Origin of the sequence: Paenibacillus rhizolycopersici (genome assembly GCF_014947195.2) — a bacterium.
Classification (GTDB): Bacteria; Bacillota; Bacilli; order Paenibacillales; family Paenibacillaceae; genus Fontibacillus; species Fontibacillus rhizolycopersici.
In genome coordinates, this window is the sequence record NZ_JADCNN020000009.1 from 113,391 (window position 1) to 171,061 (window position 57,671).

Consider the following 57,671-nt stretch of genomic DNA (forward strand, 5'->3'; position numbering starts at 1 on the left):
GACTCCCGGATTCTCCAGGCCAACGCTATTCAGCATCCCGGACGCCGTTTCCGCAACGCGAATCCCGTCATTCCCGGCCTTCGGATGTAACGTTAGCCCTTTGCCAGACAATCCGCCCATCTTGTTAATATCGTAAATTGCCCCATACTCTTTGCCAAAACCAAACGTCCCGGAGGCCATGACGACCGGATTCTTAAAAGAAACCCCCGCGAGGCTGCACGTTAATCGAGTCATGCGAACACGACCTCCTCCGCTAAAAATACCGGCCCGTCTGCACAGGCCTTCTTCCGTCCGTCTTTGCATTGCACGCTGCATACAAGGCAAGCGCCGATGCCACAGGCCATACGATTCTCCAAGGAAACGTAGACCTTGGTTTGGCCGCCGCTTTGTGCTTGTTTGCGCTGGACCGCATGCAGCATCGGATGAGGCCCGCAGGCGATCACCGTATTATAGTTCCGAAAATCTACCCGATCTAATATCGAGCCGCCCACGTCAACCGTGACTCTGCCACGGGATGCAGCTTGAAACTCTTCGACCATATAGGACTCGCGGCTGTAGCCGAGGTATACGTCGGCCTCCGGCGCTTCACGCAGTGCGTAATAAAATGGGGCGATGCCGATTCCGCCGCCTACGAAAGCCGTCTTTCCCTCCAAGGGCGGAAATCCGTTGCCAAACGGACCGTCCAGTGTTAATGAATCCCCAGGCTTCAGTCCGGATAAACGTGCGGTTCCTTCCCCCGCAACCAGAACCAGGAACTCGATTTGGTCCTCTTTGAGATCAAAGATGCTAATCGGACGGGAGAGCAAAGGATATTGATCCCCGGCGCGCAGCATATAAAATTGCCCCATTTTCCCCGTGAACTTCCCTTGCACTGTGAGCTTGAACACCCCATGCGCGACTTCTTGGTTGGCCACTACAGTTGCCACGAATCTATCACATCCCTCTCATTTATGCTTCATCAAAGGATGCAATTTTTCGCCAAGAACGTCTGTGATTTATCTCACAACCGCATATTGGTTTCCATAACCGCTGTTTTTTTATCGTTTTCATTCATTTTCTGCAACAGTTAGGGAATACTACATCTTAGGTACAGTATGGGAATGAAGGAGGACTAACCTTGCTTATCCAGCTTAAGAGAGCACTATTCTTGTGCATGGCCGCTTCTCTGTTTATGTACAGCGGCTCCGGGCTTCAGACTGTTCATGCCTCCTCAGTTGTTCATGAAACAAGGAGTCAGTCGGATAAAGGAGATCTGAAAGAGAACAAGGCGGCACCTGTGGACGCCAAACCAGTAGATCTAAGCGAGCTGCGACGCAAATATTCGGAGACCTTCAAATTCCGAGGTCCGGAAGTGAAACAGATCGCCCTAACCTTCGATGACGGTCCTGATCCTCGATTTACGCCGCAAATTCTCGATGTGCTTCATCGTAAAGGGATCAAGGCAACCTTCTTCGTGGTCGGAGTACGGGCTAAGAAATTTCCCAAGTTGATGCAACGGATCCATCAAGAGGGGCATCTCATCGGCAATCACTCCTTCAGTCATCCGAATTTCCGCAAGCGCTCCGTCAAACAATTTCAAACGGAAATCCTGCGTACGGAGAAGATTATCCAAAATTCCGTAGGCTACCGCCCCAAGCTCATCCGCCCGCCTTATGGGGAGATTAGGGAGGAACAGGTGCAGTGGGCAAAGAAAAACGGCTATACCCTCGTCAATTGGAATGTAGATTCGCAAGATTGGAAAGGCATCGACAAAAACAAGGTTAAATCAAACGTGATTGATACCGCGGGTCCTGGCTCAATTATCCTTCAGCATTCGGGCGGCGGTGTCGGATCCAATCTGAACGGTACGATTCAAGCTCTGCCGGAGATTATCGACACGTTGCAGGCGCAAGGTTATCATTTCGTCGATCTGGCCGAGCTTCTGCAAACAACCAAATATCGCTAACGCAAAAGAGCTCCCTCGTCTGAGGGAGCTCTCTTGCTTGTGATCGTGTCCTATTTCAGTACGTACAGGGTAACGTCTTGATAGCCGAATGCTTTCGCGGCAGTTGTGCTCCCCGGAATAAAGATATCAATGCGGTTCCCTTTAATCGCACCGCCCTGATCGCTGGCTGTAGCCACAAACGCTTGATCCGGCAAGCCATCATGGCTGTGTCCGGTTACCAGGACTTTCGTGCCCATCGGGATGACCTTCGGGTCGACGGCGATGGTGCCGAGCTTCAGCGGGTTGCCAAAGTAGTCTACCGCGCCCCATTTTCCATTTTCGCTTGCCGACGCGGTATATGCCGAGGCTTTCACATTAATCGTTTGCGAGTAAGTAAACGTTTTTCCCCAAGCCTCAACGACGTTGTCGTTAGACATCACCTTCAGCTTGGATGCGACAGCTGTCGTCGAAGTTGCGGCCGGCGCAACCTCCTGTTTAGCCGGTGCGGCGGAAGCCAAAGCCAATGCGCGGGTTTCGCCCCCCGGAATGGTGATGTTCAAGCCACCGTATATATTCTGCGGATTAATGGTTGGATTTGCGGCGATCAGCTTGTTCAATTCCACGCCGTATTGTTTGGCAAGAAGATAAAAGGTGTCTCCCTCCACGGCTTTATGTACCGCGTCTGCATGGACGGAAGCCGTCTGCAGGGTAATCGTCAAACTTGCGGCGATCAACGCCGATGCTGCTATTTTAGACCAGATACGACTTTTCAATGAATTGCCCTCCTTTTTACTGCGCCTGCGGAGTTAGTTGTCGGATTCGGAAAAAAGGAACGTTCCCGGCGCATCCATTGACGCGCTTCACCCCAAGAAACGAATTCGGTTCACCCTGGTTCGTTATCAGCTTTCGTCCCCCGCACCTTGAAGTAAGGTTTCGGCTTATTGAATATATCACAATTTTGTAACCAGAAGCTCAGGTAATTCTCACCAAATGGCTCAAAACCTTGATAGGACGGGTTACATTTTTGTGTCCAATCGTAAACGTAATGTTAAAAAAGATCATATGTTCGGCAGCAAAAAGGCAAAAAAAGGACCGCCCGAATCTATCATTTCGGACGGTCTATTGCGTCTAATTTTGAACAACCTCTTAGAGCACCTTGCTCAGGAAGTCTTTGGTCCGCTGATTCCGCGGCGATCCAAACACCTCTTGCGGCGTTCCCTGCTCGAGGATCACGCCTTGATCCATAAACAGGATGCGGTCACCGACCTCACGGGCAAACCCCATCTCGTGCGTAACGATAACCATCGTCATGCCCCGTTCCGCCAGGTTCTTCATGACATCGAGCACCTCCCCGACCATTTCCGGGTCCAACGCCGATGTCGGCTCGTCAAATAGCATGACATGCGGTTCCATGGCCAGCGCGCGAGCAATCGCAATCCGTTGCTTCTGGCCCCCGGACAACTGGGCCGGATATACGTCCCGCTTATCTTCCAAGCCCACGGTGTGAAGCAGATCCATCGCGATCGCTTCCGCCTTGCTCTTGTCGAGTTTTCTCACGCGAATCGGAGCTAGCGTAATGTTGTTGATCACGGTTTTGTGCGGAAACAGGTTAAAATGCTGGAACACCATCCCCATTTTCTCGCGGGTTTTATTAATGTCGTGTCTCTTGCCGGTGATCGACGCGCCTTCAAACGTAATCTCGCCTTCGGTCGGAACCTCGAGCAGATTCAGACAACGGAGGAAGGTACTTTTTCCCGATCCGCTGGGACCGATCACGACGACGACTTCCCCTTTGGAGATTTCTAGGTCGATTCCGCGCAAAATATGCAGTTGACCGAATTTTTTATGCAAGCCTTTAACGGTGATCACTGGTCTTCAACTTCCTTTCGAACACGCTCAAAATACGGGACAGCGTGAATGTCAGAATAAAGTACATGATGGCGATGATCAGATAAGGCGTCATCCCGTCGTACGTGATCGTGACGACCGATTGCGCTTGATAAATGAGCTCGGCCGTACCGATAATCGAAACGATCGACGATTCTTTAATGATGGTGATAAATTCATTGCCGATCGCGGGAAGCACCGATTTGATCGCTTGCGGAATAATGATATGGCGCATGGCCATCCCTTTCGTCATCCCCAGGGAACGTGCCGCTTCCCCTTGTCCGCGGTCGACGCCTTGAATGCCGGCACGGAAAATCTCGGCCAGATAGGCGGAACTGTTAATCGACAACGTAATCGCCCCGGATTGTATCGGCGTGAAGTTCACGTCAAACACAAACGCAAATCCGTAGTGAATAATCAAGAGCTGAACCATCATCGGCGTGCCGCGCAGAAATTCGACCCAGGCATGACCGAGAAACCGCACGATTCCCCAAGGCGACATCCGTATCAACGCGATGAGTAAACCAAGAATAAAGCCGCAAAATACGCTTATTGCTGCCAAGAGCAGCGTATACTGGACACCTGCCAAGAAGTAACTGCGGTATTCCATAAACATCGATATTAAGTCCATAACGCCTTTCTTCCTCCTCCTTTACCTCAAACCCTTACGCAAAAAAACAGAAAATAGCGAAATGGCTTCGCTATTTTCTGCAGATGGATACCGTGATTATTTCTCGGCCAGCGCGCTCGCTTCGGCAACGAATTGATCGATGCTGCCAGCGCTAATCAAGCGATCGAGCGTTGTATTCACTTGATCCAACAGCTCCTGGTTGCCTTTCTTGATGCCGATCACGTAACCATCATCTTCAGTCACCGGTTTGGCATCCGTGATCACCAGGCCTTTCACGTTCTTCACGAACGATTCAGCAACCGGTCCTTCCAGAATGGCTGCATCAACACGGTTTGTGTTTAGCTGCATAATGATATCGTTGATTTTACCCAGCGAAGTCAATTGAGCGTTCGGGATTTCTTTAGCCATATCTTCTTGAATAGAACCTTGCTGAACGCCGATTTTAGCGCCCTCCAGCGATTCCATCGTGTTGAATTTATCTTTGTCCGCTTCACGGGTCACAACAGCCTGCTCGGCTTTGTAGTAAATTTTCGACATATCGATTTGTTCGGCACGTTCTGGAGTCGGGCTCAACCCCGAGATGACGAGATCAACGCGTCCACTCGACAGCTCATTCAGCAGGGTGTCGAATTTCAAGTCTTTGATCTCCAGCTCAGCGCCCATATCCTTAGCGATTTCTTTGGCGATCTCGACGTCAAAACCAACGATTTCGTCTTCGCCTTTGTCATTCTTAATGTGGAACTCGTACGGCGGGAAGTCAGCGCTCATGCCGACGACCAGCTTCTTAGCCGGTTCGGTTTGTTCTCCGCCCGCTTGGGTTTCGTTTTGGTTCGCGGCTTGACCGGCGTTGTTCGCCGTGTTCCCGCTGTTATTTTTTTCCTGACCGCAAGCGGCCAGCACCAAAGTTACCATCATGACTGCTATGAATAACATGCCCCATTTTTTCATGGATCTCTCTCCTGTTCTGCTTCGATATTTTCGTTCTAAGATGATTACTGGGCTAATTATAAATCAGAATGCATATATATGCAAAACAATTTTCATAGCATTCATCATATTTTCACAGTTCCGACTTAAGTCGTCCCTAGAGATTCCCATTTATCATACTTTGGTCAATTTGTTGAATATTTATGTTTCGCTTCGGGTTCATGCTCCGCATCCCGTTTGGGAATAATGAACTCTATAACGATCGATCACGAGTATTCACGAGAGGAGGCGCCAAACCGTGCTGCTTGAAGCGCTCTACCACGTTCCCCGGGATAAATGGGCTTATGCTTACGACCCCATGACGATCCACCTCCGCATCCGGACCAAACGGGATGATGTTGAACAGGTTTACGCGATGACCGGGGACAAATACGACTGGGCGGGAACTTACCAGGAACTGCCGATGGAAAAAGCGGCTCATGACCGCATGTTCGACTATTGGGAGGTTGCTGTGCGTCCCAAATATAAACGCCTTTCCTATGCCTTTAAGCTCACCGTCGGGACGGAGACGGTATACCTGCTGGACGCAGGAATTCAATCGGAGGCCCCCCATCCGCCCGGCGAATGCTTCGAGTTCCCGTATATCCACGAAATTGAAGTGGTCAGGGTACCGGAATGGGCGAAGCAGGCCGTTTTTTATCAGATCATGCCGGAGCGGTTCGCCAATGGAGATCCGTCCAATGATCCGAAACCGGTGGAGGCTTGGGGAGGCAAGCCAACCCGTGATAATTACTTTGGCGGAGACTTGCAAGGGATCATCGACCATTTGGACGATTTAACGGATTTAGGCGTCACGGCGCTTTACCTGACCCCTCTGTTTACGGCGCCCTCCAATCATAAATACGATATTGTGGATTACAAGCAGATTGATCCTCACTTCGGCGACAATGCTTTGCTGAAAACCCTGGTGGAGCGTTGTCACGAAAGAGGAATTCGGGTTGTGCTGGACGCGGTATTTAATCATTGCGGCGAGCATTTCCCTCCGTTTCAAGATGTGCTCAAAAACGGCGAAGCTTCGCCCTATTCCGGCTGGTTTCACGTAAACCGCTTCCCGGTAAAAGTAGAAAACGGGGTACCTACTTATGATACGTTTGGTTTTTTTCCCAATATGCCAAAATTTAATACGGCCAACCCTGATTTGAAAAATTATTTGCTAGGCGTCGCCGAATATTGGATTAAGGAAATCAAATTAGATGGTTGGCGGCTGGATGTAGCGAATGAAATCGATCATCCGTTTTGGCGCGAATTTCGGCAAATCGTGAAACAAGCGAATCCGGAGGCTTATCTGATCGGAGAAGTGTGGAGCGATTCGTTGAATTGGCTGCTGGGAGATCAATTCGATTCCGTGATGAATTACCCGTTTGCCGATAAAGTGCTAGAATTTTTTACTGGAGGGGTCGACGGAGCCGCCTTCTCCGATGAGATGGGTTCGCTGATCATGCGATATCCGCATCAAACGAATGAAGTCGTCTTTAATATGCTGGGGAGCCACGACACTCCGCGCCTGCTAACCCGTGTCGGTGGCGACAAGCGAAAGCTCAAGCTATGCGTCGTGTTTCTCTTTACCTATATTGGGACGCCTTGTGTGTTTTACGGCGATGAAATTGGACTCACCGGCGATGGAGATCCGGACTGCCGTAAATGTATGGAATGGGACCGCAGCAAGCAGGATCGTGAGCTCTATGATTTCTACAAGCTGATGATCGAGCTGCGCAAGCGGCATACCGCTCTCCGTCACGGCCGTTTTCGGTTTTTGCATGCCGATCCGGGGGATCCCAGTATCATTTACGAACGTATGGACGAGCACATGCATTTTACGGTTTGGATGAACAATACACCGAAGGCGGTTACCTTAACGCATCCCATGCAGACGAGCGATTGGCGGGATGCCCTGACCGAAGAAGCGGTGGCGCCGGCGAATGGGATCATGAACATCTCACTCGAAGCCTACGGTTTTCGAATCCTGTACCGACACATTCAAAATTAACAAAAGGAAAAGCGGACGCAAACGTCCGCTATTTCTTTAGGCTTTCGTAAATTTGGATATATTGCCGAGCCGAGGCATCCCATCCGTAATCGCCGGCAAAGGCATTCGCTATAATCTGGCTCCAATGCTCGGGCTTATGATAAAAGGACAACGCCCTGCGCAGCGTATGCAGCATGTCATGTGCGTTGTAATTGCGGAATGAGAAGCCGTTGCCTTCTCCACTAAACTCGTTATAGGACTGCACCGTATCGTTCAAACCCCCGGTTTCCCGCACGACGGGGATCGTTCCGTATCGGAGCGCCAGCAATTGACTGATCCCGCAAGGCTCGAACCGCGAAGGCATAAGGAACAAATCGCTGCCGGCGTAGATGCGTCGGGACAACGCGTCGCTAAATTTAATTTGGACCGCCAGCTTTCCCGGGTGACGGGTTGCCGCTTCCCGGAACCAGTCTTCATAAGCGCGATCCCCTGTGCCCAGCAGCACGAATTGAACCTCATTTTCGCTTAGCCATTCATCCAGCACCCGAGTGACTAAATCCAGTCCTTTGGGTTCGACCAGACGCGTGACCATCGAAACAAGCGGCGTTTCCGGTGCTTCCGGCAACCCGAGTTCCCGCTGGAGTATCGGTTTATTGGCTCTCTTCTGCTCCAGACTGCGGCCGTAGCGAGCAAATAGCTCCAGATCCGTCTCCGGGTCGTAGGCCCGAGCATCGATCCCGTTCACGATTCCCGATAACCGTCCGCCCAGCGAGCGAAGCAAGCCGTCCAACCCGTAGCCGTAATGCTCGGTCTTGATCTCCTCCGCATATGTCGGACTCACCGTTGTCACATGGTCGGCATAGACGAGACCGGCTTTCATGAAGCTGACGTTGCCGTAGTACTCCACCCCGTCTGGCGTGAAATAATCCCAAGGGAGCCCTAGCAAATCCCCCAGCACCCCTTCCGGAAAAATCCCCTGGTACAGCAAATTATGTACCGTATAGACAGTTCGAATGTTCCGGTATTCCGGCCGATTGTGGTAATGCTCCCTCAGAAGCAGCGGAATCATCGCCGTATGCCAGTCATGGCAATGGATCACATCCGGAACGAACCCGATCAGCGGAAGCAGCTCGAGCACGGCCCGATCCAAGAACGCAAACCGTTCGCCATCATCCCAATGCCCATAAACCCCTTCCCTGCCATAATAATCCTCATTATCGATCATGTACACGGGGATCCCTTCCCAGATCAGTCGAGAAACGCCGCCATACTTGTTCCGCCAACCGACCGGAACTTCACCGGTACCTAGATGCTCCAAACGTTCACGATATACTTGCGGCAGCTCGCGGTATCTTGGCATAACAATCCTCACGTCATGACCAGCCTCAATCAACGCCTTCGGCAAAGCGCCGATCACGTCGGCCAAACCTCCGGTTTTGATGAATGGTGCGACTTCTGCCGCGGCAAATAAGATCTTCATCCTTTCGCCCTCCTTCTTGGCACTTGGCGCTTCCATACCGTCAGGCTCAGCGGAGGAAGCGTAACGATTATGCTTTGGGATTGCCCGTTCCAAGGCGTTCCTTCACTGAGCGCTGGCTCTGGCTGCAGGTCGCCTGATCCGCCGAAAATAGCATCATCGCTATTGAAAGCAAGTTCGTATCGTCCTGGCAGCGGAACGCCAACACGGTAACCGGTTCTTTCCACGGGCTGATAATTCAGCATCACAAGCAGCCAATCTTGCGGTTCTATTCCTTTTCGCACATAAGCTATTACGCTTTGCTTGTCGTCGTCCGGGATGATCCACTGATACCCATCGGGCTCATGATCCAGCTCCCAAAGCGCCCGTTCCTGCCGATAGAAACGGTTTAACGCCTGGCAATAGCTTTGAACGTTCCGGTGAGCCTCATATTCAAGCAGAAACCAATCCAGTTCACCCTGATCCCGCCATTCGATAAATTGACCAAATTCACCGCCCATAAATATCAGTTTTTTCCCCGGAGTGGTCAGCTGATACCCAAGCAACAGGCGAAGTCCGGCAAATTTTTGTTCATAAGTGCCTGGCATTTTATCCAGCAGCGATTTTTTGCCATGCACGACCTCGTCATGGGATAACGGCAGCGTGAAGTTCTCCGAATAGGTATACCAGATTGGAAACGTAAGCAGATGATGGCGATTAGGCCTCTCTTCAAATGGGGTTTCGAAATAATCCAGCGTGTCGTTCATCCAGCCCATATTCCATTTGTAATTAAATCCGAGACCGCCGTGGTGCGCGGGTGCCGTAACCATCGGCCAAGCGCTGGACTCTTCGGCCATCATCAAGGCATGCGGGAAATAGCGAAATACCGCGGTATTTAATTGCCGCAGGAAATCGATCGCCTCCAGATTCTCGCTGCCGCCGTGTTCATTACGCGCTGCCGCCCAGGAAGGTTTCTCGAAATCGAGCCGGATCATACTGGTGACGGCATCCACTCTGAGCCCGTCAAAATGAAACATTTCAAGCCAATATATCGCACTCGAGATTAAAAAAGAACGAACTTCCGGTTTACTAAAGTCAAAACTGAGCGTTCCCCATCCAGGTTTCTCCGCCTTTGCCGGGTCCGTATATTCATACAGCGGCGTTCCATCAAAAAGACGCAAGCCATGATCGTCCTTCGTAAAATGACCCGGCACCCAATCGAGCAGCACGCCGATCCCGGACTGATGACAACGATCCACGAAATGCATCAAATCCTGCGGCTCGCCGTATCGACTGGTCGGTGCAAAATACCCGGTAGCCTGATATCCCCAGGATAGATCATACGGGTGCTCGCAAAGCGGCATGATTTCGATATGAGTGTATCCCATATTTTTCACATAAGGAATTAACAAATCGGCCATTTCTCGATAGGAGTAATACGTTCCGTCGGACCGTTGTTTCCAAGTGCCAAAATGCAACTCATAAATGTTTAGGGGTTGTCCGTAAGGTGCGCTCCGGTTTTGAATCCAATTACCGTCACCCCATTCGTAATGATTCAGCGAGGTGACGATTGAAGCCGTATTCGGCCTCACTTCGGCGTAGAAGGCATAGGGGTCCGCTTTGTAACAGGTCTCCCCATTCGGTCCGGTAATTGCGAACTTGTAAAAACTTCCAACCTGAACATTCGGAAAAAAACGAGTCCAAATTCCCGAATCGGGTATCTTATATAGTACATCACGCGTCCCCTTCCAACCGTTCCAGTCGGCGACAACGGCGACTTGGCATGCATTCGGGGCCCAAACGGTAAAGCGGACACCGCGTCTCTCCCCTTCGACTGCGGGATGAGCGCCAAACGTGCGGTAGCTTTGATAAAGCGTCCCTTCGCAGAACAAATAAATATCCATTGGGGATACAGCAGAAGCCCATGAAGATTCGGACCCGGAATCGAACAAATATGTCACCGCCTTTACATGATATGAAAAGAATTCAAGAAACATTAGAAATTCAAAAAAAATTTCAGTATTTACAATGAAATGATGTAATATTTTCGTTCGTTTTCCATAATTTATTCCAACTACATTATATCCTTTAATGTATGTGCTACACAGTCAAAAACATACGGGAGGGAAATGAAATGAGGAAAAAGGACTGTATTGCCATGCTTCTTGCAGGCGGGGAAGGACGGCGCTTGTCTCCGCTGACCACCAAGCAGGCGAAACCGGCCGTGCACTTTGGCGGACAATACCGGATCATCGATTTTCCTCTCAGCAACTGCGTGAATTCAGGGATCGACACGATTGGCGTGCTCACACAATACGAAGCAGCTTCGCTTCACGAGCATATCGGCGAAGGCGAACCCTGGAAGCTAACGCACTCGGAGGACGGCGGGATCACTTTACTGCCCGCGTTCCGGGAAGGTGTGGAGGAATATGCGGGAACGGCGGACGCCATTTACAAGAACATGGCATTCGTCGACGGCCATTCGCCCAAATACGTCCTTATCCTTTCGGGAGACCATATTTATCATATGGACTACCGTCGCATGCTGGAGTTTCACCTGAATCACCAAGCCAAAGCAACGATTTCTGTGATGCCAGTGCCCTGGGAAGAAGCCCATCGCTTTGGGGTTATGTCCAGGGATGAACGGAACCGCATCACCGAATTCGCGGAGAAACCTCCGCAACCAACCAGCAATCTTGCTTCCATGGGGATCTATTTATTCGAGTGGGATTTCCTGAAGCGACAGTTGGAGGAAGATGCGGCCAATCCCCACTCCAGCCATGACTTCGGCAAGGATTTGATTCCGAAAATGCTGGCGGGAAGCGAACCGCTGCACGCTTATGAGTTTCAGGGATATTGGCGAGATGTGGGAACCGTTCAAAGTCTGTGGGAAGCGCATATGGATTTGCTCGCCGAATCATCCGAATGGAAGCTTCATCGGGAGGATTGGCCAATGTTTACGCGAGAGCGGCCGGGCCTTCAGGGGTTTGGCAAAAAACGCAACACCCTAGCGCCCCACTCTCTCGTCCATGATCATTGTTCCCTCGAAGGATTCGCAGAACGTTCAGTGATCTTCGGCGGAACGGAAATCGGTCGGTATTCTCGCATTAAAGACAGCATCATCATGCCTGGTGCTAAAATTGGCCGCAACGTCCAGATCGAGCGAGCCATCATCGGCGAAGGAGCCGTCGTCAAGGATGGGGCAATCATCAAAGCAGAACCCGCAGAAATCAACGTTATCGCGCCATACGAGACTGTGTATGCGAAGCCGATGAATCGGCCTCAACCGTCCCGTTTGCTTCAGGAGGTCTACGACAACGCTCCTCGGCTACGGGCCGAGGGTTTGCTCTCCTGACATGACAAAGGGGCCGCTTCGAAAGAATCTAGAGAAGATCTTTCGAGGGCGGCCTCTTTTGGCATACCTTAGTACCGACATCTTGTCGTTAGCTTTGTAAAAATAAACTCGGAATCCAATTGATATAAATTAAACTCGCGCCCGTTTAAGCTGCCCGTTCCTTGGGGTTGAAACCCCAGGCTTTGGTACAACTGGTTTAGCTTCAGGTTCTGGTTCCAACAATCCAGCCGTAAGCCGGTGCGCTGCAGTGATTTGGACCGCTTGGCTGCATATCGCAATAGGTCGCTGCCTAGCCCGCGCCCGCGGTAAGGCAAACGGATCGTCAGTCGGTGCAAATAGCTGTATCCGGGGACATTTCGTTCCCCCCAGTAGTCCGGGTCGGAGTCCTGCAAGGTAAACATCGCCGCCACTTCTCCTTCGGCATGCAGCAGGTAAATCTCCCGCATTTCGTAATACGACCGAATCAACTCCGGCGTGAATTGCTGCGGATTCCATTGCTTAACCCCGTTCTCTTGCATCCAGCTAGCTGCCTCAACCAAAATCCGCCGAACCTCTTCCAAATCATCTTCTCCAGCTAAAGAAACGTTGAATATACCCTGAGCCGTTTCCAGTGTATCGATCAATTTATTCAATGTAGGTTCCTCCTCTACCAAACGATCAATTGGCTTATCACTGGGTCTGCGTCCCGACCGGAGTGCCTTTGGTTTGATTGTCACTGAGCAGCGGCAACGTGACCGACACGGTTGTCCCGACGCCTAATTCGCTATGAATCTCCATTGCCCCATGATGCAGTTCAACCAACTGCTGACTGATCGCCAGTCCCAGCCCGGTACCGCCTCCCTGGTGATTCACCTGGAAGAATCGATCTTTTACCTTGTTCAGATACTCCTCGCTGATGCCTATCCCGGTATCGATGACTTCGACCCGCACACGTTCGTTCTCCACGCGGCTAATGACGAGATGGATCCAGCTTTGCTCATGGGAGAATTTAATCGCATTGTCCACCACATTCAGGAACACCTGCTTCAAGCGGTTGCCGTCCCCGCTGACGATGGCGCTGCCCTCGGTTTTGTCCTCGAGTTTCAATTGAATTTGCTTCTGCTCCGCCTTGGCCCAGACATTCAACATCGTTTCCTGAAGCAGTTCCTTGAGGTTCACCTCGCCGATCACCAGCTTCATTTCATTGGATTGCAATTTCGAGAAATCAAGGATCTCTTCGACGAGACCGATTAGGCGGTCCGTTTCCTTGGCGATGATCCCCATCCCAATTTTCGTTTCCTCTGGATCGAAGCCGCCGGAGGTTAACGTTTCGCTCCAACCTTTAATCCCCGTCAGCGGCGTGCGTAACTCATGCGAAATCGAGGAAATGAAATCGTCCTTGATCTGATTGCTGCGAACAATTTCTTCGGCCATATAATTTAGGGTCGAAGCCAACTCGCCCAATTCATATCGATAATTCCCCTTGATTCGCGCATCGAATTTACCTCTGGCCATCTGTGCCGATACCGCACGGATATTATTAATGGGTCTGACGATCGAATTGGCCAAGCCGATACTAAACAGCGTAACCAAAGCCAGTACGGCCGCCGAAACGGCGATGGACATAAACGTTAAATTCAACAGCTTGGAATTCACCGACTCCATCGAAGTGACGTAGCGGACGATATATTGCGTTTGCCCTTGAATTTGCAACGGTCTCGAAACAGCCATAACCAATTCCCCGGTCGCTGTCTGACGCCCAATCCACTTCCCGACGCTGCCGGCTAACGCTTGCGGAACATCGCTGGTTTGTATCGCTTTGTCCGCTTGGAATGCGTTGGTGCTCGCCTTGACCTCGCCGCTGCGATCCAGAATCATCAGTTCCGTGTTATCGAGCTCAAAGGTACGCAGCATCTCCGTAAAATAGTCCGGATCCCCTTCCGCATTCAGCCGGACGAACTTCTGAAAGTAATCGGAAGCCCACATCGAATGATTGGACATATGGTTATAGATCGTATCGTAATAGTACATGCGAATGGCCAGCGTAAAAATGAACTCCACCATAAACAAGGTTACGAATACGACGATGAAATAGTGTAAGACGATTTGCCGCCCAATCCCTTTCTTGATCATTGTCCCTCGCCTTTCCACTTATAACCGTGCCCCCACACGGTTTGCAGGAAAGCCGGTTCGGACGGATTGGTTTCGATTTTTTGCCGCAAACGGCGAATGTTCACGTCCACGATCTTCGGATCGCCCATATACTCCTTGCCCCACACATGATCCAGGAGCAAATCGCGGCTGAGCGGCGTATTCTCCTTCTCCAGGAAGAATTGGATCAACGAAAACTCGGTTGGAGTCAGCTCGATCAACTGACCGTTCTTCTTGAACTGTTTAGAGATTAAATCCAGCGTAAATGGTCCGGAGGTAAATGTGACCTTCGCACTGCTCTCACGGTAAACGTTCACTCGGCGCAGCAAGGACTGGATCCGTGCGATCAACTCGGTTGGGCTAAACGGCTTGCTGACGTGATCATCCGCGCCGACGGACAAGGCGTACACCTTATCCTGCTCCTGTACTTTGGCTGTTAGAAAAATAATCCCGATCCGTTCGTTCGTCTCGCGGATGCGGCGGCACACCTCAAACCCGTCAATCCCCGGTACCATCACATCGAGGAGCGCGATGTCGATGTCTGGGACACTCTGCAGCTTGCTTAACGCTTCATTGCCGTCCGCCGCCTCAAGGACATCAAAGCCGTTGCGTTTCAAGTTAATGACGATAAAACTGCGGATAGACTCTTCGTCCTCCAAAATCAGCACTTTACTCAATTTGCTTGCCCCCTCTTCAAAAAAACGGCTTAACGCTTGATCTCCGTCTCGCCTTTATTAACCTTCAAATCCGTATGGCTGAGGAACCCGATGACCTTATCGGCGTCCCGCGCGAGCAGATCCCAATCCGTTTTGTTCCGTTCCCATTCCGACAGTGTGAAGAAGCGGATCTCTGCGACCGGTTCGTTCGTGTCGGTTTTGACAAAAATCAAGTGCTCGTTTTTGTCCGATTTCGTATCGATCGTCACATTCCCTTGCCATTCTTTCGGGAAGTTGAAGTAAAAACGTCCGGCCATATCCATGTACTGCTGCATCACGAATTTGAGACCCTCTTTCTCCTCCCATTGATAATACGAAAACAGCCATGGAATTTCATCGAATGAAATATATTCCCAGCCCTTCGGCTTCTCCAGCATGCCGATCTCCAGCAGGCCGTCGTTATTCACATCCCCGCTGAGGATTGGGTATCCCTTTAACGTCATATCTTGCGAAGGAAGCAAATTGATAAGCTGCCCTTCCTTCATGACGATCACCGTTGAGAAAGCGGAGTGGGTTCCGACGGTAGCATCAAGAATTATCCCTTTGAGGTTTCGCGTGATATTCCCGCTGACCGCATTATAGTACTCGCTGATGGGATCGTCGAGTTCCAGATGGCTCAATTCTTTAAAAGATCCGTCATATTGGTAAGTCGTTACCGTCGCATATTGCTCCCGCTTCAAATTCACGACCGTAATGTCCGGGATCTCGTCCTTATTCAAATCGTCTACCATAAAATAATGATAAGGCAACGCGATCGCCTTCTCGACTTCAGTACCATCGTAAGTATATACGGTTAACCCTTTTTGAAGTTCCTCGGAACCACTGGAGAATCCCGCGATGATCTCCAGTTTGCCGTCGCCGTTCAAGTCAAGCAGATCAAACGTTTCGAGCACCTGGCCCTCGCCGTCGAATCGTACCTTCAGCACCCAGGAGTTCCCCTGATGCTCCAGGATCATCCCGTGAATCCGCACCGCTTCATCCGGCGTTTCATAGAACACCACCGCTTCTTTAATCCCGTCGTTGTTCAGATCGGGCGTCCGGATGGAGCTGATGTTGCGGACATCTCGCGGCGAGACGATTTCTCCGCCTTTCAACTCCGCCTTGATGACGCTGATCAGCGATGCGCGATCCGTGGAGAGCTGCGGGGTTTGCATTAACGATTTGGGATCGCTTATAAAACTGCAGCCGCTCAGGATCAAGAGCAAACAAGCTCCCGCCCAAGCGGTTAACCTCCTTTTGGTGAACATCCTCATCACTCGTTTCATGCCAGATCAATTAGGCGTTTATCTTCCGGTGTCAAGCGACGACCGGATACGTCAAGCTTAAGTTCCCCCTGATGGAGTCCCCAGATTCGCGTACAGTAACGCTCCGCCAATTCCAACGGCAGCGCCGCAATCACGATCTTGTTCTGCTGCGTGCAGAGGTCTTTCAGCGTCTCCAACACCCGCTCCGCCGACTTGGGATCAAGACCGATCACGGGCTCGTCCGCAGCAAGAAAGCTCGCTCCGTGAACCAGCGCTCGGCAGATCGCCACGCGTTGTCGTTCACCGCCGCTCAGCTTACCGGCTTTGACATGGGCTTTGTCCAGCAGACCGTATTTCTCCAGCTCGTCCATCGCTCCCATGTAATCATCAGACCGAACCATTCCGGTTAAGCGGCGCAGCAGCGGGGTTTGCCCCGCTTGTCCGATCAGGACGTTCTTCAGCGCGGTTTTTTCGGGATACATCGACGGGTTCTGTTCGAGATACGCGCATTGGGAACGGTATTTCTGCGAGCCGCTTCCGCCGCCTTCGATCACCTTATCCCCATTCCACGTATAATTTCCCCGGTTCCACCGTTCGCGCAACGCTAAGCAGCGAAGAAGCGTGCTTTTTCCACTGCCGCTCGCTCCGACTACCCCGATCATTTCCCCTGCACCAAACTGGACGGTGATGTCGCGGAGTACCTTCTTTTTATTCCCATCCACTGATTTCAGCAAGTGGTTGACTCTGATCATATCCGATTTCTCCTTCTACGTAAGACGCACTTTGTCAGTCATGCCATTTCCTTTACCTTTTAGTGTATTGGAAAAACCGGCGAAAATCCATTACAGCCTGTTCATATTTGCGCTTTTTTTACCAAGCTCCGGCTTAAACGCTACCCCGGACGCGGAAAACAACAAATATGCCGAACCCAACAGGATGAACAAGAGTGGCGCAGCGCCCAGTTGCATCGCGGCTCCGCCAAGATTCGGGCCAACAATGCTCCCAAAGTTGAAGTGGAAGGATGCGATGACATTGGCCACCGGAAGCAAATGGCGCGGAAGCAAATCGGCGGCGTACGCCAGACCTAGCGAGAAGAACGAGCCGACCAAGCCGCCCGCCCCCATAAACAAGAGCAATAACGCCATGAAATGGTTGCCAGCCAGCGGTACGGCCAAGAACAGCATCCCGCCGGTCAACCCTGCGGCCATCAGCACTTTCTTGCGACCGTATCGGTCGCTCAGCATGCCGAGCGGGAGCTGGAGAATCAGCCCGCCGATCCCAAAGAACGGCAGCAGCGCAGCGATATCCGCGGCGCTAAGTCCTGACCGTAAGCCGTAAATCGGGAAGTTGCTGTTCATCGAAGCTTCCATATATCCGTAAAGTAGCGAAGGCAACAAGGCAAACCAAGCCAGCCGATAAATATGCGGAATTTTGCGTGGAGCACCAGGCTCCTCCTGGCGAACCGGTTCCGGCGCACGGTTTGGCAAATAAACCGCCGCAAGGAGCACGATGGCCAGAAACAGCACGGCCAGGATCACGAACGGTACGGCATGCCCGAATTCCAGGAGCCGAATGCCCAGCGGGCCGATGCTGAAGCCAAGTCCGTAAGACATCCCGTATAACGAGATGTTCCGCCCTCTTTTTTCCGGTGGCGACACTAAAATGATCCATAATTGCGACGTAAAATGAATGGCGCTGTCTCCGATCCCCACCAGCAAACGCAAGATGAACCACAGCCGCAAATCCGAGACCAACGGAAATACGGGCAAGGCGAGCATAACGAGAACGACGCCGCCCAACAGCAGGGGCTTGAATCCGGTGCGGCGCAGCAGCTTTTCGGCAACCAGGGACATGGCGAAGGATCCTACATATAAGGCAGCCGCATGCAGCCCGTTTACAGAGGAGGAAATCCCCCTTTCCTCCATAAATATGGACAACACCGGCAGCAGCAATCCTTGGCTGAGCCCTGCGATCACGATGACAGCGATCAGGATGAATGTTGGCGGCAATAACCGATGAGTTCTTGATGACTGTAAATTCACATGAAGCACTCCTTTATATAAAAACAAAGAAAAATCGTCAAAATACGGACGACTTTTCTCAAAGTGATCTTTTCCCGATAATCCTTAAACATTATAGTGGACAATCCCCTCCCTAACAAGCCATAATGAATCTGTATGCAATGATCTTTGGGAGGTTTGTTCTGTCATGGCCTATGATGTGAAAGTGGACCATTCCTTGGTCTACGAACTGATCAGCAGCTTTATGATATATACAACGCAAAAATGGGTGAACAATCTGGATGTAGGTCCGGAATGGATCGCTGAAATCGACGCCCGTCTCACGCCGGAAGAGCGGTTGAAATTCGCTGAAGCATCTAAGTTCCCGTTTGCCGACTACGATGTGTTATACGTTTGGGCATTGGAACGGAGCGTGGATGGAGAGGTATCCAAGTTTCTGAACGAAGTGGCGGAAACCCCCGTCGACACCCTTTATCATCGCACTAAATCCTACATTCCCTCTGTGAATAATGATGATATAGAACGGATTCGCGCCAGCTACATCCCATTATTGAATTGCTGGCAACGTCTTTATTTTGGCCTGAATGAAAACCAATTTCTCCCGCTGCTGGAGGAAGATGCTGCCGAGAAGCACACGTTGCTGCAGAAGATGGATACCGATGCATTGATCGAATACGCCTCCGGCGGTTTGGTACTGGAACCACTTAAGCCGATCACGCAGGTTGTGTTGACCCCTTCGATTCATTTTCGGCCGATTAATACATACGTCTTCTACGAAAATGTGCTGTTTATCCAGTATCCTCTGGATATCCCGGAGCTTGACGAGGATGAACCGCCTATGGTGCTCAAACGTCTGACCCGAGCGCTTGCCGAACCGCAGCGGTTGCGCCTCCTCCGCTACGTCGCCGACGAACCGAAGTCCATGCAGGAGATGCTGACGGATCTAGGCGAGCCTAAGGAACAGTTGATGCACGACTTGATGCGGCTTCGAGTCGCCGGCTTACTGCGCATCCATCTGCTGGCTCAGGACACGGAGAAGTTCAGCATCCGACCGGACGGCGCGGCGGAGCTGCAGATGTTCCTGGAGTCTTACATCCGTTTATAGCTTAGTCAGCCTATGAGCCTTTGGCGGTACGCTTGTGCTTGTGTTAGGATAGAGTTATACGTAGAGACAAGCGTTTCCTGGATAAAGGAGTGACCCATTCAATGAATAAGACCCTGCTGCAACAAGTCATTTTTGATTTGGATGATACGCTGGTTCATTGCAATAAATATTTCGATTTGATTCTGGATCAATTTGCTGACCTGCTTACCGATTGGTTCAAAATGTACGGCATAACCACAGCAGAAATTCGCGAGAAACAAACGGAAATCGACGTCGCCGGCGTCCATCAGATTGGGTTTGCCAGCTCGCATTTTCCCGAGTCACTGATTGACACGTACCGACATTACGGTCAGTTGACGGGACGCAAGGTGCTCCCCAAAGAGGAAGACCGGCTAATGAAGTTAGGGCTGAGCGTATATGAGCAACCGATCGAACCCTATCCCGGTATGGTCGAAACGCTAAACCTCTTGCGCAGCCAAGGCCATGAACTCCATCTCTACACCGGCGGCGAAACCGTGATTCAGGAGCGGAAGATCGAGCAGATGCGGTTGGCCGATTATTTTCAGGACCGGATTTATATTCGCCAGCACAAAAATGTCGAGGCACTGGAAGATATTTTGCACGTGAAACAGTTTGACCGTTCCCGTACCTGGATGATCGGCAACAGCTTGCGTACCGATGTCATGCCTGCCCTTTCCGCCGGAATCAACGCGATCTATATCAAAATCCCCAATGAGTGGCTGTACAACATCGTGGAGCTCCAGCATGACGGGGATGCGGAAATGCACACGGTCACTTCGCTCGAAGAAGTCCCGCGAGTGATCTTTAATCAAATTCATCAAGTTGAACGGCAAAAACGGACCTTGTAGAGGTCCGTTTTGTTATTTCATTTCATGTCGGGGTAGGCTCCGCTTCCAGCAATTCCAGCTTGCCTGTCGTCCGATCCGTCAGAGAGATGCGGGCTTTCATCTCACCATCTTCACGTTTGAACGACAACAGCTGCGTTTGCCCTTTCGTCAGCAGAGCGTTCAACATGGCCGGCGAAATCTTCTTGCCTTCAAACTCTTTCCAAATCACAAAACCGCAGCCTTGTTTGTAGTGCGTGCAGCCGTAACCTTTACGGCCTTCGATCAACTGGCCTCCGCAGCCCTCGCGCGGACACGGAGCAAGTGGCTGCATACTGCCTGCCTGTGGTTTAGTAGTAGGCGTGCCTGTGTTGCGCTCGCCCTTCTCAACACCGGTGGCAGCACGGCCGGATTTGCTGTTACCGCTGCCGCTCCGACTTCCGCCGCCGCGTCGGCCTCCTTTGTTCGCCTCCTCCGTTCCAAACATGGAGGCGTCCGCCTTTTGCTGGGTACGCACCTTCTCAATGATCGAAATCGTGAACCGGCGCACGTTATCCATAAACTTTTCCCGAGCTGCTTCACCCTTGGAAATCTGATACAATCGCCGCTCCCATTGGCCGGTCATCTCCGGCGAGGTCAACAGCTCGACGCCGGCGTGCCGAATCAGCTCCACCGCTGTCCGACCTTTTTGCGTGACGGTGATCTTCTTGCCTTGCATCGTAATATATCCCACGTTCTTCAGCCGCTCAATCGTCGCCGCCCGCGTAGCCGGAGTGCCAAGGCCAGCATCCTTCATCGCATCGCGCAGCTCTTCGTTCTCGAGTTGCTTCCCGGCGCTCTCCATCGCTTTCAGTAGCGTACCTTCCGTAAAATGCTTCGGCGGCTGCGTAGCCTTCTCCTTCGCTTCGGCGTCTGTACATTGCACCGGACGGTCCTTGTCGATCTGGAACGGTTCGCTGACCAGATCCTCGGACTCCTCTTCCTCGTCTTTCTTCTTCCCGCGACTGCTCCCGGATTTCGCCCCGTCATCCCCCGGCAAGCACACCTTCCACCCCAGGGCCAGCAGCTCCTTTACGTTCGTCTTAAACGTTTCGCTTTCCACTTCAGTCAGCACCGTATGCTGCTTATATTCGGCTGCCGGATAGAAATGCGATAGGAACCTCCGAATGACAAGATCGTAGACGTTCTGTTCTTCCTTACTTAATGTGCCTGGTCGCCGTAGCGTCGGCAGGATCGCATGGTGATCCTCGACCCGCGTCGGGTTGCACACCGCTTTGTTGCCGACATGCACCAGATTGGGCCGGCCACCTTCAGCCAGTTCCTTGTAACTTGAAGACTTCAGCATGTGAAGCACCTTGTGCATCCCGTCGATATTTTGCTCGGTCACGTAGTTGGAACTCGTCCGCGGATAGGAGATCACCTTATGGCGTTCATAGAGCGCCTGCGCGATGTCCAGCGTCTTCTTGGCAGAGTAGCCGAACTTCGCATTCGCTTCCCGCTGCAGTAAGGTCAGATCGTAGAGCTTGTACGGATACTCCTTCGTCTCTTTAACTTCGTATTCGGTAATCCGCCCTTCCTTGCCGCGGACCTTCTCGGCGATCGCCGCCGCCCTCTCTCCGTCCGTCAGCCGATCGCCTTGCCAGCTGCCCGTGTACTTGCGCGCGTCTTGCTCGAATTCAGCTTTGATTTCGTAGTAAGTCAGCGAATCGAAGTTTTCAATTTCCTTCTGACGGTCGTAGATCAGCGCCAGCACCGGGGTTTGCACGCGGCCAACCGATAACAACTCCCGGTGTTTGGTCGTAAACGCCCGTGTCGCGTTCATCCCGATCAGCCAATCCGCTTCACTGCGCGCTCGTGCGGCCATCGTCAGGTTCTCGAACTCAGACGCGTCATGCAGCTCAGCAAACCCTTTGGCAATGCTCTCGCTGGTCAAGTCGGAAATCCACAGCCGTTTGACGGGCTGAGTTAACTTTAGCTGCTGTTGGATTAGCGCAAAAATATACTGCCCTTCACGCGCGGCGTCGCAGGCATTCACGATCGCGTCGCATCGTATGGCCAGCTCGCCGATCGTTTTTAACTGATCTTTCGTCCGCGGGTTCGGTACGATCTTGAATCGATCCGGCAGAATCGGCAGGTCGCCGAAATTCCAGCGTTTGAATTTTTCGTCATAGGCATCCGGCTCGGCCAGGCCTAGCAAATGACCTATCGCCCAAGTGATGATGTAGCGCTCTCCCTCCAGATAGGACCGGTTGTTCTTTGCTTTCGGCTCAATCACCGCAGCGATAGTCCGTCCCATGTCCGGTTTTTCGGCAATTACGAGCGTTTTCATGCTTAAGCGCCCCTCTTCCTCTGTCTATCAATCTAAAAAAGAGCCGCGCTCCGCGCAGCTCTAGTAAGCTAGTACCTATTATAACATATTGACCCAGGATCGTCCTGCAAAAATCTGCAGACCGAGCAGTGAGTTACGCCAGTACCGTCGAACCCATCAGGTATTTATCTACTTCCCGGGCTGCCTCCCGGCCTTCGTTGATGGCCCAGACAACCAAGCTTTGTCCCCGGCGCATGTCCCCGGCGGCAAACACTTTATCGATATTCGTTTTGAATTGACCGTATTTCGCCTTCACGTTCGTGCGGCGGTCTCTTTCCAGACCCAGTTGGTCGGCCAACGTCGATTCCGGTCCGTCGAAACCGATGGCGATCAAGGCCATTTGCGCCGGAAAGATGCGTTCCGTACCCGGGATCGGTTGATAGATTTTGCGCCCGGTCTCGTCGACGATCCGCTGGATTTGCACAGTGTGCAGTTCCTTCAGGTTGCCGTTCTCGTCGCCGACAAATCGCGTTGTCATGATCGAGAATTCACGCGGATCGGAACCAAACAATGCTTTGGCTTCTTCCTGGGCATAATCGAGCGTGTACACGTTCGGGAATTGCGGCCAAGGGTTGTTAAACGAATCGCGTTCGAGCGGCGCTTTGGCGTGGGTGCCAAACTGCGTAATGCTACTGCAACCATGGCGCAGTGCTGTCGCCACACAGTCAGAGCCGGTGTCGCCGCCGCCGATCACGATGACATCCTTCCCTTCGGCGGACAAATATTGCCCGTCAGTTAGGCCGGTGTCCAGGTAGCTCTTGATCGTACCGTTCAAAAACGGCATCGCATAATGCACCCCGTTCAAATGGCTGCCCTCAATGTTAAATTCCCGAGGTTTCGTAGCCCCGCCGCACAGGACCACGGCGTCGAATTCATCGACGAGCTGCTGGGCTTGGATATCCTTGCCGATCTCCGTATTGGTGACAAATTTAACGCCTTCCGCCGCTAACAGGTCAACACGACGTTGTACAACCGATTTGTCCAGCTTCATTGTTGGAATGCCGTACATTAGGAGGCCGCCGATCCGATCTGAACGTTCGTAGACGGTCACCTCATGGCCCGCTTTATTTAGTTGGGCCGCACAGGCAAGACCCGCCGGTCCGGAGCCGACAACCGCCACTTTACGGCCTGTCCGCTTCTCCGGAAGTTCCGGTACAACCCAGCCTTCCTCGAACCCTTTATCGATAATCGCCTGCTCAATCGTCTTGATGGTCACCGGCTGCCCGATTAGGCCGACCGTACAAGAGCCTTCGCATGGCGCAGGACATACCCGGCCCGTAAATTCCGGAAAGTTGTTCGTTTTGTGCAAACGGTCCAGCGCCTCTTTCCACAAATTGCGGTAAACTAGGTTATTCCATTCCGGAATCAGATTGTGCACCGGGCAGCCCGCCGTTCCTCCAGCCATATCGATTCCCGTATGGCAATACGGTGTGCCGCAATCCATGCAGCGTGCGCCCTGAGTGCGCAGCTCCTCATCCGCCATATGCTTATGAAATTCCTCCCAGTCCTTAACCCGTTCGGACGGACTACGGTCTCCGGGAAGCTCACGTTTGAACTCCATAAATCCTGTTGGTGTAGACATCAAAAAGTTCCCCCATCCGTCATCAGTGTATCTTGATGTTAGCATTCGGGGGAACGGTTATTAATGGATTATTGATATGATAATTTGTACTGATCATCACATCATTTACGACGTTCGTAAGTCAGAAAACGATAATCATAGGGGTTCTTCTCGTCTCGCACCCCTTGTTCTTCATGGACTAATTCAAAGTCTTCCCATAGAAAGTGAGGGAAGAACACGTCCCCTTCAATATCTTCCTCGATCCGGGTTACCAAGAGCCGATCCGCCAGCGGCAGAAAGTGTTGGAACACGCCTGCACCCCCGATAATCATCAGTTCGCCACGTTCCGCGTAAGTTAACGCTTCTTCCACCGAATGCACGACATCTGCTCCCTCCGCCACATAAGAAGCATCCGCCGTAATTACGACGCTATGCCGATTCGGCAACGGTTTGCTGCCCATGGATTCCCAGGTTTTACGGCCCATGACGATGGTTTTCCCCGTTGTCTGTGCCTTAAAGAACTTCAGATCGGCCGGCAACCTCCAAGGAAGTTGATTATTCCGACCGATAGTTCCGTTTCTGGACATCGCCCAGATGAGCGTAATCATCCCCATGCAATACCGACTCCTAACTTGTTGAATTTAAACGGCAACCGTTGCTTTAATCGTTGGATGGAACTGATAATCAACAAATTCGAAATCCTCATACACGTAGTCAAAAATCGAATCTGGTTTGCGTTTGATCACCAGCTTCGGCAACGGATAAGGCTCACGCTCCAATTGGGTTTGCACCTGCTCGACATGATTGTTGTAAATATGCACATCCCCGCCGGACCAAATAAATTCGCCAACCTCAAGATCGCATTGCTGGGCGATCATATGTGTGAGCAATGCGTAACTTGCGATGTTGAATGGCAGACCAAGAAACGTATCCACCGAACGCATCGTCAACATGCAGGACAACTTCCCGTCCGCCACATAAAATTGAAAGACAAAGTGGCATGGCGGCAGTTTCATTTGATCTACCTCGGCCACATTCCATGCGCTGACCAGATGGCGGCGCGAATCGGGATTCTTCTTGATTGCTTCTACGACGGAAGTAATTTGATCGATCTTCCGACCGTCTGGCGCTTCCCAGGAACGCCATTGCGATCCATATACGGGTCCAAGGTCGCCGTTCTCATCCGCCCACTCGTCCCAGATGCGTACGCCATGTTCTTTGAGATAAGCTATATTCGTATCGCCGCGCAAAAACCATAGCAGCTCATGGATTACCGATTTCAAATGGATCCGCTTGGTCGTTACCAGGGGGAAGCCCTCGCTTAAATCGAAGCGAAGCTGACGGCCAAATACAGAGCGCGTCCCGACGCCGGTCCGGTCCTCTTTAGGTGTCCCGTTCTTTAGAACATCCTCCAGCAAATTCAAATAATTTCTCATCGTCTACACCCCGTCACCTTGGTCTATAATCCATCCTATTATATCAGACTTCCGGAGCTTCGTGACAAGAATGCTTGTTCGTATCGCTTCTTGACATCCTTAGTATGGAAGGTTATAGTAAGAGAACCATATCTTAATAGAACAATGCGAGTGAAGCACCTCGCAAGGTAGGCGTCAAAGCCTGTCTTGGAGGTGCTTTTTTTGCGTTGTCATTAGGGGTGGAAACTGAGTTTCGTTAGGAGATGATGGTTCGTGAATTGGAGACAACCGATGAAAATGTCCTTACTTGCGGTAATCATGCTTTCCATGATGTTGGGTGGAAATCGACAGTTGGTTGCAGCTAGCTCTTGGGATGCGGCTTTAGACGGGATCGATGCGGTGTATGACGGTTTGACGGCCGTACAAACGCTGGTGAAGCAGGAGAGTCTTGAAATCTCGGCGCTGCGCAAGAAGAACAACGACGCTTTGTCTGCGTTAAATGCGAAGATCAGAGCGATCGATCAAACGACGGTTACCCGTCTGACCCAGGAAACCGAGGCGCTGCAGCGCAAGCACGCTCCTTTGTTAGAACAATACGCCTCATTGGGCAAACAGGTGACGGCAGCTAAGAAACGCAAGGATAAGAAATCCGCGGATATGCTGGAATTGAAACGTAATCAATTGAAGCCTGCGTCAACATCCGCTTCGGCGGAGATTAAAGCTAAGAAAGAGGCGCTCTCAGCCGCGAAGAAGTCCAAGACCGCCAAAGCGAAAGTCGTTAAAGATGCCCTGGTTCCGGTGCAGACGTTAAAAAAGCGGATCACCGCCGAAAACAAATCCGTCGCCGCCGCGCGAAAACACCTTTCGGCGGCGGATAAACGATACAAAGCCAGCGTGAAGCGAGGCGACGCTATCGTTGCAGCCCTTGAGCTAAAGACAGTTTATGATCAAACCAAAGCCATTCACGCATCTTTAACGAAAGTGTACGAGTGGGAGCGGCAAATCGCCCAAAACGTTACTCTGGCTGCCGCCAAACTCCCTTAAGCGATGTTAATCTGGTCATGGAGACGTGTAGCGTCCGTAACGGGTTTCGAGCTTAACTAAACGTTTCTCCGTACCGTGAAGAAGGAGCGTATTAATTCCTTCCGTCCCATGCCACTCCATACCGATGAGAATTCCCTGCTCAGAGGTTCTGGCCGCAAACAGAAAAGTAAAGTGATGGGGTGCGATCTCCCCTTGGTCATCTACGCGCCAGACACTGTAAGAGTCTTCTGTTGTTGCAGGAAAGTCCAGGACGGCCAAGTTATCGCCCTGTTTTAGAATGATACAAAACAGGTGATCCGGGCCGTCTGGACGAAATAAAGCCAAATCAAGTTCAGCTTCTCCGCCTAGAGTTGCTAACCGCCATAATTGGTGAATGTCTCGGCCTTTTTCTTTCTCAATTTGTTCCCCCAGGTCGGAATCCAATTCCACTTGGCCGTCGAACGTGATCGGAAGCAAAGAATCCAGCGGAATCTGCTCACTCTGAAAGAAATAATAGGTGGCATTGGGTTGTGCCACACCTTCGGTAACGGCAAAGATATGCCCCGGCAAATGCGAGAAATTGGGAGTCGTGTCCCTTCCGGTGTTGGCGTCGTCCCCCTCCTGCCAACCTTCATAGACGACGGAAATCAAGCTCCCTTTCTCGCCAATGGCCTGAGTCATCCCTGATAGCGTTTCCTTAGATATATCCTCTGATCCGCTAACCAACAAGCGTCGTCCATTTTCATCGGCAAAACCAAATACCTGACTCAGACGGTCCACATCAACCTCACCTCCCGGTTCAGAAGGTATGGCAGGATCAGGTGTCTCCATTTCATTTACCTCTCCATTGTCAAGTGGACCGGGTTCGAGTTGAACCGGGGTCTCCCTTTCAATCAGAACTTCTTGATCTTCCCTTTGGATACAGCCGGATAGTGTCAGGATCATCAGCAGAAGTATGCCTGTTTTTCGCACAACGGAAAACCTCCCCATCTTTTGCCTATTCATCTGATTATTGTTGAAATCGCACTGAATTGTAAAGATTGGCAGCAACCTATTTTGCATTTCATATTGCTATATCGTAATATTAGGATATAATGATTATCAGGAAACCGAGGTGAACTTTCATGGATAACAATTTCAAAGCCTATCAGGAAGCTGCGGAAATGTTGAAAGCTCTGGCACATCCGGTACGATTATGCATCGTCCGCGGCTTGCTGGACAAGAAGCAATGCAACGTGACGTACATGCAGGAATGTTTGGAACTGCCGCAATCGACCGTATCCCAGCACCTGCAGAAGCTGCGCAGTTTAGGGATCGTCGAATCCGAACGCAGCGGTTTGGAAGTCAATTATCAGTTGGCGAATGAAAAAGTCATTAAGTTGGTTCGCCATCTGTTCGAGGAGGAACAATAAACGATGAGCAAAAAAGTATTAATTGTCGGCGGTGTTGCCGGCGGTGCCTCTGCGGCCGCCAGACTTCGTCGCTTGGATGAAGAAGCACATATCGTCATGTTCGAACGGGACCCTTATATTTCCTTTGCCAACTGTGGGCTTCCCTACTATATCGGTGATTCGATCAAGGATCGATCAAAACTGCTGGTCCAGACACCGGAAGCAATGCATCGTCGCTTTAACATCGATGTCCGCACCGAGAGCGAAGTAATTGGAATCGATCCTACCAGCAAAACGGCACTAGTCCGCAGCAAAGAGCGCGGCGAATATCGAGAAAGTTATGATGCGGTGATTTTGTCGCCCGGTGCGAAACCCATCCGACCGAATCTCCCTGGCATTGAAAGCAGCCGGATCCATACGCTGCGGAATATTCCGGATACGGACCGTATCAAACGTCGGGTTGTCGAAGAACGCGCTTCTTCCGCCATCGTCATTGGCGGCGGATTTATTGGCGTGGAAATGGCCGAGAACTTGCGAGAAATCGGGCTTGAGGTCACGTTGATCGAAGGCGGTCCGCAAATTCTCGCGCCATTTGACGCCGAGATGTCAGGAGTCCTTGCCAAGGAACTGGAGGATCATGGCGTTAACCTTTTAATGTCGCAGACCGTCACCTCGTTTACAGAACAAGGTAACTACATTAAGGTGCATACTTCGGACGAGCGTGAATTATCGGCTGATATCGTAATTTTGGCGATTGGAGTTACACCGGATACAGCTTTTCTGAAAGAAACCGGCTTGGAACTGGGGCCAAGAGGCCATATTGTTGTAAACGACAAACTGGAAACTAGCATTCCGGATATTTATGCCGTTGGGGATGCGGTTGAAGTCGTTGATTTTGTTAATGGTTCCAAAACAGCAATTCCGCTGGCTGGTCCTGCCAACAAGCAGGGGCGTATCGCTGCGGACAATGTCTGTGGTCTTGGAACCACATATAAAGGCTCGCAAGGCACGTCCATTATCAAAGTCTTTGGTCTTACCGGAGCGGCCACGGGGAACAATGAGAGAACGCTCCAGCGGTTAGGGATCCCTTATCATGTCACGGTGGTTCATCCCAATTCTCATGCTTCTTACTATCCCGGCGCCACCCCCCTATCGATCAAGCTGTTATTTAAGCCTGACGGTACCGTGCTAGGCGCGCAGGCTGTCGGATATGACGGGGTAGATAAACGGATCGATGATATCGCGACGGTGATTCGTTTCCGGGGGACGGTAACGGATTTGACGGAACTGGAATTGGCCTACGCCCCTCCGTACTCTTCAGCAAAGGATCCGGTGAACATGGCCGCTTATACTGCGGAGAACGTATTAAGCGGACGCGTTCGGTTGTTCGTCCCGCAGGATTTGACAACCCGGGACGTGCAAACGACCCAGTTGGTCGATGTTCGTTCTGAGATGGAGCATGCCAACGGACATATCCCTGACTCCCTGCTGATCCCGGTTGACGAATTGCGTGATCGCCTGAATGAACTAGATCGGGACAAGGAGATTTGGGTTTACTGCCAAGTCGGGTTGCGCGGGTATACCGCTTCACGAATTCTGCAGCAAAAAGGCTATAAGGTTCGCAATTTGACCGGAGGTTACAAGCTCTATCAAATGGCTAATTACCAGCCGGGTCGGTCCGATTCCCCAGATTGCCCCGTTGATCGTGTAGCAAAAGCAGAAATCGCCGCAGCTTCGGTAGCTCCGGCAACAAGCCAAGTGTCCGGTGATTCCAAACTGCATGCCGATGCGGAGCTTGATGCTTGCGGTTTGTGCTGCCCCGGTCCACTGATTCAGGTCAAACAATCCATGGATCGTTTGGAAGCCGGACAGGTTCTGCACGTGACCGCCTCTGACCCTGGATTCTATGAGGATGTGCAGGCATGGGCGACCATGTCCAAACACCGTATGCTCCAGGTTACCAAGAATGCGAACGGGATGATCGAAGCCTATATTTGCAAGGAAGACCCGGTCCGGCTTGGCGACACTTCGGTTCAACCGACAACAACACCGGAAGGCTCAACGATGATTGTATTTAGCGGTGACTTGGATAAGGCGATTGCCTCATTTATCATCGCCAATGGCGCCGCGGCCAGCGGCAAGAAAGTGACGTTATTCTTCACCTTCTGGGGGCTGAATATTCTCCGTAAATCGGAGAAGGTCCCCGTCGCCAAAACCTTCATCGGTCGCATGTTCGGTGCGATGATGCCGCGCGGCAGCCATAAGTTGTCTCTCTCCCGCATGAACATGCTTGGGATGGGAGCCAAGATGATTCGTGGCGTGATGAAAAATAACAACGTTTCCTCCCTAGAAGAACTCATGGCCAGTGCCATCAACCAAGGCGTCGAAATCGTCGCCTGCCAAATGTCGATGGATCTGATGGGCATCCGCCAGGAAGAGTTGATCGACGGGGTCAAAATCGGCGGAGTCGGTTACTACTTGGGTAAGGCCGACCAATCGGGAATTAATCTATTCATCTAATTTGTAAAAGGGGTTCTTGGTCGATTTGACCAGGAACCCCTTTTTTTAGCCCAAGCTCATTTTGCTGTATAATCGGTACGAACACCTATCTTTCGAGCGAAAAGGAGATCGACATATGAGTCAACAGGTTAGCCGAAATAACATTGATCGATTCAACGGATTCAGCGAACTCTACGATCAAAACCGCCCCAAGGCGCCGGACGAAGTCATCCGTATTTTATCGATGGTTTTGGGCCGTTCTCCGGAAATAGTTGCGGATGTTGGCTGCGGTACGGGCCTCTCCTCTTTTGCCTGGCTAAATCATGCGAAGCAAATCATTGGGATCGAGCCTAACGACGATATGCGCGCCGTAGCAATGAATCGCTGGCGGGAAAGCAACTGCCCAGCGCAGCTTCAATTCGTCAAGGGTTTGTCCACCGAATTGCCGTTGGAGCCCTCCTCCGTAGATCTCGTCACCTGCTCTCAATCCTTCCATTGGATGGACCCTCAACCAACGCTCCAGGAGTTCGCCAGAGTGCTGCGCCCTGGAGGCATATTTGCTGCTTACGATTGCGATTGGCCGCCGGCCGCCAGCCCTGAGCTCGAGCAGGCATACATACAACTCGTCGATTTCGCCGAAAAACGCGCAAGCGAACTGATCGACAACGACAAAGAAGCGTACAAGTGGCCTAAAGACCAGCATCTGCAGCAAATCCGCAAGAGCGGCCTCTTCCACTATTCACGAGAGATCGTATTTCACCATTGGGAGAGTTGTGACGCCGATCGATATGCGAATCTGGCCCTCAGTCAAGGGGGTTTGCAAACCGCTTTAAAATTAGGGGCGAACGAAATACTTTCTGCTGCTGAGCAATTCCGCGAACAAGTGAATCAAGCTTTCGGGGCTGAAGCTCGCAACATCCTATTCTGTTATCGCATGCGGCTCGGGGTAAAATAACAGCTTTTCGCTTAATCCAACCGAAATAACTTGACCAACCCCGCACAAAAAAAGGGCAAGACCGTGAACACGGCCTTGCCCAATAGACTTAGGAGTTGATCCACTCTTAGGAGGAGTGGGAGATAAAATCGCTAAAATTAGCGAGAAATTACGTGAATAGGATGACCTTCAACCAACTCGGCCGTTTCCATTACGATTTCGCCCAAGGTCGGGTGAGCGTGAATGGTCAACGAGATGTCTTCGAGTGTTGCCCCCATTTCAACCGCAAGGCCCAGCTCAGCGATCAAGTTGGAAGCTTCGATCCCGACGATTTGCGCGCCGAGCACCACGTTGTTATCTGCGTTCGCCACGATCTTGATGAAGCCTTCAGGCTGATTCAAGGAAGTTGCGCGACCATTGCCTGCGAATGGGAACTTGCCGGCTTTGACCTTAAAGCCTTTGTCTTTCGCTTCCGACTCCGTCAGACCTACGCTAGAGCATTCTGGATCCGTAAAGACAACCGCTGGGATTGCTTTGTAATCCACCACGGAAGGAAGTCCTGCGATCGCTTCGGCCGCCACTTTTCCTTCGTAGGAAGCTTTGTGTGCAAGCGCAGGGCCAGCCACGATATCGCCGATCGCAAAGATGTTCGGGTTGCTGGTGCGTCCTTGATGGTCAACTTTGACCAAACCACGGTCAGTCAACTCCACGCCAGCCAGATCCAGACCCAGATCGCCATCAGTGTTTGGACGACGGCCAACGGTCACCAGCAGGTAGTCGGCAGTGACTTCTTTACTTTCGCCGTTCACGGAATATTTCACCGTTACGTTCTTATCGGTTTGTTCCGCGCTTTCGGCTTTAGCGTTCGTTACGATTTCGATGCCGGTCTTCGCCATGTTCTTGGCAACCAGACGGGTCATGTCTTTGTCGAAGCCTGGCAATACGGTATCCATACCTTCGATGATCGTTACTTTGGTGCCAAACTTGGAGAACATTTGGCCAAGCTCAGCGCCGATATAACCGCCGCCGATGACGACAAGGCTGCTCGGAATTTCTTGCAGCTCAAGCGCTTCTGTCGAGGACAAGATGCGTCCGCCAAACGGGAAAGGTTTCAGCTCGATCGGGCGGGAACCGGTAGCCAGAATGCAATGCTTGAAGCGGTAACGCGGCGATTCGTGCTCGTTGAACGCACGAGCTTCGTTTTCGTTGATGAACATCACTTCACCGCTGAAAACTTCGACCTTGTTACCTTTAAGCAAGCCGCCAACGCCTTGAGTCATCTTCTTGACAACGCCGTTCTTGAATTCTTGCGTTTTCTTGAAGTCCACTTTCACGTTCTCTGCCGTAATCCCGAAGGCATCGGCATGTTGAGCGGACTCGTATTGGTGAGCGGCCGAGATCAGCGCTTTGGACGGGATACAACCGCGGTTCAAGCAGACGCCGCCAAGCTCCGATTTGTCAACGATGATCACCTTTTGCCCGAGCTGGGCGGCACGAATGGCCGCCACATATCCGCCGGGACCTGCACCGACAACTAATGTATCAATATCTAGAGAAGCATCTCCTACTACCATTGATTACACCTCCATAACGAGCAGCTCAGGATTCGCGAGCAGCTGTTTGATATAGTTCATAAAGTTTTGCGCCGTCGCGCCGTCGATCAGACGGTGGTCAAAGCTGAGGGACAAAGCCATTACCGGAGCGACAACAATTTCGCCGTTTTTGACAACCGGTTTCTCACTGATCCGGCCGGTTCCAAGGATCGCAACTTCAGGATAGTTGATGATTGGCGTAAAGAACATACCGCCGGCAGAACCGATGTTTGTGATCGAAATCGTGCTGCCTTTCATCTCGTTCGCTGCCAGTTTGCCTTCACGGCCACGGGCTGCCAGGTCCTTAATGGCTTCGGCGATCATCCAAATGCTCTTCCGATCCGCATCTTTGATCACGGGAACGATCAGACCATTATCGGTGTCCGTTGCAATCCCGATGTTATAGAATTTCTTATACACGATCTCGTTGTTCACTTCATCAATCGAAGCATTCAGAGCCGGGAATTGACGGGATGCGGCAACCAAAGCTTTCACGATGAATGGAAGATAAGTAACCTTAATGCCTTTCTTCTCGGCGATCGGTTTCATCCGCGTACGGAAAGCGACCAATTCGGTGACGTCCACTTCGTCCATGATGGTAACATGAGGCGCGGTGTAAGCCGATTTAACCATCGCATTGGAAATCGCTTTGCGAATGCCTTTAAACGGTACGCGTTCTTCTTCGCCGTCCGTAGAAATCGCTGTTGGTGCAGCAGCGGCTGGAGCTTTGGCTGCTGCGGCTGGAGCCGCGGCTTGTGCAGGTGCTGCAGCTTGGGCTGGAGCAGCGGCGGCAGCTCCGCCTTTCTTGAAGTTGTCGACGTCTTCTCTCGTGATTTTCCCGGCTTTCCCTGTACCTGGAACTTGGGACAAATTCACACCTTGTTCACGAGCATATTTACGTACGCTAGGGGTAGCGAGAATCTCACGGTTTGGAGCGACCGGAGCTGCGGCTGCAGCCGGCGCACCAGCAGCGGCCTTAGGTGCGTCATGCGCTTGCTCTGGAGCAGCGGCTTGTTCTGGCACATCGCCTTCTGCATCAATAACAGCTACAACGTCTCCAACGCGGAAGATCGCGCCGTCTTTTCCGAATACTTCAAGAACCGTACCGTTCACCGGACAAGGTACTTCAACGACGGCTTTATCATTTTGCACTTCCATGATGATATCTTCGTCCGTAACCTTATCGCCTGGTTTGATGTGCATTTTGATAATTTCGCCTTCATGCAAACCTTCGCCCAGTTCAGGGAACCGGTATTCGAATTTGGATGAGGAAGCTGCCGCTTGAGGAGCAGGAGCTGCTGCCGGAGCAACCGGAGCGCTTGCCTCTGCAGCTGGAGCCGGAGCTCCTTCTTGTTCGGGAAGATCGCCTTCGGCTTCGATCACGGCTACGACATCGCCTACGCGGAATACGGCGCCGTCTTTACCGAACACTTCTTGTACTACACCATTAACAGGACACGGCACTTCAACGACGGCTTTGTCGTTTTGTACCTCCATGATGATATCTTCATCTGTTACTTTGTCCCCTGGCTTGACATGCATTTTGATGATTTCACCTTCATGCAAGCCTTCGCCCAGTTCAGGGAACCGATATTCAAACTTAGCCACAGGAAAGACCTCCTATTTTGTTCTTCGATTTAGAATTCAAGCACTTTGTTAACGCCCTCGATCACGCGAGCCGGGGACGGTAGCCATTGGTCTTCGATTTGCGCGAACGGATATATGGTATCCGGCGGAGCGATGCGAAGGACAGGAGCTTCAAGGTGCAGAATCGCTTTCTCGTTGATTTGCGCGATGACTTCCGCTGCGATGCCGGCCGATTTTTGCGCTTCTTGAACAATGATGGCGCGATTCGTCTTCTTCACCGAGGCAACAATCGTATCGATGTCCAGCGGCACGAGCGTACGCAGGTCAATGACTTCGGCTTTGATGCCTTTGGTTTTCTCCAATTCTTCCGCTGCTTTAACAGCTGTATGAACCATGAGGCCATAAGCGAGAATCGTTACATCCGAACCTTCACGAACGATGTTGGCTTTACCCAGTTCAACCGTGTATTCTCCTTCAGGAACCTCATCACGGAAGGCATGGTACAGGTTCAAGTGTTCCATAAAGAAGACTGGATCGTTATCGCGAATAGCGGAGATCAACAGTCCCTTCGCGTCGTAAGGGTTCGAAGGAATCACGAGCTTGATCCCTGGGGTTTGGGCGATCAGGCCCTCCAAGGCATCCGTATGCAGCTCGGCTGCTTTAACGCCGCCGCCAAACGGGGTGCGGAATACGACGGGAGCGTGGTAACGTCCGCCGGAACGGTAACGCATCCGGGCTGCTTGTACGAGAATTTGGTCCAAAGCTTCAAAAATAAAACCGACAAACTGGATTTCTGCGATCGGACGGAAACCTTGAATCCCCAGACCTACCGCCATACCACCGATGGCCGATTCCGCCAGCGGCGTATCCATGACGCGTTCTTCCCCGAATTCTTTCTGCAGGCCTTCCGTTACGCGGAACACCCCACCGACATTACCTACGTCTTCGCCGAAAATCAGAACGTTTGGATCGCGTTGCAATTCGACGCGCATGGCGTCGCGAATCGCTTCTTTCATATTCATTTGTGCCATTGCTTGTATCCTCCTCTATAGAACGATCAGACTAGTTTACACGTACGTATTATTGAAAATCGGCCTTTTGCTCTTCCAAGTGCTTCGGTGTTTTTTCGAACATGCTGTCGATCAGGCCTGGAATTGTCATTTTTTCTGTTTGTTCCGCTTTCTTGATTTGCTCGTTGACTTTTGCTTTCGCTTCTTCTTTCACCCGAGCGGTATCTTCTTCGGTCCAAAGACCTTTCTTCTCCAAATATTTAGCCAAGCGAGCGATTGGATCTTTCTCGCCCCATTGTCCTTCTTCTTCCTTCGTCCGGTACTTCGAAGTATCGTCAGACAGGGAGTGCGGACGGAACCGGTAAGTGACCGCTTCGATCAATGTAGCGCCTTCGCCGTTACGAGCGCGTTCAGCAGCTTCCTGCACCGCACTGATGACTGCAAACACGTCCATCCCGTCGATTTTCACGCCGCGGATCCCTGCAGCGACTGCTTTATGAGCGATCGACAAGGCTGCGGTTTGTTTTGCGAACGGTGTGGTGATGGCATAACCGTTATTTTGCACGAAGAAAATAACCGGCAGTTTGAATACTCCAGCGTAGTTCAGCGCTTCGTAGAAATCGCCTTCCGAAGAACCGCCGTCACCGGTATAAGTAATGGCCACTTGTTTTTGCTTCTTGAGCTTGAAGCCCATCGCGATCCCCATCGCGTGCAACACTTGAGCGCCGATAATGATTTGAGGCATAAGTACGTTGACGCCTTCCGGAATTTGTCCGCCGTGTTGATGACCGCGGGAGTACAGGAAAGCTTGATACAGTGGGAGACCATGCCATACGAGCTGCGGCATATCGCGGTAACCCGGGCAAACAAAGTCGTTCTTGTCCAGGGCGAACTCACTGCCTACCATGGTCGCTTCTTGTCCGGACACCGGTGCATAAAATCCGAGGCGGCCTTGGCGACCCAAGTTGATCGCACGTTCGTCCCAGGTACGCGTAAATACCATGCGATACATCAGTTCTTTCAATTGATCGTCGGACAATGCCGGCACTTTATCTTTGTTAACGATTTCACCGTCTGGCGAGAGCACGGTCAAAGCTTGAACTTCTTCCGTGTATACTTCATAAGGAATCTTGCTCATTTTTTTCACCTCGACTGAAAATTTGATTAACTTGTTCCTCTGTTATAGAATTATTATACTCCTGTTTCATTCTAGAAGTCAAAGGAATTAAGGATTATTGTGTTATATATTTATCTTTGTGTATGTAACAGTTTTTCAAAAATAGTATAACACAAACCCATATTGTGGTAAGCTATCGTTATCTCTATTTCATGGTAAATGTTACTTGAATCAACAGGCAAAAGCAAAATCCATCCAACCGGGAGTGTGTGTAGAACCATGACGGATTCGAATTATTTGAAACGAACCATCATTAAAGAGGAAATCCAAAGCCAGTTCTTAGGGGAAAAGCGTTACCTGCGCGTTTACCTTCCACCTGGGTACAACGAAATCCTCAGTTATCCCGTCATTTACTGTCAGGACGGCGAGGAATTCTTCAACTTCGGTCGTATCGCGACGCACGCCAATCGCCTGATTCTGGATGAAGGCCTCGAGCCTTTCATTATTGTAGGCGTGGAGGTGAACGTCGCTGTGCGCACGGAGGAATATGCCCCATTTGGAAACCGATTTGAAGCCTATACGCGCTGTTTCACGGAAGAAATTATTCCCTTTATCGAACGCAATTATCCGGTTCGCTGCGAACCTTCGGAAAGGGTGCTGGCCGGAGATTCATTAGGGGCAACCGTCTCTCTCCATCTCGCTATGAAAAACCCGGAACTGTTTTCCAAAATCATTAGCTTATCCGGCGCTTACTATGAACCTTCCCTGGAAATCCTTGCTCAAGAGACCGATCTTTCCTATTTGTCGCTCTTCATGATTGTGGGACTGCAGGAGGATCATTATACTACCGATACGGGTACCTATAATTTTGTTGAACTGAACCGCAGAGCCAAAGCCCTCCTGGAGGAACGCGGTGCCCAAGTTGCCTACTTCGAGAAGGACGGCAAACATCTATGGGGATTTTGGCAACAAGAGCTCCCGGACGCGATGGTACATTTCTTAAAATAGCGCTTACATGATGTTGTAAAATCAGAGGCTGCCCAACGTAGAACCTACATCTACTAAGGACAGCCTCTCTTGGTGTTTGTTCAATTCGGCCTGACTGTAACTTAAGGTGTCTGATCTTGTACAATGGCCCGCTCGGGAGTTGACTCCGCATCTACTTCCGCTCTGATATAAATGTCTCCTGTTGCCAAAGATCGTCTAGGCAACTTCCATTTATAATGAACAGACAGCATCCGGAAAAAGACCACGGCAACAAACAGCAGAATCAATTCCACCGTCGACCCAAACCATCCCATGCCAATCGCCAGCCCCGCCAGCATGGCCCACACGGCATAGATTTCGTCTCGCAACACCAGCGGCTTACGCCCGGCCAGCAGATCGCGGATAATCCCTCCCCCGATGCCTGTTAGTACCGCCGCAACCAACACCGCGCTCATCGGATGTTTCATCTCCGTCGCGTATAACGCCCCTTGGATGGCAAAAGCCGACAAACCGATCGCATCAAACAAAACCTCCGTCCGCTTCCAGTGGCGAACCCACGGCATCGGAAGCACGAAAGCGACAAACACCGACAATACGGCCAGCAATATCAAATCCCCTTGCGCCCATAATGTCGTAACCGGGACGCCAATCAATACGTTGCGGATAATCCCGCCGCCAAAAGCGGTGACCAAACCCAATACCAGCACGCCAAGAATGTCATATTCCTCTTCCATGGCCACGAACGCGCCGGACATCGCGAAAGCAACTGTCCCGATGATGCTAAAAATATCAAAGATATGCATCTCTTCCGTCCTTCTCTGCCTTTCTCTGTCAGCTTCTTTTATCAATCCCCATTGTAGGCCCACACGGTGAAATTGTGCAACCCTAAAATCTGAATTATACTATTGAAGCAATAGATATTTTTGCGTGAGAGGAAGGAATAGAAATGACCGTGAACCGGGTTCTTATTTTTGCCGGTGGGCGTTTAGATCCGGGAATGCTTCGGGAGGTTCGTCCGAACGATTTTCTGATCGGAGCTGACCGTGGAGCCTTATTTTTGGTTGAGCATGGAATGAAGCCGGATTTGGCGGTAGGCGATTTCGATTCCGTCAGTGAGGAAGAATTGGAACGTATTCGTACATATAGTATTGAGCTTCTAGCTTGCGATCCGGTTGACAAAGATTTAACGGATACGGAACTGGCCTTTGACCATGCCGTACGGAGAAACCCTGCAGAAATCGTGTTAACCGGTGTGATTGGAACCCGCTTGGATCATACGCTTGCCAATCTGCATATGTTGCTTCGTGCAGCAGAACAAGGAATTACCTGTGCCATCTGGGATGAGTATAATTACATCACATTGTGCGGGTCCTTCTCTCAAGTCGAGGATCGCGGATACTCCTATGTCTCCCTGCTCCCGCTTACCCCTGTCGTAACCGGTATTACGCTCGATGGATTCATGTATCCCCTACATAACGCCACTCTCCGAATTGGACAATCCCTGGCTGTAAGCAATCAATTAGTCGCTTCCACCGGAACGGTACATGTCGGCGAGGGGTGGCTGCTGATCATTCAAAGTCGAGACTAACATTTTAATATATTTCATTTTTGTAACCATCTCTGCACCTTTTATGAAATATGAAAAGAAAGAAAAACCCTTGAATTTTCAAGGGTTTTTTACATTCCAATTTTAAAGGAAAATCTCTACATCTTAAAAAAATGTAAACTTTAATGTTATTTTAATAATCGCTGTCAAACCGTTGGGACGCATGGATTTTAGGAGATTATACCATATTTTAGGAGATTACAAATCTGTTATACTTCATTTACGAACCGGTCAAAAAACAATATCTTTGGAGGTACTACTACATGAATAAACGCACCCTTTTCCAAAAAGTATTGACGGTCGGACTTGCGTCCGCCATCGGTTTCAGTACGCTGCTTGCTAGCGGGGCTGAACCTGTACAAGCCCAGTCTGCAACAAGCACCGCCGTTTCTAAAGGATCGCAAGTTGTAAACTACGGTAAGAATTTTTTGGGCACGCCATATAAATTCGGTGCATCCACTTCCACGACCCGAGTATTCGACTGCTCTTCGTTTACGAAATATGTATTCAAAAAGTACGGCGTTACTTTGCCTCGTACGTCCTCAGCGCAAGCGAAAGCGGGTTATGCCGTTTCAAAGTCGAATCTGAAAGCTGGCGATTTGGTGTTCTTCTCCAGCGGCAGCCGGGCTAACGGGAGAAACGTAACGCATGTGGCGATCTACATGGGTAGCGGAAAGATTCTGCACACTTATGGTAAACCAGGTGTAACGATCTCCAATCTGAATTCGGGCAACTGGAAAAGAACTTATCTGAAGGCCCGTCGCGTCCTGTAGTCGGACAAGCCCCCCATACTACTTAATCAAGAAGTCGTTGCATAGATCAATCGATCGCAGCGGCTTTTTGACCTGAAGATAACCTGGCATGCCAATGTCCGGGTTATTTCCTGTTTAACCAAGCATATATCCGGTGCCACGAACGGTATGCAACAGTTTTTTTGTATGACCGCTATCTATTTTTTTGCGCAAATGACGGATATAGACGTCTACCACATTCGTTCCTGTTGCAAAATCATAACCCCACACTTGCTGTAAGAGCATCTCTCGCCCACACACTTTCCCCGCCCGTTTCAACAGAAAAAGCAGCAAATCGAATTCCTTTGGCGTCAACTTGATAGGTTCTCCGTCTCTCCACGCCTTGCGGCTGCGCAGTTCCATTCGCAAATCCTCAAACGACAACTCGGTTAAGGAGCCATCCCCCAATCGTTTGAACAATGAAATCAAATGGCCAATTCGGGCATACAGTTCAGCCATGGGGATTGTAACCTGAACCACGTCGTTAGCTCCCCGGGCAAAACCGGCGACAACCGCCTCCGAGCTCCACTCCTTAAGCAAAAGTAGGATCGGAAACGGAGCAAATCGGCCAATTTCCTCCTGAAGGACAGACGAGGCATCATTCGGCAAATCCGTACCCAGTAGCAGCAGATCCGGAAGGTCCTCTTCCAGCCATCGAAGAACGCCTATTTCGTTCTGCCTCCACCCGATTCGATAACCGGCTTCCTCCAGCCCGGATTTGATACGCTCTCCCTCGGCAGGATCCTCCAACACAAGTATGATGTACCTTTTCATCGCGCGACCACCTTACGCTGCATCTGCTATTTCTTCATTAATAAGATGGTCATTCCTGCGGCAAACCATTCGGTCGTCGCTATACAATCTCGGTTAGGCTTAACCTAAATAACGGTCATAGATCGTTCTGGCCTCGACCGGATCTTGCGTGCCGTGAATGAGTGCCCGCCCATCCGTAAACAAGACCAACCGACGTTCGCCAATCGTAAAAGAAAGCAAAAACGGGTTGATTTCTACCGTCCCCTCCTGCAATCGGCTCAACTTATCCGCCATATCTTGCAGTTGAATGTTTCGTTTGGCGGCCGGTCGAATCTGAACCGTATCCCTACCGCAGAGTACTTCCGTTTTCCGATGGCTGGAAGCGGACAGATACGGGAAGGTAGCTCCACTTCCACAGGAAAGGCACTCGTCCCGCTTGGCGGAACCAACCTTGATTGAAGCTTGCTCGTTCCGCCATAGATCAAAGGTCAGCAATGTGCCGCGAAGTGTCTCGGGGTGCCCGGTTAATAGCTTTAGAGCTTCTGTTGTTTGATGGGCCACAACCATCTGTACGGCAGGCGGTATGACGCCGACCGTGTCGCAGGTATCCCCGCCAAGCGGTACGGTACCCAGGAGGCAATTCAGGCAAGGGGTCTCGCCTGGCAAGATCGTGTAAGTAATGCCGTAACTTCCGACGCAACCGCCATAAACCCACGGAATGCGATATTTTTGCGATATATCATTGATCATCAATCTTGTATCGAAATTATCCGTCGCATCCATAATCAAATCGACGCCAGAGATTAAAGCTTCCAACTCTTCCGGGTCGACATCCATCACATGGGCATCGATGCGCACCTGACTGTTGATCGCGGCTAACCGCTGTCGGGCAGCAATCGCTTTAGGTACCCGCTCGGCTGCGTCCGCTTCAGAAAACAACTGTTGTCGCTGCAAATTGCTCCATTCCACGTAATCCCGGTCGGCGATCACGAGATGGCCCACTCCCGCGCGCACTAGCGTTTCAGCGATGCCGGTGCCAAGCGCTCCCGCACCGACGACCAGTACCTTCGCCTGCTCAAGCTTGTCTTGTCCGGTACTGCCTATAGGAGTAAACAACCTTTGCCGCGAATAACGATCCGGTTGTTTCCTTTGATGTTCCTGATCCATAACCTTCCTTAATCTCCTCTCCGCTGCTCATATCCTTGAATCTTATTGTATCCGGCGTATAAAGCATTTGGTGATCGCTGAGGCCTGTTTGCCTTTAGGGATTACCCAGCCGTAATACACCGGACCAAAATCCGGCAGATCCAGCTCGACCGGCACGATATCCGCCTGCCCTCCGCTTTCGAAAGAATAATCCACTCCAACCGTAAGCGCAAGCCCTTCCCTCACCGCGCCTTGAATTGCCTGAACATTGTTGGTAGCGAACAAAATATCCGGTTCTCCGTATTCTGCGAGTCTAGTAGTTAAGTAATGACGAATATGCTCATCGTCATACAGGACAAGGGAATATCCGACAAGCTGCTCCGGTTTCATCGACCGCTCTAGAGCAAGCAATGAAGTTTTAGGTACACCAACGACCATTTTACCGGTAAAAAGCTTTTCAAAATGTAATGTTTTATGTTGAGCCAGAAGATCCGATGTCAGCGCGATAAAGCCAAGATCGATTCCTCCGCTTTGCAGTTCATCCAAAATTTCTTTGGGTCCCTGCTCGAAAATACGGACCTTGACCTCAGGGTAATCCTTCCTAAAGCCTGCAATCGCCTCCATCAATAAATGCATCGGACCGGGGATCGTTGCGATGATCAACTCGCCGCTTAGCTTGTCACTGTAGGAGTTGGCTTCGGACCGAAGGGCTTCGAGTTTGGTCAATATCTCTGCAGCTCGTCCAATAATCGACTGTCCTTCCGGCGTTGGAACAGCACCAACCCCTCGCGACCGGTTAAATAACACCACTCCAAGTTCCGATTCCAGTAAAGAGATGGACTGGCTAACAGCGGATAAAGTAACATGAGCGTTTTGGGCCGTTTTGGTCAGCGATTTTGTTTTTGCCACATCTACAATATACTCCAACTGCTCCAGGTTCATGGAATTCCCTCCCTGCGGTCGAACCACTTCTTAAGTAATTCTTATTTGATACTAATTATATATAAATTTTGTTTAACAATGACTTTTGTTACAATCATAGTACAGAACTTCATAAATATCAAAGAGAGGCAGGAGAAGTACTCATGCAACAAAACAGAGTAGCCATCGTGACCGGGGGAGCTAGTGGAATCGGTAAAGAAACCGCTTTCAAATTTGCCTCCAAAGGGGATCGGGTCGTTGTAGCTGATTTTAATGTGGCTGGCGGACAAGCAGTCGCAGAACAAATTATGGCAAACGGAGGTAAAGCCATCTTCGTCAAAACCGATGTTTCTAAGTATGAAGATGTTGAAGCCTTGGTAGAAAAAGCGGTGGATACTTACGGAAGAATCGATGTCATGTTCAATAATGCCGGGATTGGCCGGGTCACCCCGGTGCTGGACCAAAATCTAAACGATTATCATAACGTCATTCAGGTGAACCAGCATGGCGTTGCGTACGGCATCATCGCCGCTGGCAAAAAAATGCGTGAGCTAGGGATCAAAGGGGTCATCATTAACACTGCTTCGGTGTTTGGCTTCCTTGCTTCCCCCGGTACCTTCGCCTACCATGCCTCTAAGGGTGCCGTAATTATGATGACCAAATCCGCCGCTCTGGAAATGGCAGACTGGGGTATCCGGGTTATTGCTGTGGCGCCTGGGGCCGTCGATACTCCGATCATCCAAGGTTATAAAGACAAGGGCATGGTCGATTCGATGAAGTCCAAAGTGATGGGCAACAAATTGACATTACCGGAACAGGTGGCCGATACCGTTTACTTGTTGACGCTGGACGAGGCTAGTGCCATTAACGGTAGCGTCGTCATGGCAGACGAAGGGTATGCTTCCTTCAAATAATCGCTGTCGTTGGCAAAGGGGCCGGCCCAAAGCTGGCCCCTTCGTCAACGTGTATCTATCTCCTCTTTACGGTCCGCTTGTCCGACAATCTAACGGATAATAACCGTTTCCGGCTGCCTCACGTTCACCGGAGAATATCTCTTCCTCACGGTATCCTAACTCTCGAGCCTTTGAGCAGGACTCTCGATAGAAGTATTTCATCCCTGTCGAGGGATCAACCGCTCCCAGGATCGTCGGCGTTCGATCCAGCCTCCCCCCACCTATTGCATAGTTGTTGTAATGAAGATTCCCAACTGGAATGCCTTGCAGAAATACCAGAATTCCAACATCATTCAGCGTGTTGTTCCAGTCCTCTTGTGGGATGACCGGCAACGTGAAAGTATAGTGTACGCCACGTTTCTCGGCGAGCAGATTGTGAAGGCGGATCGTCCGGGCTAAGTCCTCTTCAATGAGGCGGACGATCGTAGCGCGCCGAACGGCCTCAAATTCCTCATCGCTCTGTAACAGCGGAATGGAAACTTCCGATTTGATCTCGGATTGCAGCCCGCTAACCCAGCGGTCTGCCGCAGCATCATACGCTGTTACTTTCCTATCCAAAGTCAAGGCGATGCTATTCCCGTCAACATCGGAGTATGTATAGTTTTTTTTGTCACTCCAGTGGTATGCGTATGTATCCGTGTTCCTTTCAGCATCTGCCGAATACAGAAAGTAACCATCATAATCCATGACGACAACCGCTGGAATATAGCCGAGGAGCGCGTGTTGTCCCACCGGATCGTCAGCGACCCCAAAGTTTAGGTACAAACTTCGAAGCAGTGCGGCGAGCGCTTGCTCCTTATCCGCACGCATCCATTTCTCTGATCCGTACCCGCTCTCGAATTGCTGGAGCTCGTTTCGATTCAGCGCAACCGCCGCATCTTGGACTGCCGTGCGCATTGCAGCAGTATATCGGGTTTCAAGCCGGTTCACTTCCCTCAGATTCTCCACCCGCTGGCCGTTCAGCCAAAAGATCGGAGCGACGATCAACACAAAAATGACAGCCCAGTCAGTAATCTTCATTTAGAACCATACCTCCATAGGTTAGCAGAGACGGCTTTTCTTTACCTGCACCGTTATATAAAAACTCCGATAAAATATCTAACGGGCTGCGAGAAAGATCAACAACCGTGACAGCAAAGAAATCGCCTTCCTGGAGCACATAGTTGTCACCTTTGTTCCCCGTTCCGGTTGGAAACATCGCCTGCAAAATATCCGAAGTATAAAACGCATCGTAGACGACGCTAAAGTCGTTCAGGAAGGACGTGGGGTCGGCCGGATCACCGTATTCCGGATGATAGGTTTTATGCCGGTGTTCCAATTCAACCTCATACCCTCCCCCAGTGATTTCGATTTCGCGGATAAAATCCTCATACATCTTTGGCGTCACGATCCCTTTGTTCCGAACCGCATCGGTAAACTGCACTAATGTCCGATATGCAGCCAAATACCGGATATCCTCCTGCCGTTGCGCCGCTTGCAATGCTGGAAACAGAAACAGGAGCAGCACGGCAAGCAGAGCGGCTGTTATTTTGGACAAGGCATTGACCATCTCCAGCAACCTACTTTCTACGAAAAATGACGCGGATTTCTTTTCCAGAAGAATCTTTCATACGTTCCGCGCTATATTCCTCCCGTAGCTCTAGTACGGTTACGGCGCGCGATCGGCTTTGCTCCAGTTCATCTTCCAGCAGGCCCGTCAGGGGGGCATTCAAGATTTCGCCGTCCACTTCGATAACTACGCCTTGATCGATCCAATCCGGAAGACGATGTAATATTTGATTCCCTGTCACCCTTTCACTCGTCAATTCCAGCAGATCGTCATCGCCTAGGTTCGCCGCCGTTTCCCATACGGAATCCTTCCCCTCATGAGCATAAACACTTCGCCCAACACCGTGCAGCTGAATGGCAATCGCATCGTAGGCAGCGTTCTGGTCCTTCTCGATTTCAAGGGTATAAAGGGTTGCAGCTAGAAAAGAACTGACAGAAAAGAGCAGCCAAACTAGACTTTTCACCTGATTAAACATCTTGATCTGTGCCCCCAACCCGCGATTCTTATGGAATCAGCGTCGTTTGCGTAAAGATTAATCCGCGGACTACGTTGGAGCTGTCCTTGACGACCAACGCTTTAAATTTGCCGCTAGGATTGACATATTCATTAAGACGTTCGTCCCAAGCGTTGCTAATCGCGGCATAGCTTTGTCCGTTTACAGATCCATACCGTTCCGAGGAAACAGGCTCATTGATGAGGAGAACATCTCCATACCATTCCCCACCGCTGTTCTTCCCGGTTTTCACCAATATCCCGAACTGATCTCGATCCTTAAATTTTCGCAGCGCGTTCGTCACTTGCGACCCGCTGACCGTCGTGTCATCATAGACGGTAAATGAAGCTTGGGACAATTCCGTCTGGATGTCGGAAAAGCTGTTCTGCGCCGTTTTCGTGGCTTCCTGGGCAGATACGAACAAAATGACAACAATCGTAATTAATGCGATAGTCAAAAAAATGCCGGCCGCGACTTTTAAAGCGGATGAAGCGTTGTTCATCGATAAGTGCCTCCTTTATTCCTCACAATTTTTGGAGTTGATCAAAATACAAGCTCATCTGTTCAAAACTCATCCAGATCAGCGGAATGACCAAATAGGCGAATACGAGCGCATACATTGGGGTAAATCCGATGATTCGTCCCCAACCGGCTTTAACCTCCAGTGACTTCTCGTAATCCAACCGCCGCCGCTCAAATTGATAAGACATATCGCTGTCGAGATCGTCAAAAGCGTCAGCGACTGTAAGTTTTTCCGACGCCAGCAGTAATTTGTCCGCCAAACGTTGGAAATCCTCCAGTATAACCTCCTTCCTCAACTCCACGAGTGCCTCCTCCGGGTTATGTCCATAATCCAGCAGGCATTTTTGCAGGGGGACTCGAAAGATCACGGCATAAGAAGCCAGCCATTCCAAAATTTCTTCCACGGAGATGCGCTCCAGCTCCCGCAGGATAGCAATCATCGTTAGCATCTGATACACCTCATGGCGCATGTCCATCAACCTTATCCATCGCTGGAATTGCACTGTCCAAAGCGGCAACTGGTAACCGGCCAACCCGGCCAGAACAGCGAGCCCAACCTCCCACCACCTGAGGTATTCCTGATTCCACCGCTGCAGCTTGTCCATGACCCGACGGGCAACCTCAGACAGCTCTTCATGGGAACTCCCTCCCCCGAATCTTTCTTGCATCGTTTCAATGGAGCGGGCGATCGCGTCATAACCGGCCGTCGCCGACATCTCCATTTCCCGCATCACCGCAGCGTCCCCTTCGGCGTCCAGACGTCCGGCCTCTATCGCATCCTTCGGCAAAGCACCGAAAAAGGACGCAGTGGCGGGAGGTTCCGTCATTATGCGCTGCTGGGCTAGATGGTGGATCACAAGGAATGCACCCAAGGTAACGATCAAGCCCATGGAAAATGCGCAAATCCGCCTGACCTGAAACCATTCGAGCCGCAGCTGATGGTTTGTCTCCTTCAGCAGTTGAGAGATTCGATGATAGGTTACGGACTCGACAGTAGGAACAAACCGGCGACAGATGCGTCCAAGGATTCGATGCGCATAGATCCTCGCTTCCCAAGGCTGTTTCACCGGTTTGGCTCGATAGCTTGTTTCTTCTTCGCTTTTGAGCTTTTGCAACAGAACGTAACTGAACAAGATGGTCAGAAATAGGCCGATTTTGATCCATATCCCCGCTTTGCTCAAGTAAAATGAGTCCATAAGCGGGAAATGACCTCTAGCCCAAACTTCGACGGGCTTTGTAAAAAAGACCGGCAACAATGCGATCCCATGCAGCCCTTTGAGCAGGTAGTCGAGCCTTTTCTTTCGGATTAGCTCCAATTGAACTTCACCGGTTAAGCGGCTGATGCCGCGGAGATACAGGGAACCTTCCGCAGATTTGCGATCGCCGTATTCCGATACTAATCGGGAAATGCCGGCAAAGGCTTTCAAATAGCGGCTTGGCGCCGTTTCAACATACTTCTCCAGCGCTTCGTCCGGATCGGAATCCTCCAGTGCTTCGTTGATCAAATGAGCATGAACCCCGATCTCACGGCCTGTCGTCTCGCCGGCTTCCTCAATCGCATCCGACACCATGCCATGCCGATGATAGGCGTGCCGGACCGCGGCATAAAAACCTAACAGTTGCTCAAGCAGCTTGGTTTCCAAGCGATTAATGTAACCATCAAGTATCAAACCCTGCAGAACGGCAGCGGCAATGAGCAGTGACAAAAAGAAAACCCAATCAGGATTCAACGCGGTCAACGCCGCGATCGATGCGGCAAACGTCCCCGTTATACCATAGGTCATTTTCATCGTTTGACGCCTGAGTTCCATCTCGTCATTAGGATGAATGACCGCCAAACGCAATCGAACTTTCCCGACGTAGTGCCGGAGCGGCAACACCTTCATCCAAACGGTATATGATTTAAGATAGAACGAGGAGATCCGCAACTTCATCCAGCGCAGAGGTTGTTGCGAAGACGTTCCGCCCGCGCCCCAAGCATCTGCCCATAGCGGATTTTCCCTTTTACCGAGCATCTGACTGACGACAACCAATCCGGCAAAGCCACTTAGGGATATTCCTAGAACTAACAGCAGGATCGTCTTAAGCTCCAACCGTCTCCCCCCAATACATGCAGACAAACCGTTCAAAATCCGCCGCGTCCTCCGGCAGCATCTCACGGGCCATGGCCTCGCGGGATTTAGGCGTAATTGGCCGAACGGCCACGTAACGCCCATTGCGATATTCCATAATCACCCGCTCCTCATAGCCTGCCTGATCAATCGTCTCCCGTTGACAGCATTCGGTGATCCGTTCGATATAACGCCTCCCTGACCTATCTCGGCGCAAGTGAATGTCAAAATCGATGACCGAAGCCACCTGCATCTCGGCGATTCTTTCGTCGCGAAACACACCAGCTTTCAAAAGCGAGTTACGCAGCGACTCGATAAGGTCACGGAATGTTTTGGCGTGATGCGTAAACAAGGTAAACAAGCTGGCGACTTGCGCCATTTGCACCATCCAGGCGGCAACCTCGTCTGTCGCTACCTCGCCGAGAATGTGGACGGTGCCGTCGGTCTTCTTTTGCAAGTCCAACGCGGCTTGCCCGCTTACGTAATCAGTCTCCCGGAAACTTAAAATATTCCGTCCGCTGTATAAGCGCCGCAAATGAAGCTCGAAGGACATTTCTTGTACGCGAAGCGTATAGGAGGCGTAAATATGTTTAATCATCGCCATCAGCAGCGTAGTTTTGCCCGAACCTTGAGAACCGGTAATCGAGGTGATCCGGCTTCCCTTCATGAAGTATTTGAGCAGTCCCAGCGGAAGCTCTGCATGTTCGCCTTGAATCAAATGTTCCAACGAAGCGCTGGGGATATCGAACTTCCGGACGAAAAAAGCCCAGGATTCCGCAAAAGGAGGTCGAACAACCACAATCCGCGAACCGTCCTTCATTTCGTTCACCTTATACCCATTAACCTCTGACAACTGACCGGGCAGATTAAACTTGTAGATGTTTTGACAAACCCGTTTGAGCTCCGCTTCACTGCCAAAGGACAGGAATGCCAGACGGATGCTCTTTCCTTTGTAGAAGATCCAGACGCTGTCCCAAGCGTAAGTAATTATTTCGCCGTCCTCGTCAACCTCAGTCATGACCCTATCGGTTACTCCATTCTCATAACCCGGAACAGGGGTCGCTTCAGTTGCCGCATATCCGCTCGGTATCCCACTGACACCGCCGCTTAGTCCGTCGATTCGCATTTCCCGCAGCTCGTCCACCACCGAGAAGCCTTTATACATTTGGTAAACGCGCTGGACCACGAGGTCTAGCTTCTCCTGAAACGTAAGGGCGCGGTATTCCAAGAAAAAGATAAGGTCAACGTCTTCCCCAGTCATTTCATATACCGGGGAACCGTCGGCGGTCTTTGGGGGGTTCGGTTCATCCAGCGAATAGTCTTCCATCATTTGAGCGAACCCTTCGGTACCGTAACGTTGCTTATATAAGTACAACACGATGTCGAAGCGGTCTTGGACCGTTAACAATTCCCTGCGCTGAAACGGCAGGATCCGGTCGATGTGGTGTTCATTGATCCCATAATCGCCCACCAGGATGTCACGGATAAACGCCTTTATATATTGTTTATCCTGCGGGTCTCCATACGTGCATCCACGAAGTGCTTGGCGAAGTTCTGCCCGCGCTTTGGCTTTGCGATTCCAAGCTTCCTCGCTCACCCCCCAATCATTTCCGGTCGAACGACTAAGTTCATGTAGCCTTACCTTAATATAAGACGCAATGGCCGAAAGCTCGTATCGATCCTCGCCAATCCAACGATCCGGACCTTTTGTCCCCGCTGTTCGGGCTTTGCGCCAAATAAAGAGAGAAACCGTCAGTACCAGGAGCGCAATCAATAAGCCGTTGGTCAGTCCGTTCAATCTCTACGCCCCCTTCTCTGCCAGAGATATGGAAGTGCCTGTACTCGCTGTCAATTCCAACAGCTTATTCCCTAACTCGCGGTACCCTTTGATGAGAAGCTCCCGCTCTCCGCCTCGTTTGGGCCAAAGTGGATTTTGACGAAAATACGTCAAGATGTTGCGGTCGTTCCAGGCATCAGAGAACTCCGTAAGATGCGGGAGGCCAACCATGGGCAGCGATAAGGGATACCGGCGTTTCAAATTGTTCATCCCCCAACGGGAATGGGGATCAAAGGGCGAAATGACGACGATCAAATTCGTCTGCTGATCGCCATGTCCGGAACCCATATCCGCGAACAGCTCGTCCAGGATTCCCAGCCGATGCGGCTGTACCACCACGAATACGTCGCCTTTACGGTGATTCCGCAATACCTCGCTTAACGGCTGACCATGCGCATGAAGAATCAGCCAATCGTACGTTTGCTCCGCCATCGCCAGCACTTCGGTGACAGCTTTCTTTTCGGTTTCCTGCCAAGCGGAATCGCCTAATCGCGTCCCGCATAAGAGATCCAGGCGACCGCGCAGTAATGGAACTGTATAATCGGCAAAATTGCTCCGTGAAAGACGCCCGCTTGCTTGCAGGCGGAGAAGTGCATCGAAACCATGCTCCGGGATCGCTTCATCTGCGTAGAGCTCACCGTGGAAGCGGATGGTTTGTCGCAGTCCCTCCTCAATGCCGAAGTCGGCGGGTCCTTGATTGACCAGAAGCATCCGCTGCGGATGCCGTAAACCTAATGATATTGCAGTGGCTACGGCGGCTTCGGCGGCTCCGCCCAAACCGCCGTCCCAAAACACAAAACGGCTCATGCCTGCCCCCGTTCCGCCTGGCGGACAGCGCGCTTGACGATGGCGTGATCCCAGCATGCCAGCTCGCTCAGCAGTTCGCGAAGCGCTCTTTTATAAGAACGGGAGAGACTCCCAAGGCGTAGCCGCTGGGTATGTTCATTCTCCAACTGAGCAGCCAGATTCGATTCGTTCCAAGGAATGCAAAGCTCTGCAGAGCGCCATTCCAGCGGAAGACCGTCCAACAAACTCAGAATAAACCGACTGTTGACGCTGCTGTCGATCGTACGGATAAAGACCGGTCGGACGGCCAACCCGCGAAGCTGGGGCCAAAGGTCAAACAAGCTGCGGAACCACTGTCTACTCGCCTCCACTTCATAACGCTCATACGTCGTGACCCAAACGATTTCGTCTGCAGACGTAAACAGCTCTGGTGTCAGGCCGTTTAGCTTATCAACATCATGCAATTCGTAATCGTAAGCAGAGGTCTTCACTTCGTCGCTCATATTTGTTAGGGGGCTTGAGAAACCCGTTCCCCCCGTCGCCACATCAAACCCGTAAAACTCCATAATCGGAAGAGACGAATCTCCGCCAATCGAATACCGGTATTTTCCGTTCTCCGTACCGTCTCTTAGCAGAACCTTCGAGCCGGCCGTAGCCAACACGCTGCATAAATACAATAAAAGGTCGCGTTTATCGCTTTTTCCTACGAATAACCATCGCTTCACGCCATTCTCTCCTCTCATTTCTCCGAACCCAGCTCAAAACGGTCGGATACCGCCGAGGTTCCGTCCGCTACGGGACTCCCGGACGCGACGTTTTCGCCCTGAACCTGGGAATTCGAACGCATGATCTGCGTCTGACTGTTCGCAAATTCGGAAGCCCGCTGCGGGGACATCGAGGATAAATCACTTTCCAGGCCGGACCGCGCCGTGTTGCTGAGACGAAGTGACTGTTCCGCCTTCTGCACGATATTCGGATCTTTGCGGATCAACGACATGACCCCTTCATTGACCGGGTACGTCGGCACCGGTTTGCTTTGCAGATTCGGCTCGACATAAGCGAGTGCATAGATTGAAGCTTTATGTAAATAAGCGTCTACGATCGCGCTCGACAGCGATAGAATCTCCGCTTCACCAAGCGTCACCGTCAACGTCTCGGAGCTCAAGGTCTCCACCTTCTTCTTGGATAACAAAATATAGTCCTGGCCGGTCGGGAATTGAATTCGGATGTCGAGGACGTCATTTTCTTTCAGAGCCTTCGGAAGCTGGACGAATGCCATTTCTCGCCAGCGCAAATCAGCGGGAATCGGCTCCTCCTCATAAAGCAAAGTTTCCGTCAGAGGCGTTAACGAACGAAGCGATATTTTCGCGTATTTCCCCGCTATCGCTTCCTGCGACTTCAAGAGATCTGCAGGAACGCTGTCCGCAGGCAGCTCCACCCGCCTTAAGTCGCCTGACCCGATCCGGTTTCCCGCGGGAATATCCCGCGTCAGTACCCATCCCTGAATCGTCCGTTGCTGCACCTGATCGCGTAAACCGGCCAGCCGGGCTTCATAATCCTGAACCATGGCGGCCCGCGCGGCATGCACTTGTCTTTCCCGCACAACCGCATACCCCGTGAACAATGCGCCGGCAACAACAACACCGATGAGTCCAGATAGCAGCAACTGTTTGGTTTTCTGCCTAAATCTTGGCATAGTTCAATCCACAACCTTTCTAAGTTTTGGGTTTAACCAGGAATCGAAGGCTCGCCCGTTTGGACTTCGTCAGTAGATTCCCACAAACTTCCTGAAGCGCGTGAGTCATCGAAGGCGCAGGATCATAAGGGTTCGGATCCGCAGGAAGGGCGTATACGCTCTTCGTGCGTAATGATTTGCGGATCCGACGCAAGCCGGAGGTCGAAGCGAACGGTACACAAAACCTCCAGGATGGCGGAAACTGCCCGATAGAACCTAAGGTTCCTGCGAAATGTTCCAGTTCCTCGACACTCCACTCCGCCCCGGAACCGACAATGATGGAAAGATCCGCGCGGCGGAATTCCTCAAGCAGTTCTTTGCTACGACCGGTTCCCAGATCGCAGACGATGCATCCGAAACCTTCGGACAACAACGAGATGAAATCCGCACGCGCTGTCAATTTGGCGTAAGCTACTTGGCCGATTCGGAACCGGCTCCCTGTTTTCCTGTTCTCCGCAGATGCCTCCTCATCCAAGTGTCGAGCCAAACGAGGAAACGCCGAAGACTTGGAATCCATCTCCACGATCGCTACCTTCTTGATGCTGCGTGCCAACATATGAGCGAGGGCAATGGCCGTATGGGTTGTGCCCGCTCCCGCCGATGCGCCAACGATGCCGACTATGGCGGGTCGACCGCTGAAATCAATGACATCCCCTGACGTCTTGAGCGTTGAACCCAATATCGCCGACCTGGATGCCTCAGGACGTGGACGCAGGAGAGCACCTAGAGCTTCACTAACCTCCTCGGCCGAACTGAAGCGGTCTTCGGGCCGAGTCCGCAACAGTGTGGTCACGATGGGCTCTAGACGTTCACACCCTTGGTCTCGTAAAGCCGCCGCTGCCTCAGGAGTCCAGCCCGGAAATCGCCCCCCCGTCCCCATATAGAGTAGGACCGCGCCCAGGGAATAAAGATCGGTACGCGCATCGCTTTGCCGATCGCCATATTGCTCCGGGGCAGCGAAGCCGACGGTCCCGAGCTGCACCGTATCTTCCGTTTTGCCGTCCGTAAAGGTGCGGGCAATTCCGAAATCCACGAACCGAAGTTCCCCTTTGTCGTCGACCAGCAGATTTGCCGGCTTAACGTCCCGATGGATGACCGGAGGCTCATGTCGATGCAAATACCGTAGACCATCAGTGATTTGGAGGCCAAATCGAACCAGCAGCTCCATCGGTATCCGCCCCGCCCTGGCGCGGATGAATTGGTCCAAAGGTACGCCTTGAATATAATCCATGACAATATAGGAATAACCGTCCCGATCTGGATCAATGAAGTCGACGATCCGCGGCAATCGGTGATGATTCAGCTGAATCAACAGCTTGACTTCCTTGGCAACGGTCGCCGGTCCACCCGGTACGTCTAAGCATTCCTTTACTGCCCATAACTTCCCCGGCAGTTTCAGATCTTCAGCCAAATAAACCCGGCTCATGCCGCCTTGCCCGATCATTTGTTCAATTCGGTAACGTTCGGCCAATAAGACGCCCGGCGCGATTTTGGGAACGAATCTTGCCATAACTCCTCCTTTCCTGCACGCAAAAAAGGGAAAGCTCCCTCGTCATTCCTCGGCCCTTCGGCCAAGTTGACAGGGGATGCTTTCCCTATTGCGATCATTGTATAATTTTGGAATCAGTATAGGACGGCTTGCGTCAAATGTAAAGCACTTTTTTTCAAAGCCATTAATTCACGCCGTTAATATTTAATCATATAGAGCGTGATTTCATCCCGGTTATGAAACAGCTGCTTCGCCCGCTGTACTTGAAGTCGAGCCTCTTGAAATATGTCGGTGACTTCTTGAATCAACGCCATCGGTTTCTTGGTCAACAGCTTTACCGTCACAATCGCAGTTCCTCCCGGAACCAACGCGTACAGCAGCTCTGTCACGAGCCTAGCCGTCAATTTCGGGCTCCAGCTCATGTCGCAAACCAGAAGATCGAATTGATTCTCTTTGAATTTTACTCGACTCGCGTTCCGTTGCAAGAATGTCAGCTTGGGTGAAGACAACAACGACGGGTGCAGTTTCCCCGTGTCCACCGCCGTTACGCTTAGGCCCCGTTCCAGCAGGAACGAGGTCCAACCGCCAGGTGCCGCGCCGATATCCAGCGCTTCACGGAACGATTCGAACGGAATGCCGAAGGCCGATTCGGCCTCCAGAAGCTTGAATTTCGCCCGAGAGATTTGACCCTCCTCCTTACGGAAGCGGATCGCGCCGCCGTTCCAATCAGAAAGGTTATCTTGCGGATGCGCCACACCGGCATAAATCCGGTCTGTTCCCGCAAACACCGAGATGATCCAATCGGCATCCCGCACCACGAAATCCGCAACGGAGACATCGTTTAGCGCTTCCTGCAGACGGTCCTTAAGTTCAAGTGCCGTTCCCGACCAAAGTCCATCGTCCGATTTGCGCGCCTGTACAGCTATTTTGGCCCCAGGAAGTCGAAAATCGGCCATCAAATACTTCCGCAGCGGTTCAAGCCAATCCTCCGGCTTCACCTCTTCCGCTTCCCCCGGGCACCACTCCCAATCGACCAGGAATGTATGCCGCAGAAAAATCGGCGGAGCTTGACGCAGCTGATGCTGCACATTTTCTGGCATCGCCTGCAGCGAGGCTGCAAATACTTCGCCGGGGATGAGCATGGAACTCTTTACGCTGCCGAACGTGCGGCGCAACTCCTCCTGCGCATAGGGCGCAAAGCCATGATTGGCCGTGCAAATCCATTTGGAATGCGGAGGCACTTTGCAGTTTCGGGCGATATCCTCCAACCGTTCGAACGGAATCGGTCCGTTATGCAACTGAACTTGCTCCGGCAAGCCTTGGTACAGGATTTCGTACATGCTTTTTTTTCCGGAAATGCTGGAGGTGTGAAGATAAATCTCTCTCGGAAAAAGTCCTTCCCGAACCATGGCAGCCGCCATTTCCGTCCCGGTAGGTTCTTCCGGTCCCATATCGTAATCCAGCGATAAGATGTCTACTTCCGTCAAACGAAGCAGCTCCAGACACTCCTCGACGGTGCGCGCTAACGTAAATCCCTGCGGACATCGGCGAAAATCGTCCATATATACATGAATCAATAGTGTTCTTCCTTTCCCGCGGTATTTCACTCCAAGCGGAGTCAGGTTGTCTTTCTAGGCCTCCGCCCACCGTCTCACTCGCTCCATATCCTCTCTGTAGGTCCCATCTTCCCCGGTTTCGCTCTCAAAAATAAGCGGGGATTTCCGGATCGCGTCGATCTGCAGCAGCCAGCGAAAGCCGGCTTCACCGATATGGCCCTGGCCCACTCGGGCGTGACGGTCCTTGCGCGATAATACCGGGTATCTTGAATCGTTCAGGTGGACGGCACATAAACCGTCCCAAAACTGAAGCTCCTTGGCTTTAACCGTGAAGCTCTCATCTCCTTCGCCTTGCCACATCCCCGCTCCAAAAGCATGACAGGTATCCAGGCAAAAGCCGATGCGCTCCGAATCTCGGCACAGGTTGCGGATCTGGACCAACTCTTCGATCGTCATCCCCATGTCGCCGTGATCACCAGCCTGGTTCTCGATGAGCAGCTTTGCCGAGCCCCGCCAACCGGAGAGCACATCATTAATACATTGTATAATATTTTGATATCCTTGTAAGGGGTTTCCTGACTTAAATGTGCCAAAATGTACAACGATCCCAATGGAGCCGCACGCTTCCGCGATTTCCAGGTCGTTGCGTAGCGAAGCCACCACTCGGTTGTAGGCGTCCTCGTCAGCGTCCTTGCCAATGGCGAGATTACTGGGATAAGGCGTATGCGCTATCGAGGCCAGGTCATGCTTCTGGCACAGCATTCGGCACTGCTCCGCATCCCGCGGATCAAACGGTTTCACCGTCAGGCTTCGCGGATTTTTCGGAAAATACTGAAAAGCGCCGGCCCCCAGTTGCAGGGCGGCCTTGGCAGCGCCAAAGTAGCCGCCCCGTATGCTTAAATGTCCCCCAACCTTCACCTTAACGGTCATGCTGGCAGCCGGGGCTGTAAAACACTTTGCGCCCGTTCATTTCCGCTTTCACGATGGTGTCGCCGCAACGCGGACAAGTCTCTCCCTCCCGGTCGTACACCCGGCATGTATCGTTCGATCCTCCAGTCAGCTTGTCGTCCCGGGTCAGCGGCATCTCCATATACCCGCCGGCCTCCGTCGCCTCGATGAGCACGTCCCGGACTGCTTGGTAAAGGCGAGAAAAATCCTCGTCGCTCAAATTTTGCAGTTTAGCCGTCGGCAGCAGTTCGGCGGCGAATGCAATTTCATCCGCGTAACAATTCCCGATTCCGGCGATGACATCCTGATTAACGAGCGTCGTCTTCAGGCTTCCCCGCCGCTTGCGCAGCAGAGCGGTAAACCGCTCTGCGTTCATCCGCCGGTCAAGGAGCTCCGGCCCCAGATGAGACAGCAGTTCCTCCGCTTCCTTGGCGCTATGTAGATGCAGATGACCAAGACGCAACCCAATGAAATACAACACATGGGACTCCCCGAAGGTAATTTCGACCTGAGTGCTGCGATCCGAGCGGTCCTCCTTGGAACCGAGGTACAGCAACCCGCCAAGCATCAAGTGGAGCAGCAATCTTCGTCCGTTATCCAGGTGGAACAGAAGATGTTTGCCCCGGCGCTCGACGAAAATCACTTGTCTTCCTATCAGTTCCCGGATAAACTCCTCCCCCGGTAAGTTCACTGATTTCTCCCGGCCTACGACGACCTCGGTAAT

The 57,671-nt window shown here is 51.5% G+C and carries 53 protein-coding genes and 1 riboswitch (2 of these 54 cut by a window edge); of the genes, 13 read left to right on the forward strand and 40 right to left on the reverse strand.

The window, feature by feature from the left end:
* On the reverse strand, nt 1-234 hold the 5' end (the start) of the coding sequence (locus IM700_RS11980) for a dihydroorotate dehydrogenase (protein WP_193416207.1). 699 nt of this gene lie to the left of the window's left edge; the window shows 234 of its 933 coding nt (coding positions 1-234); its start codon is at nt 232-234; the stop codon falls past the left edge of the window.
* A complete protein-coding gene (locus tag IM700_RS11985; RefSeq protein WP_193416206.1) occupies nt 231-926 on the reverse strand; it encodes a dihydroorotate dehydrogenase electron transfer subunit in 696 nt (231 codons plus the stop codon). Before IM700_RS11985 ends, IM700_RS11980 begins: the two co-directional genes overlap by 4 nt.
* Before the next feature lie 191 nt (nt 927-1,117).
* Here IM700_RS11985 and IM700_RS11990 point away from each other — a divergent pair, with 191 nt between their 5' ends.
* Complete coding sequence (locus tag IM700_RS11990) at nt 1,118-1,945, forward strand: polysaccharide deacetylase family protein (RefSeq protein ID WP_239483833.1); 828 nt, start codon at nt 1,118-1,120, stop codon at nt 1,943-1,945.
* A 50-nt stretch (nt 1,946-1,995) separates the two neighbouring features.
* Here the strand turns inward: IM700_RS11990 and IM700_RS11995 are convergent, their stop codons facing one another.
* From IM700_RS11995 to IM700_RS12010, 4 genes are all read right to left on the reverse strand, one after another.
* Nucleotides 1,996-2,697, reverse strand: a complete 702-nt coding sequence (locus IM700_RS11995) for a 3D domain-containing protein (protein ID WP_193416205.1) — start codon at nt 2,695-2,697, stop codon at nt 1,996-1,998.
* A 7-nt stretch (nt 2,698-2,704) separates the two neighbouring features.
* A riboswitch (cyclic di-AMP (ydaO/yuaA leader) is annotated at nt 2,705-2,873 on the reverse strand.
* Nucleotides 2,874-3,070: 197 nt separating this feature from the next.
* Entirely contained in the window at nt 3,071-3,793 is a 723-nt protein-coding gene (locus IM700_RS12000) for an ATP-binding cassette domain-containing protein (protein WP_193416204.1), read from the reverse strand.
* Nucleotides 3,780-4,442, reverse strand: coding sequence for an amino acid ABC transporter permease (locus IM700_RS12005; RefSeq protein ID WP_155605916.1), 663 nt, complete (start codon nt 4,440-4,442; stop codon nt 3,780-3,782). Before IM700_RS12005 ends, IM700_RS12000 begins: the two co-directional genes overlap by 14 nt.
* A 96-nt stretch (nt 4,443-4,538) precedes the next feature.
* A complete protein-coding gene (locus tag IM700_RS12010) occupies nt 4,539-5,390 on the reverse strand; it encodes a transporter substrate-binding domain-containing protein (protein ID WP_155605915.1) in 852 nt (283 codons plus the stop codon).
* Nucleotides 5,391-5,667: 277 nt separating this feature from the next.
* Here IM700_RS12010 and IM700_RS12015 point away from each other — a divergent pair, with 277 nt between their 5' ends.
* Nucleotides 5,668-7,416 carry an alpha amylase N-terminal ig-like domain-containing protein gene (locus IM700_RS12015; RefSeq protein ID WP_193416203.1) on the forward strand — a complete coding sequence of 583 codons (1,749 nt, stop codon included), beginning with the start codon at nt 5,668-5,670 and terminating at the stop codon, nt 7,414-7,416.
* Nucleotides 7,417-7,444: 28 nt separating this feature from the next.
* Here IM700_RS12015 and glgA read toward each other — a convergent pair whose 3' ends face one another.
* Nucleotides 7,445-8,875 carry a glycogen synthase GlgA gene (gene glgA / locus IM700_RS12020; protein ID WP_193416202.1) on the reverse strand — a complete coding sequence of 477 codons (1,431 nt, stop codon included), beginning with the start codon at nt 8,873-8,875 and terminating at the stop codon, nt 7,445-7,447.
* Nucleotides 8,872-10,755: a 1,4-alpha-glucan branching protein GlgB gene (gene glgB, locus IM700_RS12025; RefSeq protein ID WP_239483852.1), complete on the reverse strand. Its 1,884-nt coding sequence runs from the start codon at nt 10,753-10,755 to the stop codon at nt 8,872-8,874. The genes glgA and glgB overlap by 4 nt, the downstream gene beginning before the upstream one ends.
* A gap of 230 nt (nt 10,756-10,985) precedes the next feature.
* Here glgB and IM700_RS12030 point away from each other — a divergent pair, with 230 nt between their 5' ends.
* Nucleotides 10,986-12,206 carry a glucose-1-phosphate adenylyltransferase gene (locus IM700_RS12030; protein WP_155605912.1) on the forward strand — a complete coding sequence of 407 codons (1,221 nt, stop codon included), beginning with the start codon at nt 10,986-10,988 and terminating at the stop codon, nt 12,204-12,206.
* Between the two features lie 68 nt (nt 12,207-12,274).
* Here the strand turns inward: IM700_RS12030 and IM700_RS12035 are convergent, their stop codons facing one another.
* The 6 genes from IM700_RS12035 to IM700_RS12060 all read right to left on the reverse strand — a co-directional run bounded on the left by IM700_RS12035 (nt 12,275) and on the right by IM700_RS12060 (nt 18,338).
* A complete protein-coding gene (locus tag IM700_RS12035; RefSeq protein ID WP_193416200.1) occupies nt 12,275-12,838 on the reverse strand; it encodes a GNAT family N-acetyltransferase in 564 nt (187 codons plus the stop codon).
* A gap of 37 nt (nt 12,839-12,875) precedes the next feature.
* Nucleotides 12,876-14,318: a sensor histidine kinase gene (locus IM700_RS12040; RefSeq protein ID WP_193416199.1), complete on the reverse strand. Its 1,443-nt coding sequence runs from the start codon at nt 14,316-14,318 to the stop codon at nt 12,876-12,878.
* Nucleotides 14,315-15,013 carry a response regulator transcription factor gene (locus IM700_RS12045; RefSeq protein ID WP_059042890.1) on the reverse strand — a complete coding sequence of 233 codons (699 nt, stop codon included), beginning with the start codon at nt 15,011-15,013 and terminating at the stop codon, nt 14,315-14,317. The genes IM700_RS12040 and IM700_RS12045 overlap by 4 nt, the downstream gene beginning before the upstream one ends.
* 29 nt (nt 15,014-15,042) lie before the next feature.
* Nucleotides 15,043-16,299, reverse strand: a complete 1,257-nt coding sequence (locus IM700_RS12050; protein WP_239483834.1) for a hypothetical protein — start codon at nt 16,297-16,299, stop codon at nt 15,043-15,045.
* A gap of 14 nt (nt 16,300-16,313) precedes the next feature.
* Nucleotides 16,314-17,048 carry a phosphonate ABC transporter ATP-binding protein gene (locus IM700_RS12055; RefSeq protein ID WP_193416197.1) on the reverse strand — a complete coding sequence of 245 codons (735 nt, stop codon included), beginning with the start codon at nt 17,046-17,048 and terminating at the stop codon, nt 16,314-16,316.
* A 90-nt stretch (nt 17,049-17,138) separates the two neighbouring features.
* On the reverse strand, nt 17,139-18,338 hold the full coding sequence (locus tag IM700_RS12060) for an MFS transporter (protein WP_244868458.1): 1,200 nt from the start codon (nt 18,336-18,338) through the stop codon (nt 17,139-17,141).
* 166 nt (nt 18,339-18,504) lie between these two features.
* Here IM700_RS12060 and IM700_RS12065 point away from each other — a divergent pair, with 166 nt between their 5' ends.
* Nucleotides 18,505-19,422, forward strand: a complete 918-nt coding sequence (locus tag IM700_RS12065) for a helix-turn-helix domain-containing protein (protein WP_193416196.1) — start codon at nt 18,505-18,507, stop codon at nt 19,420-19,422.
* Between the two features lie 101 nt (nt 19,423-19,523).
* The gene (locus tag IM700_RS12070) at nt 19,524-20,291 is read left to right on the forward strand and encodes an HAD family hydrolase (RefSeq protein WP_193416195.1); all 768 of its coding nucleotides are present in this window, start codon (nt 19,524-19,526) and stop codon (nt 20,289-20,291) included.
* A gap of 22 nt (nt 20,292-20,313) precedes the next feature.
* Here the strand turns inward: IM700_RS12070 and IM700_RS12075 are convergent, their stop codons facing one another.
* From IM700_RS12075 to thyA, 4 genes are all read right to left on the reverse strand, one after another.
* Nucleotides 20,314-22,596 (reverse strand): type IA DNA topoisomerase, encoded by a 2,283-nt coding sequence (locus tag IM700_RS12075; RefSeq protein ID WP_193416194.1) that lies wholly within the window; start codon nt 22,594-22,596, stop codon nt 20,314-20,316.
* 133 nt (nt 22,597-22,729) lie between these two features.
* On the reverse strand, nt 22,730-24,217 hold the full coding sequence (locus IM700_RS12080) for a glutamate synthase subunit beta (RefSeq protein WP_193416193.1): 1,488 nt from the start codon (nt 24,215-24,217) through the stop codon (nt 22,730-22,732).
* 101 nt (nt 24,218-24,318) lie between these two features.
* Nucleotides 24,319-24,804, reverse strand: a complete 486-nt coding sequence (locus IM700_RS12085) for a dihydrofolate reductase (protein ID WP_418888781.1) — start codon at nt 24,802-24,804, stop codon at nt 24,319-24,321.
* Nucleotides 24,805-24,837: 33 nt separating this feature from the next.
* On the reverse strand, nt 24,838-25,632 hold the full coding sequence (gene thyA, locus IM700_RS12090) for a thymidylate synthase (RefSeq protein ID WP_155605900.1): 795 nt from the start codon (nt 25,630-25,632) through the stop codon (nt 24,838-24,840).
* A 252-nt stretch (nt 25,633-25,884) separates the two neighbouring features.
* Between thyA and IM700_RS12095 the strand changes: the two genes are divergently transcribed.
* On the forward strand, nt 25,885-26,655 hold the full coding sequence (locus tag IM700_RS12095) for a hypothetical protein (RefSeq protein WP_336244899.1): 771 nt from the start codon (nt 25,885-25,887) through the stop codon (nt 26,653-26,655).
* A gap of 15 nt (nt 26,656-26,670) precedes the next feature.
* Here the strand turns inward: IM700_RS12095 and IM700_RS12100 are convergent, their stop codons facing one another.
* Nucleotides 26,671-27,606, reverse strand: coding sequence for a hypothetical protein (locus tag IM700_RS12100; protein WP_193416191.1), 936 nt, complete (start codon nt 27,604-27,606; stop codon nt 26,671-26,673).
* Nucleotides 27,607-27,758: 152 nt separating this feature from the next.
* On the opposite strand from IM700_RS12100, the gene IM700_RS12105 reads away from it, so the two are divergent.
* The 3 genes from IM700_RS12105 (at nt 27,759) to IM700_RS12115 (ending at nt 31,479) form a co-directional block, all read left to right on the forward strand.
* Nucleotides 27,759-28,046 carry an ArsR/SmtB family transcription factor gene (locus tag IM700_RS12105; RefSeq protein ID WP_155605898.1) on the forward strand — a complete coding sequence of 96 codons (288 nt, stop codon included), beginning with the start codon at nt 27,759-27,761 and terminating at the stop codon, nt 28,044-28,046.
* A 3-nt stretch (nt 28,047-28,049) separates the two neighbouring features.
* Nucleotides 28,050-30,545 carry an FAD-dependent oxidoreductase gene (locus tag IM700_RS12110; RefSeq protein ID WP_193416190.1) on the forward strand — a complete coding sequence of 832 codons (2,496 nt, stop codon included), beginning with the start codon at nt 28,050-28,052 and terminating at the stop codon, nt 30,543-30,545.
* Between the two features lie 115 nt (nt 30,546-30,660).
* A complete protein-coding gene (locus tag IM700_RS12115) occupies nt 30,661-31,479 on the forward strand; it encodes a class I SAM-dependent methyltransferase (protein ID WP_193416189.1) in 819 nt (272 codons plus the stop codon).
* Between the two features lie 137 nt (nt 31,480-31,616).
* Here the strand turns inward: IM700_RS12115 and lpdA are convergent, their stop codons facing one another.
* From lpdA to pdhA, 4 genes are read right to left on the reverse strand one after another with little or no spacing between them, the layout of a single operon-like run.
* Nucleotides 31,617-33,032: a dihydrolipoyl dehydrogenase gene (lpdA, locus tag IM700_RS12120; RefSeq protein WP_155605895.1), complete on the reverse strand. Its 1,416-nt coding sequence runs from the start codon at nt 33,030-33,032 to the stop codon at nt 31,617-31,619.
* Nucleotides 33,033-33,035: 3 nt separating this feature from the next.
* Nucleotides 33,036-34,658: a 2-oxo acid dehydrogenase subunit E2 gene (locus tag IM700_RS12125; RefSeq protein WP_193416188.1), complete on the reverse strand. Its 1,623-nt coding sequence runs from the start codon at nt 34,656-34,658 to the stop codon at nt 33,036-33,038.
* 29 nt (nt 34,659-34,687) lie between these two features.
* Complete coding sequence (locus IM700_RS12130; RefSeq protein WP_193416187.1) at nt 34,688-35,668, reverse strand: alpha-ketoacid dehydrogenase subunit beta; 981 nt, start codon at nt 35,666-35,668, stop codon at nt 34,688-34,690.
* 49 nt (nt 35,669-35,717) lie between these two features.
* Nucleotides 35,718-36,785 carry a pyruvate dehydrogenase (acetyl-transferring) E1 component subunit alpha gene (gene pdhA / locus IM700_RS12135; protein ID WP_155605893.1) on the reverse strand — a complete coding sequence of 356 codons (1,068 nt, stop codon included), beginning with the start codon at nt 36,783-36,785 and terminating at the stop codon, nt 35,718-35,720.
* A 258-nt stretch (nt 36,786-37,043) separates the two neighbouring features.
* On the opposite strand from pdhA, the gene IM700_RS12140 reads away from it, so the two are divergent.
* Nucleotides 37,044-37,772, forward strand: coding sequence for an alpha/beta hydrolase (locus IM700_RS12140; RefSeq protein ID WP_193416186.1), 729 nt, complete (start codon nt 37,044-37,046; stop codon nt 37,770-37,772).
* Nucleotides 37,773-37,873: 101 nt separating this feature from the next.
* On the opposite strand, the gene IM700_RS12145 is transcribed toward IM700_RS12140, so the two are convergent.
* Nucleotides 37,874-38,554 (reverse strand): trimeric intracellular cation channel family protein, encoded by a 681-nt coding sequence (locus tag IM700_RS12145; protein ID WP_193416185.1) that lies wholly within the window; start codon nt 38,552-38,554, stop codon nt 37,874-37,876.
* 143 nt (nt 38,555-38,697) lie between these two features.
* Here IM700_RS12145 and IM700_RS12150 point away from each other — a divergent pair, with 143 nt between their 5' ends.
* Nucleotides 38,698-39,339, forward strand: a complete 642-nt coding sequence (locus tag IM700_RS12150) for a thiamine diphosphokinase (protein ID WP_155605890.1) — start codon at nt 38,698-38,700, stop codon at nt 39,337-39,339.
* A 281-nt stretch (nt 39,340-39,620) separates the two neighbouring features.
* Nucleotides 39,621-40,130, forward strand: coding sequence for a C40 family peptidase (locus tag IM700_RS12155; protein ID WP_193416184.1), 510 nt, complete (start codon nt 39,621-39,623; stop codon nt 40,128-40,130).
* A gap of 114 nt (nt 40,131-40,244) precedes the next feature.
* Here IM700_RS12155 and IM700_RS12160 read toward each other — a convergent pair whose 3' ends face one another.
* The 3 genes from IM700_RS12160 to IM700_RS12170 all read right to left on the reverse strand — a co-directional run bounded on the left by IM700_RS12160 (nt 40,245) and on the right by IM700_RS12170 (nt 42,989).
* Nucleotides 40,245-40,922: a response regulator transcription factor gene (locus IM700_RS12160; protein WP_193416183.1), complete on the reverse strand. Its 678-nt coding sequence runs from the start codon at nt 40,920-40,922 to the stop codon at nt 40,245-40,247.
* Nucleotides 40,923-41,021: 99 nt separating this feature from the next.
* Nucleotides 41,022-42,068, reverse strand: coding sequence for a MoeB/ThiF family adenylyltransferase (locus IM700_RS12165; protein ID WP_193416182.1), 1,047 nt, complete (start codon nt 42,066-42,068; stop codon nt 41,022-41,024).
* Between the two features lie 42 nt (nt 42,069-42,110).
* A complete protein-coding gene (locus IM700_RS12170; protein WP_193416181.1) occupies nt 42,111-42,989 on the reverse strand; it encodes a LysR family transcriptional regulator in 879 nt (292 codons plus the stop codon).
* Nucleotides 42,990-43,132: 143 nt separating this feature from the next.
* Between IM700_RS12170 and IM700_RS12175 the strand changes: the two genes are divergently transcribed.
* Nucleotides 43,133-43,882: an SDR family NAD(P)-dependent oxidoreductase gene (locus IM700_RS12175; RefSeq protein ID WP_193416180.1), complete on the forward strand. Its 750-nt coding sequence runs from the start codon at nt 43,133-43,135 to the stop codon at nt 43,880-43,882.
* Between the two features lie 66 nt (nt 43,883-43,948).
* On the opposite strand, the gene IM700_RS12180 is transcribed toward IM700_RS12175, so the two are convergent.
* From IM700_RS12180 to IM700_RS12240, 13 genes are all read right to left on the reverse strand, one after another.
* Nucleotides 43,949-44,941 carry a hypothetical protein gene (locus IM700_RS12180; RefSeq protein WP_193416179.1) on the reverse strand — a complete coding sequence of 331 codons (993 nt, stop codon included), beginning with the start codon at nt 44,939-44,941 and terminating at the stop codon, nt 43,949-43,951.
* Entirely contained in the window at nt 44,928-45,458 is a 531-nt protein-coding gene (locus tag IM700_RS12185) for a hypothetical protein (RefSeq protein WP_239483835.1), read from the reverse strand. The genes IM700_RS12180 and IM700_RS12185 overlap by 14 nt, the downstream gene beginning before the upstream one ends.
* A gap of 22 nt (nt 45,459-45,480) precedes the next feature.
* Nucleotides 45,481-45,945, reverse strand: coding sequence for a hypothetical protein (locus IM700_RS12190; protein ID WP_193416178.1), 465 nt, complete (start codon nt 45,943-45,945; stop codon nt 45,481-45,483).
* A gap of 28 nt (nt 45,946-45,973) precedes the next feature.
* The gene (locus IM700_RS12195; protein ID WP_155605881.1) at nt 45,974-46,465 is read right to left on the reverse strand and encodes an ABC transporter permease; all 492 of its coding nucleotides are present in this window, start codon (nt 46,463-46,465) and stop codon (nt 45,974-45,976) included.
* Nucleotides 46,466-46,487: 22 nt separating this feature from the next.
* Entirely contained in the window at nt 46,488-48,578 is a 2,091-nt protein-coding gene (locus tag IM700_RS12200) for a hypothetical protein (protein WP_193416177.1), read from the reverse strand.
* On the reverse strand, nt 48,568-50,394 hold the full coding sequence (locus tag IM700_RS12205; RefSeq protein WP_193416176.1) for a P-loop NTPase family protein: 1,827 nt from the start codon (nt 50,392-50,394) through the stop codon (nt 48,568-48,570). Before IM700_RS12205 ends, IM700_RS12200 begins: the two co-directional genes overlap by 11 nt.
* A 3-nt stretch (nt 50,395-50,397) precedes the next feature.
* Nucleotides 50,398-51,240: a hypothetical protein gene (locus tag IM700_RS12210; protein ID WP_193416175.1), complete on the reverse strand. Its 843-nt coding sequence runs from the start codon at nt 51,238-51,240 to the stop codon at nt 50,398-50,400.
* Nucleotides 51,237-51,944 (reverse strand): hypothetical protein, encoded by a 708-nt coding sequence (locus IM700_RS12215; protein ID WP_193416174.1) that lies wholly within the window; start codon nt 51,942-51,944, stop codon nt 51,237-51,239. Before IM700_RS12215 ends, IM700_RS12210 begins: the two co-directional genes overlap by 4 nt.
* Before the next feature lie 14 nt (nt 51,945-51,958).
* Nucleotides 51,959-52,915, reverse strand: a complete 957-nt coding sequence (locus tag IM700_RS12220) for an SAF domain-containing protein (RefSeq protein ID WP_193416173.1) — start codon at nt 52,913-52,915, stop codon at nt 51,959-51,961.
* Between the two features lie 19 nt (nt 52,916-52,934).
* A complete protein-coding gene (locus IM700_RS12225; protein ID WP_193416172.1) occupies nt 52,935-54,464 on the reverse strand; it encodes a serine/threonine protein kinase in 1,530 nt (509 codons plus the stop codon).
* A gap of 176 nt (nt 54,465-54,640) precedes the next feature.
* Nucleotides 54,641-56,020, reverse strand: a complete 1,380-nt coding sequence (locus tag IM700_RS12230; RefSeq protein WP_155605874.1) for a cyclic-phosphate processing receiver domain-containing protein — start codon at nt 56,018-56,020, stop codon at nt 54,641-54,643.
* Between the two features lie 54 nt (nt 56,021-56,074).
* Nucleotides 56,075-56,929: a deoxyribonuclease IV gene (locus tag IM700_RS12235; RefSeq protein ID WP_193416171.1), complete on the reverse strand. Its 855-nt coding sequence runs from the start codon at nt 56,927-56,929 to the stop codon at nt 56,075-56,077.
* Nucleotides 56,919-57,671 carry the 3' portion of an Fpg/Nei family DNA glycosylase gene (locus tag IM700_RS12240; RefSeq protein ID WP_193416170.1) on the reverse strand. Its footprint extends 66 nt past the window's final position, so the window shows 753 of its 819 coding nt (coding positions 67-819); its start codon lies off the right edge, out of view; the stop codon is at nt 56,919-56,921. The genes IM700_RS12235 and IM700_RS12240 overlap by 11 nt, the downstream gene beginning before the upstream one ends.

What these genes read in the sequence shown, in the direction of transcription:
- IM700_RS12085 (WP_418888781.1), bottom strand. Translation starts at nt 24,804, where the DNA reads ATGATTACGCTCATCTGGGCGATGTCCAGAAACGGAACTATCGGTCGG.
- IM700_RS12010 (WP_155605915.1), bottom strand. Translation starts at nt 5,390, where the DNA reads ATGAAAAAATGGGGCATGTTATTCATAGCAGTCATGATGGTAACTTTG.
- IM700_RS12145 (WP_193416185.1), bottom strand. Translation starts at nt 38,554, where the DNA reads ATGCATATCTTTGATATTTTTAGCATCATCGGGACAGTTGCTTTCGCG.
- IM700_RS12115 (WP_193416189.1), top strand. Translation starts at nt 30,661, where the DNA reads ATGAGTCAACAGGTTAGCCGAAATAACATTGATCGATTCAACGGATTC.
- IM700_RS12070 (WP_193416195.1), top strand. Translation starts at nt 19,524, where the DNA reads ATGAATAAGACCCTGCTGCAACAAGTCATTTTTGATTTGGATGATACG.
- IM700_RS12030 (WP_155605912.1), top strand. Translation starts at nt 10,986, where the DNA reads ATGAGGAAAAAGGACTGTATTGCCATGCTTCTTGCAGGCGGGGAAGGA.
- thyA (WP_155605900.1), bottom strand. Translation starts at nt 25,632, where the DNA reads ATGAGAAATTATTTGAATTTGCTGGAGGATGTTCTAAAGAACGGGACA.
- IM700_RS12235 (WP_193416171.1), bottom strand. Translation starts at nt 56,929, where the DNA reads ATGACCGTTAAGGTGAAGGTTGGGGGACATTTAAGCATACGGGGCGGC.
- IM700_RS12040 (WP_193416199.1), bottom strand. Translation starts at nt 14,318, where the DNA reads ATGATCAAGAAAGGGATTGGGCGGCAAATCGTCTTACACTATTTCATC.
- IM700_RS12155 (WP_193416184.1), top strand. Translation starts at nt 39,621, where the DNA reads ATGAATAAACGCACCCTTTTCCAAAAAGTATTGACGGTCGGACTTGCG.
- IM700_RS12225 (WP_193416172.1), bottom strand. Translation starts at nt 54,464, where the DNA reads ATGGCAAGATTCGTTCCCAAAATCGCGCCGGGCGTCTTATTGGCCGAA.
- IM700_RS12160 (WP_193416183.1), bottom strand. Translation starts at nt 40,922, where the DNA reads ATGAAAAGGTACATCATACTTGTGTTGGAGGATCCTGCCGAGGGAGAG.
- IM700_RS12220 (WP_193416173.1), bottom strand. Translation starts at nt 52,915, where the DNA reads ATGCCAAGATTTAGGCAGAAAACCAAACAGTTGCTGCTATCTGGACTC.
- IM700_RS12175 (WP_193416180.1), top strand. Translation starts at nt 43,133, where the DNA reads ATGCAACAAAACAGAGTAGCCATCGTGACCGGGGGAGCTAGTGGAATC.
- IM700_RS12005 (WP_155605916.1), bottom strand. Translation starts at nt 4,442, where the DNA reads ATGGACTTAATATCGATGTTTATGGAATACCGCAGTTACTTCTTGGCA.
- IM700_RS12050 (WP_239483834.1), bottom strand. Translation starts at nt 16,299, where the DNA reads ATGTTCACCAAAAGGAGGTTAACCGCTTGGGCGGGAGCTTGTTTGCTC.
- IM700_RS12080 (WP_193416193.1), bottom strand. Translation starts at nt 24,217, where the DNA reads ATGTCTACACCAACAGGATTTATGGAGTTCAAACGTGAGCTTCCCGGA.
- glgB (WP_239483852.1), bottom strand. Translation starts at nt 10,755, where the DNA reads ATGGATATTTATTTGTTCTGCGAAGGGACGCTTTATCAAAGCTACCGC.
- IM700_RS12170 (WP_193416181.1), bottom strand. Translation starts at nt 42,989, where the DNA reads ATGAACCTGGAGCAGTTGGAGTATATTGTAGATGTGGCAAAAACAAAA.
- IM700_RS12210 (WP_193416175.1), bottom strand. Translation starts at nt 51,240, where the DNA reads ATGAGCCGTTTTGTGTTTTGGGACGGCGGTTTGGGCGGAGCCGCCGAA.
- IM700_RS12055 (WP_193416197.1), bottom strand. Translation starts at nt 17,048, where the DNA reads ATGATCAGAGTCAACCACTTGCTGAAATCAGTGGATGGGAATAAAAAG.
- IM700_RS12195 (WP_155605881.1), bottom strand. Translation starts at nt 46,465, where the DNA reads ATGAACAACGCTTCATCCGCTTTAAAAGTCGCGGCCGGCATTTTTTTG.
- IM700_RS12165 (WP_193416182.1), bottom strand. Translation starts at nt 42,068, where the DNA reads ATGGATCAGGAACATCAAAGGAAACAACCGGATCGTTATTCGCGGCAA.
- glgA (WP_193416202.1), bottom strand. Translation starts at nt 8,875, where the DNA reads ATGAAGATCTTATTTGCCGCGGCAGAAGTCGCACCATTCATCAAAACC.
- IM700_RS12150 (WP_155605890.1), top strand. Translation starts at nt 38,698, where the DNA reads ATGACCGTGAACCGGGTTCTTATTTTTGCCGGTGGGCGTTTAGATCCG.
- IM700_RS12105 (WP_155605898.1), top strand. Translation starts at nt 27,759, where the DNA reads ATGGATAACAATTTCAAAGCCTATCAGGAAGCTGCGGAAATGTTGAAA.
- lpdA (WP_155605895.1), bottom strand. Translation starts at nt 33,032, where the DNA reads ATGGTAGTAGGAGATGCTTCTCTAGATATTGATACATTAGTTGTCGGT.
- IM700_RS12190 (WP_193416178.1), bottom strand. Translation starts at nt 45,945, where the DNA reads ATGTTTAATCAGGTGAAAAGTCTAGTTTGGCTGCTCTTTTCTGTCAGT.
- IM700_RS12075 (WP_193416194.1), bottom strand. Translation starts at nt 22,596, where the DNA reads ATGAAAACGCTCGTAATTGCCGAAAAACCGGACATGGGACGGACTATC.
- IM700_RS12140 (WP_193416186.1), top strand. Translation starts at nt 37,044, where the DNA reads ATGACGGATTCGAATTATTTGAAACGAACCATCATTAAAGAGGAAATC.
- IM700_RS12110 (WP_193416190.1), top strand. Translation starts at nt 28,050, where the DNA reads ATGAGCAAAAAAGTATTAATTGTCGGCGGTGTTGCCGGCGGTGCCTCT.
- IM700_RS12065 (WP_193416196.1), top strand. Translation starts at nt 18,505, where the DNA reads ATGGCCTATGATGTGAAAGTGGACCATTCCTTGGTCTACGAACTGATC.
- IM700_RS12130 (WP_193416187.1), bottom strand. Translation starts at nt 35,668, where the DNA reads ATGGCACAAATGAATATGAAAGAAGCGATTCGCGACGCCATGCGCGTC.
- IM700_RS12180 (WP_193416179.1), bottom strand. Translation starts at nt 44,941, where the DNA reads ATGAAGATTACTGACTGGGCTGTCATTTTTGTGTTGATCGTCGCTCCG.
- pdhA (WP_155605893.1), bottom strand. Translation starts at nt 36,785, where the DNA reads ATGAGCAAGATTCCTTATGAAGTATACACGGAAGAAGTTCAAGCTTTG.